We start from the raw sequence: 53,365 nt of genomic DNA, 5'->3' as shown, positions 1-53,365 counted from the left end.
CGGATGACGCGAATGAGTTCGCCGTCCGCGATCCCGCCGTCGGCGCTGGCGCGGAACATAGCTCCGCCCTCGCAGAGGAACTGAGCAAGCTGTGTGGCTCGGTCGCTCATGATCAAGCCTCCTTTGCCGAAGCGGTGGCATGTGCCAGCAGTTCGCGGGCGAAGGCTTCAATCTCACCAGGGTCGTCATTGTCGATGATCGTTGCGGCTAGCATCGACAGCCGTGACTCGCGGTCGTCGCGATTGTCTGGTTTCCGGCGCTGAGCTTCCTTCTCAGCTGCGCTTTCCACCGCCGTCAGGGCGTCACCCACCCACTGCACCAGCCTGCCGGCGGCGTTGAAATGAGGAGCGCCGTAGGTATCCACGCTGTCGCGGCAGCGGGGGTCCACGCATGGACGTAGGCCACACTGCCGACGCGCTCAGCTATGTCTCGTACCGCGTACAGTTCGAGCATCGTGGCGGATGCGAGATCGAGCATGCCGACGAGGCTGAAAGCGGCTGGCTGGTCACTGACCAGCGGCGGCCCCGGCAGGGCCTCCGGCTCGGCGGGTTCGGCGACAGCGCCCTCGTTGCCCAGCACGGCAGACGATCCCGCCACCAAGTACCGGGTGCGTGCCAGATCCAGCAGCTTGCCCCAGCCTTCGAAGGTCCGCTGGGCGTTTTCCAGTGCCGCAAGCATAGTGGCGGGCACATCGGCATCGCGTTCGCCACCCTTCCGGATGAAGGCGACTAGTTCGGGCTTGCTCATGCGCAGAGTGCGGTCAGCGACGTGCATGCCGATGGCGTGGTGGGCGAATTCCTTCATCCAGCCGTTCGGGTCGCGGGTCGGCGTGTCGAAGGTGTAGGCGGCGAAATCTAGGGTGGCCGCTTCCTCGACCGTGACAGGGTGGGTGCCTTCTACCGTCGAGGCGGATCCCTGCATGTCCTGCCAGAGCGAGTGTGACAGGATCTGATCCGGGTCTGGCAGTTCCGGCAGTTCGGCTAGGAGCGCCTTCGGTCGGTAGTGCGCGAACGCCCGGAGCTTCACTTGGAACCCTGCTGCGGTGCGGGCGGGCAAGCGCGCGATCTGCTCGGCGAGGTTGCCGGCGGCCTCACCAGCTGCTTCAGCAGCGTCCTCAAGCTCGGTCGTGACGTGCTCGTCCTGGATCCGAGCCTGCTCAGCTCGCCATGCATCCCACCCGGTCACGATCTCCTCGGCGCGTGCCTGCGCCTCGGGATGGGGCACGATGTCGAACTTCCGGCCGGGATGGTCACGGTGAGAACGCTCGCCCGGACGGATCGGGCGCAGCACCTCGTGCGTCATCGGCATGATGCGCCGCAGCCGCTCAACGTCGGTGCTGCCGATCTCTACCCCGTTCAGCCCCTCGGGATCGGTCAGGTACTGGTAGACCCGCAGCGGCTCATCGGAGGCGCGATAGGTCAGGCAGGCAGGGCGCTCGGGCATGTGCCGGTCCGCCTCTCTCTGAGCCGCGTTGCAGGCGTCGCAGACGGCCTTCTCGCGGGCACGGGCAGTCTCGAACTGGCGGCTGAGTTGAAGCAGTTCGGCGTCGGCTTCGATCTCAAGCTCGCCGATCGCCAGGATGTCCTGCACCAGGCTTTCCTCTAGCCCCTCCGGCCAGGAAACCTCCCCGTTCCGCTGAGCGACGCGGGCCTTGAGCTGCAGCCCTGCCAGCGTCCTGGCGGGCATGTTGGAGATGCGGTTCTCAACCTCAGAAAGGTCATCCATGGCTTCGGCGGTAGCGGTCTCGGCGGCCTCTATGCCGGTCCGCTGACGCCAGCCTGGGATGAGCCTCGCCCACTCCGCAATTGGCTCACGCGGCGGCGGCGCCTCCACGCCCGGGGCGTTGTCCGAGATGGTGCCCTGCTCCTCAATGGCCCGCGTATAGGCGGCTGCACAGGCGTCCCATTTAGATTGAAGAGCAAGCAACTCGGCATCGTCGCAGCTAGGTTCAGTCCGCTGAAGCATCCGCTCGACGGCGGCATCACGGACTTCGCTACGGCGATCGGTGTCGTCGGTTTGGGCTACAGACACAAGTCCGCTATCAGGAAGATCCTGTTCCATTGGGCTGGTCTCCGGTGGGGTGGGTGAAGGCCCTCGCCGACCGCTGAACTTCCAGGGAGGACGGTTGGCGGGGGCCGGAGGTAAACTCAGTGATGGCGGCCGAACGAGGTCGCCCCGAACAAGTCTCGGCTCACATCGAGATTGACGCCGAGCTTTTGCGCCAAGATTGTCAGCCCCTTAGGTGTGACGAAAATTTGGACATCTGTTCTGCCTTCGCCGGCGGAAACAATCTTCTGGTCGAGCAGCCCGGCGTTAAGCCGATCCTGCCTAGCCGCGAGACGGCCGGTTGCACGACGAAAGCACCACCCGATCTCTGTGAGGTATGGTCCGATCTGCTTTGGACCCATGCGCAACGCCTTCGCGGCATCGCTGGGCAGGATCAGACCCTCAGTGTCCGCAATGCGATCAAGCGCGGCCGCCTTCGGGGCGGCAATGGCGAGCGTACCTTCGGCCGTCTCGGCCCGGTGGGCCAACTCGCGGTTCACTTCGATAAGTTGCGTCGCGATGACGGCCAGTTGACCCGGGTCACGAACGTTGATGGTGCTCGACGGCACTGCGATCTGGCCACGCCGGTAGGCTGACCAAAGCCGGATCAGCATGGCTCGCACGGCCGGGGCATTCGGCGCTCGGCTCAGCGTCGCGGTGCAGAGCGCCTGCTCTTCGGTGAGGTAGAAGGTATCGGAGGGCCGGCCGCCCTGCGGACCGGGGTTTACACGCACCGAATGCAAACCCCCGAAGGCCTCGATCTCGGCTCGGTTGGCCTCAATCACCTGACGGATGTTTGTCGGGCGGGCTAGGCCGAGCCGCTGACCGAGATCAGCGTCTAGGACGCGCGCCTCTCCGTCACGTTGATGCAGCGGTACTTCGGCGACGATCGGGAGGGACGAGGCAGCCATAGCTTAGGCCCGCCCGTAACGGTGATGGCCGATGCCCCATGCAGCGCATGCGGCCAGAAACGGTCCCAGAATGCAGAGGTGATGCGCGAGCATTTGCGGCCTCTCGCCTAAAGCGGTAAGCCATCCTCTGCTAGTTGCAGAGGCGTGTCAATGCATTTCGCAGAGATCAGCCGCGGCGGTGTTTCTCTAGCGCTTCGTCTGCGCGCGCGGCGATCGCCCCGTCGCGATCCCAATCGAATTTGTTTGAGTCAATCGCTTCGCCCACGTTGATATTGATCGTGTCGCCAAGCACTCCGCGCGCCATCTCCATGAGTTTTTCACTGTGTAATGCCATAATATCGAGCATTGATTTTACTGCAATATTCGGAAGTATCATCCCAACAATTGATGCAGAAACAATTACGCAGTCATGCATAAAGTCACCATTGCCAGTCTCAATATCACATACCCCATTGCCCTTATGCTTATGTATAAAATATAAAAACACTTTATTATCCGGCAGCCTGCAGAAACATAGCTCCTTTTCGTGTCGATCGGACAATGGAAAATAAGCATCCTCGCAGATCAAATGCCAACCCTTCCGCGCAAAATTTCTTACATTATTGCCGACAACTGCTACATCGGCACAGTCTTCTGGAAAATAGCTCATCCTCAAAACAAAATCCTTATCATTTTCTGCAGGTGAAGTATCGAGCTCCCCGTCCGGTAGGGCTCCAACATTTCCGAGCTTCCAAACGCAGAAAATCTCCGTCGGATCGCTGGGAATTAGCGATCCCGTTCCCTCCAAAAGCCAAGCAGTATCAACTCCGAAAATACGCGCATAACGAATGTACTCTTCTCTCTTGAACCCTCGGTTTCCGTTTTCATGCCCCGAGTACGTGCCGTAGGGGACATTTAATCGACGCGCCGCTTCCGCCGCAGATTTGTACCCTGCTCGTAGGCGCGCTTGGCGCAGGCGTTCGTGCGGCTCACTCATGTCTGCTTTATGCATGATTGGGCTCTGCATGTCGCAGAGATTTTGCTTGACCACACACCTATGCATAAGGCAGAGAGATGGTATGGTCTCCGCACGCGAAATTATCGATGCCTTTGGATATGCGTCGTTGGCGCGCGTCTTAGGCTGCCCGGCAGGAACCGTAAGCTCGTGGCGGTCTAGAAACACCATTCCGCAGCCGTATTGGCGTCAGATTGAGGCTGAGGCTCTACGTCGTCGGCTCGCACACATCTCGTATGCGACACTTGAAGGTACGGCCAAGCCGATTCGCCGGAGGAGTGCAGTACTTGAGCGCGAGGCGCACGTCTAATGCGTCTCCAGCCTCATCAAGTCTCCGCTGATCGCACCGAGCATTCCGGCTGCCTCCGACCCACCGCTGACGCGGCTCAGCCTGTCAAATCGGTTGGCCAGCCTCTGCAAGGCGGGATCCTGATCAACAGTCGGGATCAGGGCGACGATCTCCTGCAGTATCACCGCCAGGACTTCGCTCAACCTAGCGGGCGTCAGCACGGTCGGCGCCACCGGCGCAGTCCTCGGGAGACCTAGCGTGCGGCTTGGCGACTGGATGCGGGCCGAAGGGCTGACCGATGCCGATGTAGCGGCTGTAGCCGGAATCTCAGCCGAGGCCGTGCGGAAACTGCGCTTCGGCGTGCGAGGGGCTTCAGCTCGCGTCGCCGGGCACATCCACCGGCTGTCTGCGGGAAGCGTACCCCCGAGTGAACTCGTCGCCATGAGGCGGCGGGCGGCCTCCCTTGCGGGGGAGACCTGCCCGTGACTGCAACCACCATCAGAACCGCCGACTTGCCGCGCGCTGACGCCTGCCAGCTTCCTGCGCCCGGCCTGTCCGACGATGCTGTTTCTCTGCTTGCCCACAACGAAGCTCCTTTCGACGCCGATCACTCTGGCTCGGAAGGATTGGGACGTGTCCCAAAACTGTTGGGAGGCGCGCGTGTCGACGCTCGCGTTTGAGGTTTCCGACGGCCTGAAGGCCTTGGCCGGTCCGCCCGTGGAGGGCGACCGCGTCAAAGCTAGGATCGCCCGTGCGGCCCGAGCTGCGGGCTTACCGTACTGGCGGACCTTCGACCTTTGGTACGGCAAGGCCCGGCGCATCGACGCCCATGAGGCCGATGCCATCAGAACGGCTCGCGCCAAGCGGGCAGAAAGTGCCAGCAATGAGCTTACGGCCCTTGCGTCCGACTTTGAGGCTCTTGCGGAACGCCTCGCCGCGCTGGCTGCGCACAGTTCTCGGGAAGAGTCTGACCGCGCTCGGCTTCTCGCTGGCCGAGTTCGGCGCCTGGCTGCGGGAGAATGACGAATGACGTCCCCTGATCCCGACGATTATCAGTTCGATGTGCCGCCGATCGCCACGGTCGACCGGCTGGCCTCTTGGTACCGAGACCAAGCATGCTCAGCCGAAGGGATGGCCATCGCTCTCGACGCCCAGGACATGGCTATACCCGCTGAGGCGAACCGTAGGCGGGCAAAGGCCTACCGAGCGACTGTCGCCTGCCTGGAGTGCCTGCGAGAGCGCTGCTGCCAGCCCGAGGCCGAATTCACGGGGCACTTAACGCCGAAGACTAGGCCCAAGGCCCAAGTCCGCGCACCGCCCTGATCTGACGCGCCGTAGCGGCGCCTGACGCCACCACAATTCGAACCCTTTCACCGGCCGCGCACAGCGGTTTCCGGAGCGGTATCGCTATGCGCAAGTCCAGACCCGGCCTGGGTGCCGAAGAAGAGCTGTATGCCAACGCTGATAAGGCATTGCGGACCTTGCGGGAAGATCTTTTGCGCAAGGCCCAAGCTTCAAACGACTACGAAATGGTCGTGGAGTTCGGCGAGATGCTGTGCCGCTACGGTTCAAGCTCGATCGCCAAAGCTGAGGCCGCAAAGCCTCGTCCTGTCGAATTATACCGCCTGTATCCGCATCAGGTGCCAGATTATCCGAACAGCAACAGCTGGGTCGACGTCCTCACATGGAGCGTGGCCGTGATGGGCACGGATGACGACGATTTCAAATTTACAGCCAGCTTGCTTAGCCATGCCGCCGGCAGAAATGGGCTGACCGAAAAGCAGATCAAATTCGCAAAGCGAGTTGTGGACCGCGTCATGGCCCTTTGGATGGCCGGAACCTTGGAGTGCCAGCAACAACGCGCCAGCGCGCCTCTGGAGGCCAATCAGCTGCACTCCATGGAGATGGAGGGCCACGCCTGATGGCCCGGATTAGAACGATCAAACCCGAGTTCCCGCAGGATGAGAAGATCGGCACCCTGTCGCGGGATGCCCGGCTTCTGTTCATTCAGCTTTGGACCATCGTCGATGATGCGGGGAGGACTCGCGCGGCCTCGCTGTCCCTCGCTGGAAGTTTGTTCCCATACGACGAGGATGCGCGAGGCCTCATCGAGGTGTGGCTGCAAGAACTCGAACAAGGCGGGTTCATCCGCCGTTACAAGGTCAACGGAAACTCGTATCTCGACATACCTAAGTGGTTAAACCATCAAAAGATTGATCGTCCGTCTCCTTCGAAATTCCCTGGTTTTGAGGAAGCCGACGCCCCGACGATCGACGAGCCATCGCGAGCAATCGCGAGCCCTTGCGATCATTCGATGCTGGAGTATGGATCAAAGACCTTGGACCCTGGACCTAGGACCAGGGAACAGATCCAAGCCGCGACTGACGGTTCGGGGGGGACCACCCACGCACACGTAGGCGCAGGCACACCCGCACACGTAGGCGCACACACACGCGAGGGGCGCCCGCCGGCCGACGCTGGCCCGCCCCCGCCCCCCGATCCTGCGGCTTGGCCTGACAACGCCCCTCTCGGTCGCGACGCTGCCGCGGGAGGCGCCCGATGAGCCGGGAACTCCGCCCCCACCAGGTCCGGATTATCGACCGGCTGCGGCAGTCGCTGTCGACCGGACACCGTCGGCCGATGCTTCAGGCACCCACCGGGTTCGGCAAGACCGTCGTGGCCGCGGCGATCGTGAAGGGCGCCCTCGCCAAGGGCAACCGGGTGCTGTTCGTGGTCCCTGCCCTGTCGCTGATCGACCAGACCGTGCGGTCGTTCTGGGCTGAAGGGATCACCGAGGTCGGCGTGATCCAAGGCAGCCATCCGAAAACCGACGCGACACGGCCGGTCCAGGTCGCCTCGATCCAGACGCCGCAGCGCCGGGCCATTCCCCGGTTCGATATCGTCGTCATCGACGAGGCGCATCGCTGGTTCGAGATGATCGGCCCGTGGATGGCCGATCCGTCCTGGGCAAAGGTGCCGTTCGTTGGGCTGTCGGCGACGCCGTGGACCAAAGGCCTCGGCAAACACTACGACGATCTGGTCTCCGTGATCTCGACGGCCGAACTGATCGAAGCGGGCTACCTCTCGCCGTTCCGGGTCTACGCTCCCTCGCACCCCGACCTGTCGGGCGTCCGCACGGTGGCCGGCGACTTTCACGAGGGTGATCTCGGCGAGGCGATGAACCAAGTCGCGCTGGTGGCCGATGTCGTCGAGACCTGGCTCAAGCACGGCGAGCGGCGGCCGACATTCGCTTTCGCCGTCGATCGCGCCCACGCCAAACACATCCAGGCGCAGTTCGAGGCTGCCGAGGTGCGGTGCGGCTACATCGACGCTTTCACCAAGCCAGCGGAACGAGAGGCATTGTTCCGGCAGTTCACGGCCTGCGAGCTGCAGGTCATCGCGTCGGTCGGATGCCTCACCACCGGTGTGGATCTCGACGTTCGGTGCATCATCCTCGCCCGGCCCACGAAGTCCGAGATGCTGTTCGTGCAGATCATCGGCCGTGGGCTACGGACGGCCCCGGGTAAGGCCGATTGTCTAATCCTCGACCATTCCGACACGCATTCGCGGCTCGGATTTGTCACAGACATTTCGAGAGCCAAACTCGACGATGGTCGCGAGCGTCAGAAGGCCGACCCCCGTGAACGCAAGGAGGCACTGCCGAAGGAGTGTCCCTCGTGCAAATTCCTGCGCCCGGCGAAGGTGCTGAAGTGCCCGTCTTGCGGGTTCAAACCCGAAAAGCAGTCCGAGATCGAGTGCGAGGACGGCGATCTCGTAGAGATGACGCCCGCTCGAGCCCGCGCCGGAGTGGCCGAGAAGGAATCGCTGTTCGGCCAGCTTCGGCACTATGCGAAAACCCGCGGCTACAACGACGGCTGGGCGGCCCACAAATTCAAGGAGCTGACCGGCGTCTGGCCGGATCGCTACCACAACGCCAAGCCCGTCCAGCCCACGCCGTTCATCCTTTCGTGGATCAAATCCCGCCAGATCGCCTGGGTGAAGGGCAAGGGGAAGTCGCATGCGCACGCCGCTCGCTGAACGGGCGCTTGGTCGCTGGACGGGCTTGCTGCCGATGCTGGGCGTCGACAGCAGGTTCCTGACGCCGAAGCAGGGGCCGTGCCCGATGTGTGGGGGCAAGACCCGGTTCCGATACGACGACAAGGGCGGCCGTGGGACGTGGATCTGCAACTCGTGTGGTGCCGGCGACGGCGCACAGCTCGCCATGCGGGTCACCGGTATGAGCTTTCGGGACATCGCCGAGCGCTTGGATCCTATCATCGGCGAAGCCCCGCCGGTGCCCGCCAAGGCCGAGCGGTCCATCGAGGACTGCCGGGCTGGCTTGAATCGGCTGTGGCGTTCGGCATCACCCGTGCGGCCCGACGATCCGGTCGGGCGGTATCTCCGGCAGCGCGTCGGGCTGACGAACGTACCTGACTGCCTTCGGACCGCGGCCCGGCTGCGCTACCAGGACGACACGCCGTCGTTCCACCCCGGCATGTTGGCAATGGTTCGGGATGCAGACGGTAATGCCGCGACGCTCCACCGGACGTTTTTGACCCATGACGGTCGGAAGGCCGATGTCGCCGCGCCCCGGAGGCTGATGCCTGGGACGATTCCTCCCGGATCCGCGGTCCGCTTGTTCGAGATCGGCAGCACGTTGGGAATCGCCGAGGGGATTGAGACCGCGTTGGCCGCCGCTTCTCTGTTCGGCGTCCCGGTATGGGCGGCGGTGAACGCCTCACAGCTCGCCAAGTGGGTGCCGCCGGCCGAGGCCAGCGAGATCATCGTGTTCGGTGACGCCGATGCCGCCTACGTCGGTCAGGCCGCTGCCTACGCCCTCGCGCATCGGCTGGCCCGGAAGGACCGCACCGTCACGGTGAAGCTCCCTGACCGTGTCGGCATGGACTGGAACGACGTCCTCCTCAAACAGATGCAGGTCGAAGCATGAGCAAACCGGGCAAGAAGCAGCGCGAGCGCGAGCGTCGTCAGCGTCGGGCCGAGCGTCGAGCGGCACAGCGGTCTCATGGGACGGCTCCAACCATGGGGGCGGCTGTAGGGCCTTCGGCCGCCGATCCCGTGCGGGGCACCACGTCGAACTTCATCGACCCCAACCTGCGCTGGCACATGATCCGGACGGCGCCATTGCTCGGTCCGCTGGGACGGCGATGCCTCGATGATGCGCTCAAGCAGCGCGAGGTGCGAGCGTTCCGGCCACGGGCCAGCGAGATCGTGGTCCGCCGCGGCCGTCGGGTCGTGCGGCATACGCCCCTGCTGGTGAAGACCGTGATCGTGGGTGTGCGAGATCAGGATCACCTCGATGCGGTGGTGAACCTGCCGGGCGTCGCTGAGGCCGTGACCTACAGCGCGATCGACACTGAGAACGCGGGTAACATCCCCGGCTTGGTGCGGCGCGTGGCCCGCCTTGATCCGAAGGCACTCCAGCGTTTCTTCGATGCGGTAGCGGAGGGTGAGATCGTGAAGCCGGTTGGTGTCGAGGTCGGAAGCAACGTCGTCGTGATGGTGGGGCCGTTCGCTTCGTTTCCCGCGATCGTCGAGGCAATCATGCCCGGCGACCGCCTGAAGGTAGCGGTCAGCATCTTCGGTCGCCCATCTTCCGTGGAACTGGGTATTGCGGACGTGACGCTCGTGTAATATCTTCGCGTCGTTCGAGCCTATTGTCGCCGCTGTACTCCGCCCTCGGGCGTCGACGTTAAGCCGCGACGGAGACGGGTAAGACCGCTTCTCTGCAATGGCCGCGCAAGACTGGAACCGTGCACCAGCGGTGCACGATGAACGTTCTGCACACCATATTTTTGTTGCAGCGTAGCAGGTCGATCTCCAGTTCGATTACCTGAGGTTCAACGATTCGTACTTGGTCGCGGTGCTTCCCTCGCGGCACGAGGCTTTCCGATGCGCCTCCTCAATCCGATCTCTGGACCTGACGGCTGTGGCACGTGCCGGTTCTTCGTCGCCGCCACATCCACCGTGTCGATCGGCGACTGCCACATCGCCCGGCCCTCGCTGCAAGATGAGACGCTCCTCGGCATCTGGCCGCTCGTCCGGGCCAGCGACTACTGCGGTGAGTACGAGCGCCGCTACACCGAAGAGAGGCGCACCCTATGCCCTGCCGCTGCTCTGAGCGCCGCATAGCCGTAGGGAAGGCCATCCGCTCCACCCTGCGGGGCTCACCCAGTGCCATCGCTCCTGCTGCCCGCATGGTCGTCCGCACCACCGTGGAGGATGTCGAGGCCATGGCCCGGCGGATGGGCAGGAGGGTGACCCAGTCCTCCAGTGGCGGTCGATAGGTGAACCGTCTGCCATTCCCCGGCAGGTCGAGGGACCCTGCCGATCTGACCAGAATACGGGCTGTAGAGGCGCGGCCCCTTCCTAGCGCTGAGGGTCGAAAACCCGTGAACGGTGAACGGTGAACGCACCGAGTGAACGCCCTTCTGCCCTGACCCAGGCCGAGTTCGCGCGGCACCGCGGCGTCTCGAAGGCCGGGGTCACGAAGTGGAAGGGCCAAGGCCTGCTGGTCATGACCGCTGCCGGCCTCGTGGACGTTGAGGCCACCGAGTGGAACCTCGATCAGCGGCCGACGAGCTACCGGGGCGGCACGACGCACCGTCCGGTCCGAGCAGTCCCGAAGGACGAGCCGGATCCGCGTGAGTGCACCGAACGGAAGCGGCAGCCGGTGGGCATGATGGCGCCGACCAAGCCACGGCCGGCCGACCTCGAAGCCGAGCTCGACGGCTACGACCCCGATGCCCAGGACCTGCCGCTCAACGAGGCGGTGCGGCGCAAGGAGAACTTCCTCGGGCTGTTCCGGAGGCAGGAGGTCCTGAAGAACGACCGCCGCCTCGTGGACCGCGCCGCGGCCGAAGCGCTGTTCTTCGACACCGCCCGCGAGTTGCGGGACGCGTGGCTCGCTTGGCCGGCCCGGGTCGCGATTGAGATGGCCGACGAGCTGAAGATCGACGCGCGGACGCTGACGACGATCCTGACCGCCCATGTCCGCAAGCACATCGCCGAGCTCGGCGAGCCCGAACCAGACGCCAGCATCAGCTGACACCGCCAGCCTCGCCGCGTCGTGGCGGCGAGGGATGACGCCGCCCCCTGACCTGAACGTGGTCGAGTGGGCAGAGCGGTACCGGCGGCTCAGTCGCGAGTCCTCGAATGGCGGGCGCTTCGTCGTCTCGCGCGTCGAGGTGGCCAGGGGCCCGATGCTGTGGGCGACCGAGCCGGGCGTGCGCACCATCACGCTGATGGCATGCACGCAGCTGCTGAAAACGACCGTGATCGAGAACATCCTCGGGCGGTTCATCCACCTCGACCCGTGCCCGATCCTGGCGTTGTTCCCGAAGGACGACGCGGCGGAGACGTTCTCGAAGGACCGGCTCGCGCCGATGATCCGCGACACCAAGGTGCTGCGCGATCTGTTCGGCGACGCCAAGGCAACGGACGCCGGCGCCACCCTCGGGCACAAGCAGTTCGCGGGCGGCCACATCACCATGGTGGGGGGCAACAGCCCGACCAACTTGGCCATGCGGCCGATCCGGCTGCTGATGGCCGACGAGATCGACAAGCTCCCGGCCTCGGCCGGCAGTGAGGGGCCGCCGATCGATCTCGCCGTGGAGCGGCAAGCCGAGTTCGAGGCGAACGCCCTGACCGTGCTGGCCTGCTCACCGACCATCGCCGGGCGCAGCGCGATCGAGACGAGCTACGAGGAAAGCGACCAGCGCCGCGCCTACGTGCGCTGCCCCCACCCCGGTTGCAGCACTTGGCAGCCGCTGGAATGGGATCGGGTCAAGTTCGACAAGGATGCGCAGGACCGGATCCTGCCCGAGACGGCGCGGTACGAGTGCGCCTCGTGCGAGCGGCCCTGGACCGAGGCCCAGCGCCTCGTGGCGCTGCGGAAGGTGGAGTGGCGGCAGACCCGACCATTCACCTGCTGCGGCGAGCATCAGACGCCGGATCACTGGGGGCCGGAGGCGCATGGGGTGCGGCGCGCATTGTGCGCGCACTGCGGCACCGAAGCGGTCTCGAACGAGCATGCCGGCGGCGTGGCCTCTAAGCTCTACGCGCCCAAGCAGACGATCCAGAAGACGGTGGCCAAGTTCGCGCGGGCGCTGCGCCGGGGGCCCGGGGCCTTGCTCACGTTCTTCAACACCCAGCTGGCCCGCACCTGGAAGGAGGGTGCGGACACCCCGGAATGGCAGGACGTCTACGCGCGCCGGGACAGCTACCTGAGCGGCACGGTCTCGCGCGGGGCGCTGATCCTGTTCGGCGGCGCGGACGTCCAGAAGGATCGGATCGAGGTCAGCGTCTGGGGCTTCGGTCGGAACCGCGAGCGCTGGCTGATCGAGCATCGGGTGCTGCCGGGCGATACCGGGCGGGCGCCGGTCTGGGCCGACCTCGCGGCCATGTTCGACGAAACTTGGGAGCACGAGACCGGCACGCCGATGGCGGTCCGGGACTGGGGTATCGACTCGGGCGCCTTCACCGCTGAGGTCTACGCCTTCGTTCGCTCCCAGGCCGGTCGTGGCAATGTCCACGCGGTCGACGGCTCGGACAGCTACGCAGGCGCCTTCCTCGGAGTGGGCGCCAAGGACGCGAACGCCACGGGCAAGAAGCTCCGGCGCGGCCTGAAGACGGTCCGCATCGGCGTCTCGTTCGCCAAGCAGGAGCTGATGGGCTGCCTCGCGCTGCACCGCCCGCCGGGCGGCGAGGCGTTCCCGGCAGGCTTCGTCCACCTGCCGCGCGACGTGCCCGAGGATGGGGTGAAGCAGCTCACGGCCGAGGAACTGGTGGTGAGCACGAACCGCGGCCGCACGCGGCGCGAGTGGGTGCCGATCGGCGGCCGTCGCAACGAGTGGCTGGACTGCGCGAACTACGCCCGCGGGCTGGCCGCCATGCGCGGCTGGGACCGCTGGCGCGAGGTGCACTGGCGGGATCTGGAAGCGCTGCTCGGCATCGAGCGGCAGCAACCCGCCGAGGTCACCGTGCCGCCGGTGGTCGCCGCGAACACGCTGGCGGCCCGGGATCAGCAGCGGCGCTCCGTCCGACGCAGCCGTGTCACGAATCGTCGGTGAGGCCGTGATGATCGACCAACGCATCGCGCTGCTGGCTGCCTTGAAGGCGCAGCTCATCTCCCTCGACGGTGCCATGGCCAGCGGCGTCCTCACCTTGGAGGATGCCGACACCGGGCGCATCACCTACCGGACCTACGCCGAGATGCGGCAGGCCCGCGCCGACCTGATGGCCCGGATCCGCGAGCTGGAGACGGAGCTGAGCCCCGTCGTGCCGCGCCGGACGCGGCAGGTCGTGATGACCGGGCGCAGCGGGTGGTAGCGCAGCGCTCGACCTACGGTGCCCGCTTCCGCGTGAAGGGCACCACGCAGTACGTCGAGCCGGTCGCGATGGATCTGGACGGCGGTATCGCGGGTACGGCGGAGGCGCCGGCCTACGATATCGCCAACGGTCTCGGCCGTCGCTCGCGTACCTGGCGGGTCGGCAGCTACGGCCCGAACAGCGCGATCATCTACGCGCTCGACGATCTGCGCCGGAAAAGCCGGGATCAGGCCAGACGCAACGCCTACGCAGGCGCGGCCGTCGACCGTCTGACCTCGAACCTCGTCGGGACCGGCATCGTGCCGCGGAGCATGGCCGGCCGGCCGATCGAGGGTCTTTCGCAGGAAGCGGCCGAGCGGACTAAGAAGGAGGACGCGGCGTTCCGGGCGAAGGTCCAGGCGCTGTGGCTGGACTGGACCGATCAGGCCGACAGCGTCGGCGCCCACGATTTCTACGGCCTCCAGGCGCTCGCCGTGCGCGGCATGGTCGAGGGCGGCGAGACCTTCACGCGGCTGCGGACGCGCCGGCCCGAGGATGGCCTGCCGGTCCCGCTGCAGCTTCAGATCCTCGAGGGCGAGCACTGTCCTCACCTGAAGACGGACGCCACCGCGCGGGTTCGTCAGGGCGTCCAGTACGACGCCATCGGGAAGCGGTCCGGCTTCTGGCTCTACCGGGAGCACCCCGGTGATCTACTCCTGACCGCCGACGCGTTCGAGCTGGCCTTGGTGCCGGCCACGGACGTGTGCCACCTCTACCGGGCGCAGCGCACCGGACAAGATCGGGGCGAGCCGTGGTTGGCCCGCGCTCTCCGGACACTGTACGACCTCGACGGGTACCTCGACGCCGAGTTGGTGCGGAAGAAGAACGCCGCTCGCTTGGTCGGCTTCATCCGGCGCAAGGTCGAGGAAGAGGGTGGCCTGCCCGGTGGTGGCCCGCTCGGAAGCGATCCGCCCGACGAGGACGGCGCCGCGACGGTCGAGTTCGAGCCAGGCACCCTGCAGGTGCTGGCCGATGGGGAGGACATCACGTTCTCCCCGACGCCGGACGTCGGCCCAAACTTCGATGTGTTCGTGCGGGAATCGAAGCGCCAAGTCGCTGCCGCGCTCGGGCTCCTCTACGAGCTGCTGAGCGGCGACTACAGCCAGCTCAACGACCGAACGCTCCGGGCGGCGCTCAACGATTTCCGTCGCGCCGTCGAGGGATGGCAGCACCACTTGGTCGTGTTCCAGTTCTGTCGACCGATCTGGCAGCGATGGTTCGATCTCGCGCTGCTCTCCGGTGCGCTGGAGCTACCGCCGGGCATGAGCCGGGCCCAGGCCGTCGCCGTGAAGTGGATCCCGCAGGCGTGGCCGTACATCCACCCCGTGCAGGATGTGCAGGGTAAGGCGATGGAGGTTCAGGCGGGCTTCTCGTCGCGAACCCAGAAGGTCGCCGAGGGCGGATACGACGCCGAAGTCATCGACGCCGAGAACAAGGCCGACAACGATCGGGCCGACGATCTCGGCCTCGCGTACACCAGCGATGGCCGCAAGGCGACGAAGCTTGACGCCCCGCCCGACGACCCACCGGCCGATCCCACACCTGCCGACCCAAGCGGAGGCCAGCAATGACCGCAGCCCTTCGCGCGCTGTCTGCCGAGCCCTGGGCGATCCGCCCGGACTACCTGCACTTCATGGCCAGCCTCGCCAGCCTCGACCGAGACGGCCGCGCCGGTCGACGCTCCGCCGAGGGTGAGGACTGGTTCCGGCTGGACCTGCAAGCGGCAGCTGGGCCGACTGCACAGCGTCTCGACGGCGCCCGCTACACAATGGTGACCCGCGACGGCGTGGCGATCGTGCCCATTGTCGGCCCGATCTTCCCGCGGGCCAACATGATGACCGAGATGTCGGGGACCGGCACGTCGGCCGCCATGCTCGCCCGGGATCTCCAGATCGCCCGGGACAGCGCCGAGGTCGGGGCCATCATGCTGATGGTGGACAGCCCCGGCGGGTCGCCGACCGGCATCAATGCGCTGGCCGACCAGATCTATGCGATGCGCGGTGCCAAGCAGGTCCTGGCCCACGTCAGCGGCTCGGCGGCTTCGGCTGCCTACTGGCTGGTCGCATCGGCCGGCGAGATCGCGGTCGAGAAGACCGGCATCGTCGGTTCGATCGGCGTGGTGGCCGCGATCACCAAGCAGGTCGAGCCGAACGCCAACGGCGAGCTCGCCATCGAGATCGTCTCATCGAACGCACCCAACAAGCGGCCTGACCCCCAGACCGAGGAGGGTGAGGCCGAGATCCGCGCACTCCTGGACAGCATCGAGGGGCAGTTCATCGCCGACGTCGCTCGGGGCCGGAAGGTCACGGCCGCCAAGGTGAAGTCCGATTTCGGCGGCGGCGGCTCGAAAGTCGGTGCCGCGGCGGTCGCCGCCGGCATGGCCGACCGCGTCCAGACCTACGAGCGCAGCTACAGCCAGCTCGCCCGCACCGCCGCCAACGAGCGGACCGCCCGCGCTCGGCGCTGACCGAGCTAACCACTCACACCTCGGAGACCTGAGATGTCGAATACCCTCCCGGGTCTTCGCCGTGCCCGCACGGCGGCGTCCGCCCGCATGACCAAGCTCGCCACCGCCGCCCGCGGTCGTTCGATGACCGACGACGAACAGCACGACTTCGACGCCGCCGCCGGGGAGATCGCGTCCCTCGACGAGAAGATTGCCGCGGCCGAGGCCGAGGGCACGGAGGTCAAAGACAAGACCGTCAGCCGGGCCGACGCCGCCGAGATCGTCAAGCTGTGCGTCGATAGCGGCGTGCCGATGATGGCCTCCGCCATGCTGGCCGAGGGCATTAGTGTCGAGGACGCCAAGACTCGGGTGGCTGCCGCCGGCAAGGCCAAGGACCTCGTGGCGCTCGCCCGCCGCAAGGATGCGAACATCCCCGCCGACCTCGCCGCGACCATGCTTGCCGAGGGCAAGTCCGTCGAGGACATCCGCGCGGCCCTCTTCGACCGACTCGTGGCCGCCGAGGAGAAGACCTCGATCTCGTCCCACGTGCCCGCCGCCGACGGCAACGTCGGTCTCTCCTCATCCCGTGCGTCGATGCAGCGTGAGCTGAAGCGCGCCGGCCTCACCACGGGAGCCTGATCATGGCCCTTCTGGAAACCGCACCCGTTGCCTCCGACTGGCTCAAGTCCGAGGAGCCGTCGTTCCGCTCGCGTAGCACCGCGATCATCGCGTCCGGAGCCGGCAAGCTGAAGACCGGTCAGGTCCTTGGCAAGCTGTCTGCCTCGGGCAAGTTCGTGCCGAACGCCGCCTCTGGCGCCGATGGGTCGCAGACCTCGGTCGCCATCCTGCTCTTCCCCGTCGACGCGACTAGCGCCGACGCCCAGGCCGTCGTCGTCGATTGCGACGCGGTCGTGAGCCACGCCGGCCTGATCCACGGGCCTTCCGTCACCGATGCGACCAAGCGTGCGGCTGCCAATGCGCAGCTCGCCGCCGTGGGCATCAAGGTCCGTCAGGGAGCCTGACCCGATGCCCACGATCCTCGACATCTTCAACCAGGACGCCTTCTCGGCGGCAGCCCTCACGGGCAACATCACGATGGTGCCCAACACCTACGGGCGCATCAACGAGCTCGGCTTGTTCCGGCCCGAACCGATCCCGACGACGACCGGCGTGGTCATCATCGAGAACGGCGTGCTGAACCTGCTGCCGACCCGTCCGCGCGGCGGACCGCCGTCCCTCGGCACCCGCGGCAACCAGAAGCCGAAGCCGTTCTACGTGCCACACATCCCGCACGACGATGCGGTGCTGACCACGGACGTGCAGAACATGCTCGCCCTCGGCGCCGCCGGCACGGTGGGCCTAGAGTCCCTCCAGGGCTTCCTGGACCGCAAGCTGATCACGATGCGCCGCAAGCACGCGATCACGCTGGAGAACCTCCGGGTGGGCGCGCTGCGCGGCGTGATCCGAGACTACGACGGTTCGGTGATCCTGAATCTGTTCGACATGTTCGGCGTCACCGAGCAGGTCTTCGACTTCGCGCTCGGCACCGCTACGACCGACGTGCTCGGCAAGTGTCAGGACGTGACAGGCTTCATGGAGGACAACCTCCTGGGCGAAACCATGACTGGCGTGCACGCTCTGTGCTCTCCCGAGTGGTTCCGCAAGCTCACCGGACACGCGAAGGTCACCGAGGCCTTCAAGTACTACCAGTCCGGCCCGCAGATCCTGCGCGAGGACGTCCGCAAGGGCTTCACCTTCGGCGGCATCACCTTCGAGGAGTACCGTGGCGCGGCCTCGTACCTCCAAGAGGACGGCACGCGGACCGCGCCGCAGCGGTTTATTCCCGCCGGTGACGTGCGGTTCTTCCCGCTCGGGACCACCGACACCTTCACCAACTTCTGGGCTCCGCCCGACTTCATGGGCGAGGTCAATCAGGCGCCGGGCCTCGCCGACGCCGAGGTCTTCGTCGCCCCGCCCGAGCGCATGGAGTTCGGCAAGGGGATGAAGATCCACACCGAATCCAACCCACTCCCGCTCGTGAAGCGCCCCGCGCTTCTCGTGCGCGGCACCACCTCGAACTGACGGAGGCGATCATGCGGTTGCGCGAGAAGGGCAAGGACGAGATCGTGCATCTCGGCTGGGACGAGGCGCAGGCTGCGCTCCAGGCCGGCACGCACGTCGTGGCCGACGCCAGCGGCGAGGGCAGCGAGAAGGCGCACGAGGAGAGCGAGGGCGACGAGCCCGACCTCGACGGGATGACCCGGGCCGACCTCGACAAGCTCGCCGCCGAGCGCGGCGTCGACGTGTCCAAGGCCGGCAACAAGGCCGAGGTCATCGCGGCGCTGCGGGCCGCCTGAGCCCGATGTCCGCCTTCGATGAGCAGTGGTCGGCGGCGCTCCAGCGCCTCGACGCGTTCTTCGGAGAGGACTTCCTCCTGGAGCCGCTCGCCGTTCCGACGGTGAACGGCCGGCCCGACGTGAATGCGCGGGCGGTGACGGACGACACCCGCCCGCCGGTCCAGTTCCGGGCGACCTACCGCGACATCGGCTCGACCCAAAACGCGAAGGGCCGGGCCATGGCGGATAACACCACCCGGAAGATCGCCGCCGACGGCCCTCATCTGCGCCTGACCCCCCTGGCGAACGGCTTCCCGGGCCTCCAGGCCAACGACCGCGTCACCCGCCTCAAGACGGGTGAGCGGTTCCGCGCCGGCGTGCCGCTGTCGCGCGGCCGTGCCGGTCTTCAAGTCCCGCTGACCCCGATCACGCGATGACCCTGGCTCTTACCGCCCTGCGTCTCGCAGTGATCGAAGCGCTGAACTCGCACCCTGTCATCGACGCCCAGTGCCAGGGTCGGATCTACGACTCGCGCATCGGTAACTTCGACGACAAGGCTCCGGTCCCGGTCATCACCGTGGCGACTGAGGATCTGAGCGGTGAAGCCTGGAACCCGCAGAACGGCGGCGAGCCCTTCAACGACTCGTGCAACCTCGTCCTCGACATCGGGATGGCGCAGTTCGTCGAGGACGGGGACGACCAGTACATCTTCCGGCCCGAGACGGATGGTGAGCAGGAAGCGGCGCTCAACCTGCTCGCCCAGTGCGCCGAGTGGATCCTCACCACGGGCATGACGCACCCGCGAGCCCGGCAGAAGACTGCGGCCGGCCGCCTCCTGCTCACTGCTGTCACCCGGCGGGTCTCGAAGCGCGACCTGCAGCGCTTCTCGCCCGACGACGGTGGCGAGCGGCTCGCCATCCACATGCTCACCTTCCGCGTGGAGCTGAAGGGCGAGGACGTCGAGACCTATGCGCTTCCGGCCGGCCCGTTCGGCGCCCTGCCGGATCCGTTGCTCACCGTGGCCCAGGCCATGGCCGAGGGATCGACTGGATACCGGACGTGCCTGGCCATCGCCCAGGATCTCGCCCGGGCGATCGTGCCCGCCACCACCCCGCCATCGCAGCCCGTCGTCGTGCCTGACCAGGCGCCCGGCACGCTGCCGACCGAAGTCTCCGTCAACCTTCCGCAGGTGCCCTGATGCGCAAGCTCGTCAAGCCCGCCGACGCCGGCGCCTCGATCCCGGATCCCGTCCGCCGCAACGACCTCCCGTCCGGCTGGTCCGAGGTCGAGTGGTCCGTGCACTGGGCCCGGCTGGAGGCCCGCGGCGACATCAAGGTGAAGGACGTCCCCGTGGAGGACGAGGCCGACACCAAGGCGCCGAGGAAGGCCGCGGCCGAAGCGGACGCCGGCAAGAACCCGCAGGCCGATCCGCCGAAGGCCGCTACGAGCGGCGCCCCGGCCGGCCGCGCCACCGCCCCGTAATCCCCTCACGGGACCGCCCTGCGGCTCCCTCTCACGCTGGAGATCCCGCCGATGCCCCAGGGCCCCGTCGCCTTCGAGAACACGCCGGCCGATGTGCTCGTGCCGGCCTTCATGGTCGAGTTCAACGCCGGCCCGCCGAACTACTCCGGCACCTCGCGCCAGGTCATCCTCGGCCGCGCGTTGACCGGCTCGCCCGCGGCTCTCCGCGCCTTGCCGATCAACGTCGGCGGCCAGAACCCGAACGCCCTGTGCGGCCTCGGCTCGATGGGTGCAGAGCAGATCCTGTACGCCCGCCAGCAGAACCCGCTCGGCGAGATGCTGTTCGTGGATGCGACGCCGGCGGTCGGCGCCAACCCGGCGGCCTCGGCGGGCGCGCTCGCCTTCGCCGGTACGGCAACCGCGACCGGCACGATCACGCGCTACCTCGGCGGTGAGCGTTACGACGTGAACGTGGCCATCGGCGACACGGCCGCGACCGTGGCCGCCGCCTTCGTGGCGCGCTTCGCTCAGGGCTACACCAAGTTCAACGTGCGCATGCTGGCGCCGGTGGGCGCGGCGGTGAAGACCGGCGGCACACCGACCGCCACCGAGGTGACGCTGACGGCGCGCCACCCGGGCACGGAGACGAACGGCTGGCGCATCGAGGAGGGCCTCGACGGCGACGAGATGGAGGTGGCCGGCATCACGGTGACCATCACCCCGATGGCGGGCGGCACCGGCGACGTCGACATGGCCGCGGTGCTGGCGAAGCTCGGCGCGCAGAACGCCGACTGGATCTGCGGGCCGTACTCCTCGACCGCGCAGCTTAACGTCGTGCGCGACTTCCTCTCGGACGCCGGCTCCGGCCGCTCCGCGCCGCTGGTGGGCCTGCTGGGGCACTACACCACCCACAACCACGGCAACCTGTCGACGCAGACCACCTTCGGGCAGACCCGCAACGACCGGCACGTGACCGTCGCCGGAATCCACCAGTGGCCCCAGGCCGCCTGGTGCGTCTCGGCCTCGCTCGGTGGCGAGATCGCGTTCCTGAAGAACCTCGGGCGTTCGCTGGCCAACGCGATCGAGATCGCCCGGCCGATGCAGACCCGTGTGCTGCGCGGCCTGCGTCCGCCCAAGGATCCGAACGCGATCTTCGCCCAGGCGGACCGCGACAGCCTGCTGCGCAACGGCATCTCGACCTTCACGGTCACGGCCGACGGCCAGATGGCTTGCGACCGCATCGTGACCACCTACCGGGTCAACGCCTCCGGGCTGTCGGACCGGACCTGGCTCGACATTGAGGACGTGGCGATCGCGGCCTACGCCGCCCGCTACTTCCGGAACAAGATCGCGGGCACCTACCCGCGCTCGGCGCTGATGGAGGACAACCCGGCCAACCTGCAGGGTGTCGTCACGCCGATCGACCTGGAGCAGACCTCGGTCCACGCTGCGACCGACCTGCACCGCGCCGGCATCATCCGCCAGCTCGACCTGTTCGTGGCCAACATCCGGATCTTCGCCGACTACGCCAACGATCGGGTGAACTACTACCTGCCGATTACGGCGGCGGCGCAGCTGCGGATCAACGCGGTCAACCAGACCAGCTACCTCGACCAGTCCGACCAGGGGATCTGAGGCCTCGGCCTCGCCCCACCCCGTCGCGGCCCGGCCGCTCCCCACCATCATCATCTTGAGGAAGGCCGGCCATGGATACCAAGGGCGGACGATACAGCGTGCGGATTGGCGGCCAGCGGTTCTCCGGCCGTGGCAAAGCCAGCATCAAGCCCGCGCAGGCGACCCCGAAGGCGGATCCGAACCGCGACGGTACCGCCTACCGGACGGTCGAGGCGAAGCTGGCTATGGTGTCGCTCAGCTTCGACCGCGGCAGCAAGACCGCCGCGATTTCCTGGACGTCCGACATGCTGCTGCGCGATGTCGACGTGACCTTCATCGAGGACGATGCGGGCCGGACCCACTACTTCACGTCGGGTTCCTGGGTCGGTGAGCCGGACATCGACACCGACACCGGCGAGGTCACCGGCATGTCGGTGGCGTCGGACCAGTATCGGGCGGTCTAATTCGAACCGCATCAGCCATTAGTTGGGGGCCAGACACTGATGACGGTGCCACCCCCATCCCGCCGGAACGACTGGCATTCGACATGAGCGATCTTCGACTCTGCTTCCGCCAGCTCGTCGCTGTCCGCAAGCGCCGCTTTATGGCAGCGCACTGCTAAGCGCCGCACCTCATCGGCGGAAATTCTGAGCGAGGCTGCGCCGGCTTCTGCCAGAAGATCGAAGTAGCCCGGGGACGGATAAGCCCCATCGAAGGACAAGCTGACGTGCCCAGGCCCTACTAAGCCTCTATCTCGGCAGCTCATAACGAATTCCTGAGCGAATGGATGCTTAAGGAAAACGTTCTCGCCACTTGGAGATCGGTGATCGTACCGGGCGCCGGTAGCCTGAACAACTTCGGCAGTCTGCACGTCGCACGGATCAGCCCGCGCGGCTCCGCAGCCGAGTAGAGACATCGCGACAACTACCACCACACGCATGTGAGCTTTCCTTCGCCAGAGCGACGGGAAGATAGGCCGCGCCCGGCCAGGAGCCACGATGCCCAACGCGATCGTTGTCCTCGACCAGAGGATTGTGGGCCACAAGGTCCACACCCAGTTGGAGTTCCGCGAGCCACGATGGGACGACTACACCTCGATCGGTGACCCCTACGTCTGGGCGCAGTCGCCCGAGGATCCGAATATGGTCCGGCCGGTGCCGCTTCCGGACCGGGTGAGAGACTACGCCGAGCGTCTCATCGTCGAAGGGCAGCAGGCTGGCGACCCTGCTTTGCTGTCTCAGCTTGGCATGAAGGACACGAAGCGCGTCGAGGGCGCGATCTGCGGTTTTTTCCTCGCCGTCGATCCAAGAGTGACCGCTGGCTCGACGGCGTCGCCGAATCCCTCGTCTTCGACCTCGAATGGGGACCCGACGCCGTCGGCCGCCTGACTTTCGCGCAGATGATCGACTGGTACTCACGCGCGGTCGAGCGCGCGGAACGCCGGGAGCGGGAGCGCCCGCGGGCAGGACAGCGCGGGCGCTGAGGGGGGCCTTGAATGGCGAAGACCATTGAAGCTCGCCTCGTCATCTCGGGCGAGGACAAGGGCGCCAGCGCCTCTATCGCCAGCGTGGTGAAGAGCGTCCGGCAGCTTGAGGAGGTCTCGAAGGTCTCGGCTCCCCTGCAGCGGATGGCCAAGGACTTCCACCAGGTCGAGCAGGCGTCCAAAGCGGTCAACGCCGCGATGTCGGCTCGGTCCGGGCTCGCTGCCGCAGAAGCTGGGCTAAAAGCCACCACCAGCGCGGCGCAGGCGACCGCGAAGGCCCTTGAGCAGGCCAAGGCCGCTCGATCTGCCTTCGACGGCGTGAAGGCCGCGAAGGGCTCTGCTGAGGCGAAGCAGATCGAGGCAGCCACTGCGGCGGTCCGCAACTACACGGCCGCGCAGAAGAAGGCCGAGGGCGACGTGCGCCGGGCGACGGCGGCCGTGGCCGCACAGTCTTCCGCGCTCCAGCACGCAGAAGCATCGGCTACGAAGTTCGGAGCCGACCTGCGAAACCTTGAGGGGCATCAGCAGCGCCTACGCTCGACGACGGAGGCCGCGACCGAGGCTATGCGTCGGCAGATCCGTGTCGAGGAGCAGGCGGCCCGCGCCACCGCGCATCACGCGAAGGAAGAGGCTGAATTCCTGCGCCATCGTCGGGCGCATGGGTTGATCGGTGCCAGCGCAGCTGTGGCCAGCGGCGCCGTTGGAGTTCACGGCGTCGGTCACGTTGTGGCCGAGAGCGCGAAGTCCGGCGCCGAAGTCCAGAGCAACCGCGTCGATATGGCGAAGGCTGGCATCGGGTTCGCCGAGCGTCAGCACATCACCGATCAGAGTCTGAAGCTCGCTGTCCAGTACAAGAACGTGACCCAGGCCTCTGTCATGGAGCTCTGGAAGGAGATGCGGTCCGTGATGACGGATCCGCACGAGGTCGACCACATCATCGATCCGATGGTGCGGGCCAAGTCGCTGCTCGACGCTAAGGACAAGACCGGCACCGCTTCGCACGGGCTGAACCTGCTCGTGAAGGGCGCCGAGGCGATCGGCGCGGCGAAGGACCCGGAGCGGTTCACCAAGTTGCTCGACGGCTACCTGAAGGCCATGCAGGTCATGGGTTCGACGGTGACGCCGGAGGGCATCTACGAGATGCAGAAGTATTCGAAGACGTCCGGTGGGCGTTGGTCGGATCGCTTCGTCATGACGACTGCGCAATCACTAGGCCAGGAACTTGGTGGCTCGACCGCTGGTAACTCGATCGACGTGGCGACACGCCAGATCGTCGGTGGGATGCAGAACCTGCATTCCAAGGCCAAGGAGTTTGCCCGGATCGGTCTCATCGACCGGAAGAATCTCGACATCCTGAAGACGGGCGAGGTGAAGGGCACCAAAGCTGGCGTCAAGCACGCTGTAAAGGGTGACGACCTCGCCGCTTCGGACCTCGACCAGTGGGTTTACACGGTTCTGCTGCCGCACTTGGAGAAGGCTGGCATCAAGACCGAGAGCGACCAGATGGCCTGGGTGCAGAAGAATTTCACCGGTACGGGCGCCAACGTCGTCGCTAAACTGATCCAGCAGCGGGAGAGCTTCGAGGCCCACGCCAAGATGTACGAAGGCGCGACCGGCTTGAAGGGCGCTGAACTGAACCGCAGCGATCCCAATGCAGGGATGGGTGCCCTCAGTAAGTCCTTCGAGACCTTCCTCGGCGTACTGTCTTCGCCGATCATGGCTCAGTCCGCACATGCGCTCGACTCGATCTCCGCGGGGATCGGCTCGTTCTCTCTGCGCATGGACGAGTTCAACAAGGCGCACCCGACCATCGCCAAATTCGAGGCACCGGTAGCGGCCGGCGTTGGGCTGGCGGGGGCCGGGCTGGCGTCGGCCGCGATCTACAACGCCTTGAGCAGCGGCTTCGGCCTGAAGACCTCGGCTGCGGCACTGGACCACTCGGCCATCCTGCTCGACGCCGCCGCGATCCGGCTGCAGGGCGGCACGGTGCCGGACACGGTGAAGACCATGGCTTCGGCAGGCGCTCCAGCGCTCGCTGGCTTCGGACTGGGCGGCATCGTCGTCGGCCTCGGCGCTGGGGCCGCTGTTGCAGGCTACGCTACCGCGCAGGAGATGCCGAAGGTACTCGCCGAGAAGGGGGCGGCCTCGGTCGATCCGGCGACCGGCGGCGCGACCGAGGCGAACCCAATGGAAGGCCTTGCGCCGGATACCCCGTGGGTCCGCGATTGGTGGACGAAGACCATGCCGACCTGGGCTGGCGGTAGCGAGGAGGCCGGCAAGAAGGTGGGCGAGACGATGGGCAAAGCCATCGTCGATGCACCGCTGCCGCCGAAGCGCCCGGCCATGCTGGAGGACTTCAAGACCAAGGCCGACGAGACCGGCGTCGAGGCGGGCAAGACGCTGCTCCAGAAGATCACCGAGGCGGTCGGGGCCGGGATCATGCTCCCGATCAACTTCGTGCCCGGTGGAGGTGCGGGTGGCGGCGGAGGTGGCGGTGGACTGATCCAGCGCGCGAGCTTCAGCCCGGGCGGCGGTGGCTTCGGCGGCAGCGTAGGTGGCGGTGCCGGCTCAGGGGGCGTCGGGGGCGGAGGTCTGGCGCGCGGCGATGGCGGAGCTGGGGGCTCTGGCGTCGGGCGCGTTGTCCCCAGGGGCGCGTTCGGTCTCGGCACCGGAGCCGGCGATAGCTGGCACGAAGCGATCATGCGGGCCGAGGGAACGGCTGGCAAAGACCCCTACAACGTCGTGCTCGGAAACGGTCGCTACGGCTTACCCAACAAGCCGCTGACCGATATGTCGCTGGCCGAGGCCTACCGCTTCGGCCGGACGGTTCGCGCCCGCCATGGGTCATCCTCGGCGCTCGGTGCGTTCCAGATCGTCGGTCAGACCATGAAGACCTTCATGGGCGAAGCCGGCCTCGGCTGGGACGATAAGTTTTCACCCGAAAACCAACGCAAACTCGCCGACGTCATCCGGCGCCGGCAGGGGTTCGGGGCCTGGGAAGGGTTCAAGGTCCACCGGGGCGAACTGGGGAACGCCCGTCGGTTGGGTGCCTACAAAAGCGCCCAGGATGGCGAACCCAAGCTCGTGAAGGGCCTCGACGGCAAGGAAGGCCTCGACCTCGGCAACGGCACGATGAAGATGCCGGACGGGTCGATCCGGTCGATCACCCGCAGTGGTCTGGAGATCCCGGAGGCGCCCGCGGGTGGTCTCGGTGCGGGCACAGGCGGCAGGGCCGACATGCGTGCGGCGGCCGACCGGATGCATGCGGCGGCCGAGCGGTTTGAGAACGCCGGATTCTACGGCCAGATCGAGCTCACCGGTCTTCGGCGCAGCGGCGTTCGCGCCACCTCTCTGAAGGTACGGGGCCGCGGCGGCATGACGGCGGATCTGGGCATCTCCGAGCCCGGTGCGAAGGAAGACCTGAGCGACTGGACCTGAGATCGGCCATGGCTCTGAACATCTCCGCTCAGACCTCCGGCATGGAGGCGATGAAGGGCCTGGACGCCTTCGGGAAGCGCCTCCCGAACGCCCAGGCCAACGTCCTGAACCGGATGCTGACGAAGACCCGCAGCGTGCTCGTGCCGGTCCTGGTGAAGCAGACCGGCCTGTCCCGGCGGATCATCGACAAGGCGGTGCGGCCCGTCCGGGCCTCGCCCCAGAACCCGCGCGTGATGCTGATTACCCGCGGCGGCGAGATCTCGTTCCGCTACTTCGGCGCGCACGAGGTGGCCGGCGGTGTCGCCGCGACGGTGCGGGGCAAGGCCGATTTCGTCCCGGGCGGCTTCCGGCGGTCCGGCCCGCGCGGGCGGCGCCAGATGGTCTCGAAGCTGAACGGCCAGGTCTACGTCAACGTGGACGGGAAGCGCTGGCGGGGAAAGATCATGAAGGAGAAATCCGGCGTGTTCATCCCCTACGAGATGGTCAGCGGCCAGACCGCGGCGACCTTCAACCGGATGGTCGAGACCGACCTCCTCGTCGAGGTCGAGCGCGAGCTGGCGAAGTTGCTGCCGGGCGGGGCGCGCTGACCGGTGCGTAACTGGCCGAAGACCATCCCGGGCGCCTCGTTCAAGGGCTTCCCGTTCCACGTCGAGGACGAGGGAATCGGCGAGTCCGGTCGCCTCGTCGCGCTCCACCCCTACGCCAAGGCCGAGGTCCACGGCACCGAGGACATGGGCCGGAAGGCCCGGACCTATCACGTCACCGGCTACATCGTCGGCGACGACGCGGACGCCGCAGCGATGGCCTTCGTGGAGCGGTGCTCGACGCCCAGCGCCGGCATGCTGGTGCTGCCGATCACCGACCCGATCATCGCGCACTGCGTCGGCTGCTCGACGAACAACCGCAAGACCGAGATGGGCAAGGTCGCGTTCGACCTGAAATTCCTTGAGCAGGGGTCGGAGGCCGGCGGACCGTCCCCGATCGCGCTCGGCGATCGCATCGCCCAGGGCGCGCTCGACACCCTCGGCGACATCGTCTCCGATGCCATCGCGGCGTTCGTGCCCGACGAGCTCATCGGATTCCTGCCCCCGTTCTGAGGGATCGGCATGGCCTCGCCTCCCTCATCCGCCATCGCCGGCGCAGCGGTCTCGGCGGTCGCGCTGGCTGACGTGATCACGGGCCTCGCGCGCGGCCTGCCGCTGCCGGCCGCGACGGCGCAGTCTGTCGGCTCGGCCTGCCGCCGGATCGCCGGCATCACCGCGCCCCGGTTGACCAGCCTCGGCGGTGCCGCGGCGATCGCGGCGGAGCTGATCGCCACCGTGCAGGTGCTGGCCCGGGACGCCGATCCGGCCGACGCCAGCGCGGGGCTCTTCGCCGCCGCGGCGGCGACGCGGATGTGCGCGCCGTCGAGCGCCTCCCCGGTGCTCACCCAGGCCTACAGCCTCGCCCGGGCGCTGTGCGTCAGCGTCGAGGCCGCCTGCCTGGGCGAGGCGTTCCTGTGCGAGGCCCGGACGGAGTTCGGCGACCGGCAGGCGGCGAGCGCGGCGCGCGACCGGATCACCCGGGCGCTTGAGGGCGCCGTCGACCGCGTCGCGGCGGCGCTGGGCCAGCCCGCGGCCTTCGTGCTGACCACCGCGGCGAACCAGACCTGCGCGCACCTCGTGGACCTCGCCGGCAGCCTGCAACCGCTGATCCGCGCCGAGTGCGACGCGCTCCTTCCCGTCGACCGCCCTCGCGTGGTCGCTCTACGCCGACCCGACGCGCGCGCCCGAGCTGGTGGCGCGCAACCGCGTCGGGACCCCGTTCCACATGCCGGCGTCGTTCGAGGCGCTGGCTCCGAGGAGAGCTTGATGCGGGTCCATCATCTCGTTCCTGGCCCAGAGTCCTGTGTGACCTGCCGGCATTTCGGCCGGATCGATCCGATTGTTCTGCTTGGGGGCAATGATCCAAACCAAGGGGTCTGTCGGTTCAGAGCGCCCCACTTCGTGGAAAGTCTGGGCGCCCCAAACGCGGTGTGGCCTGTCGTGTCGATGTTCATGCTCTGCGGCGAGTTTGATCGCGCATACGACCCGCCGCTCGGGGCCTGACTCGTGGCCGGTGAAGGAGAGATCGTCAGCCTGATCGTCGGTGGCCACGCGCTCCAGGGTTGGCAGGGCGTGCACATCACCCGCTCGGCCGAGGCCGCCGCAATCTCGTTCTCGCTCCGATGCACGAACCCGGCCTGGACCGACGAGGCGGACGCCGTGCGCCGCGGCGGTTTGGTCGAGATCCAGGCGACCCCGGACGAGGATGTCGGCGCGCGCGGCGGCGGCGACCTGATGTGCACCGGCTACGCCGATGAGTACGAGTCCGAGACCGGGCGCGGCGCGCGTCGCGACGTCGGTATCGCCGGGCGCTCGAAGGCGGGCGACGCGATCGACTGCCCGCCGACCAAGCACAAGACCGGGCTGGTCGAGAAGAAGGACCTGCTCGGGGTCGCCAAGGAGTTCGACGAGTTCGGCATAGGGTTCTTTACGGACCAGACGCTGGCCAAGATCCCCATGGTTCAGCACGTGCCGGGCCAGCCGTTCTTCGTGACCTTGGAGCGGGAGGCGCGGCGCGAGGCGCTGCTGCTGATGGGTCAGCCCGACGGGCGGGTGAAGATCACCCGGGCCGGCGGCAAGCGCCACGCCGGGGCTCTCGTCGAGGGCGAGCCGCCGATCGAGAGCATCAAGCTGCGGCTGTCGATCAAGCACAAGCGGTCGCACATCCACGTGCGCGGCCAGAAGAGCCTCGGGACCGACAAGGACAGCCTCCGCCAGGAGGAGACCGAGGAGGACGACAGCGTCGAGCGCTATCGCCCGGAGATCCTGTTCAACGAGGGCTCGGACACCTCGAAGGAGCTGAAACGCCGCGCCAAGTGGCGCAAGCTCCGCCGCTCGGGCTCCGGCATCTCGATCATCGCCTGCGTCGCATCGTGGCGCGACGAGGCCGGCCGGCTCTGGGAGCCCGGCAACCTCGTGGCGGTCCGGATGCCAAGCGACAAGATCGACCAGGACCTCGCGATCTCGACCGTGACCTTCAACCAAGTGGTCGGCGAGTCTGAGGGGTCCGGCACCTGGGCGGACCTGACGCTGGTGGACCCGCGCACGCTAGGCGCGCAGTCCGGCGGCAAGGGCTCCGGGTCCGGCGCGGGCGACGGCGGTGGTAGCGAGAGCCCGGACGTCGGCGCTGGCCTCGACGACGCGCAGCTCGACGATTCGAAGATCGACTACGGCGCATTCTCCAAGCGCGGGGGCGCCTGATGGGTGGCCGCCTCTTCCGGGTCGAGCACGTCGAGGCCGACGACGACGGCGAGCAGCAGACCCTGACGCTTCACGGCCTGCCGAACGAGACCCTGAAGAAGGTCCCGCGCGTCCAGCACTTTGGGCTCAGCTCGAACCCGCCCGTTGGCTCCCACGGCATGGGGCTGCAGTTCGGCGGCGACGATGGCGGTCGATTGTTGAACGCGGCGCTCGGCCTGGAGCACGCGCCGTCCCGGCCGCGCAAGCAGAAGCCGGGGCAGACCACCCTCTACGACGACAAGGGCAACGCCACCCGCTACCTCGGTGACGACGGGATCTGGCACGACGCCAAGGACCGGCCGCAGAAGATCACGGGCAAGACCATCGAGATCACTGGCATCAGCAAGGTGGTGGTGAAGGTCGGCGGCACGACCGTCACCGTGACTGCGGGGCGGGTCGATCTCGGCGGCGAGGGCGGTTCACCGGTGATGACCCAGGCGGGCCCCTCCTCGGTGGTCTTCGCCAAGACCTGATCGGATCGCTATGCTGCTCACCCTGACGCCGCTCGCCGATGCGGGCGTGGTCGCGCTGCCGCCGGATCTGGTCTGGCAGAAGGCCGACGGCACCCCGGCCGGTACCGGCTACGGCGTGCGCAGCGACTTCGCGGTCGCGGTCACCGCCGCGGACGGGCCGGGCGGGCTGGAGGCGAAGAACCCACTCCGAACCGCCGTGATCGCGCTGCTGTTCACGGACGTGCGGGTCGAGGGCTACGAGATCGATGCCGGGCGGGCCGGCGATCAGCGGGGCTGGCCCGGCGACGGATTCGACATCGATGTGGCCTCGGGGGAGCAGCCGCTCGGCTCGAAGCTGTGGCTGCTGCGCCGGATGGACCTGAACGACCAGACCGCGATGTGGGCCCAAGCCGAGGCCAAGCGGGCTCTGAAGCCGCTCCAGACGCAGGGCCTGTGCGTGAAGATCGAGGCCACGGCCACGCCCGACTTCGAGAACGACACGATGTGGCTCGCGATCGCGCTCTACGGGCGCGACGGTGCGCAAATCTACGCGTCGAAGTTCGACTTGGTCTGGAAGCTCGCCACCGGAGGCGTCTGATGCCGGGCTACACGATCCGATCCCTGGCGCAGCTCGCCGCAGAGGCCACCGGCGCCTTCGTGCAGTCCGTGCAGGGGACCGCGACCAAGCTCTGGCCGAACGTCTGGCGCGTCGAGAGCAAGGTGCTGGCGCTGATCGGCTTCGAGATGGAGCAGCGTCGGGCGTGGCTGGTCAAGCAGCTGTTCGCCTCGACCGCCGAGCGCGTCTGGCTGATCCGCCACGGCTTCGAGCTCGGGCTCCAGCCCGACCCGGCCGGCACCGCGATGGGGACGGCGACCGCGACAGTCACTCCGGGAACGGTGGTGCCGATCGGGCTGCAGTACGCCCGGGCCGACGGCGTGACGTTCTCGACGGTGGCGACGATCACGGCGACCGGGAACAGCGTCAGCCTTCCGCTGGAGGCCGACGTCGCGGCCGCCGCGGGCAACACCTCGGCCGGTACGCTCCTGACGCTGGTGAACCCGGACGACGCCCCCGTGGGCCTCGCCGCGACCTGCGCCGTCGACCCGGCCTCGGACGGCGCCGGCCTGTCGGGCGGCTCGGACGAGGAGAGCATCGAAAGCTTCCGCGGCCGCGTGCTCTACCGGAAGCGCAACCCGCCCCAGGGCGGCTCGGTCGCCGATTACGTCGAATGGGTGCAGGCCGCTGTCCCCACGGTCAACGCCGTGTTCGTGGACAGCTTCCAGAACGACGCCCGCTCGGTGTGGGTGCAGTTCACCGTTACCGATCAGCCAAACGGCATCCCGACGGCGGGGCAGATCGCGGCCGCTCAGGCCTACGTCGACGATCCGATCCGCCGCCCAGTCACCGCCCGGGTGTTCGTGTCGGCCCCGATCCCGGTCCCACAGAACGTCGTCGTGGCCGGGTTGAGTCCCGACACCGCCGACATCCGCGCTTCGGTGCGTGCCGAGATCGCGGCGGTCTATGCCGACCGCGCGCGGCCTGGGATGCCCTCGAACCCGTTCCAGTTCTCGGGATCCTGGCTCGACGAGGCGGTCTCCCGCGCGACCGGTGAGAACAGCCACGGCCAGGTCACTCCTGGCGATCTGACGTTCACCTCGGGCAACATGCCGGTGTTCGGCTCGGTCTCGTTCACGGCTTGAGGATCACCATGGCCGGTATTCGTCAGTGGCGACCCATCGCCGAGTGCCCGCCGAACCTGCGGCGCGCGGTCGTGTTCGATCCCGAGATGACGTGGCTGGGCCGCCACGACGGATCGGTGGTCGACGAGCGCGTCTCGACCGCCGAGCGCCATACCGACGGTCGCTGGCACGTCGAGCGCGCTCAGGGCGACGGTGCCTTCTACGAGCCCACGCACTTCCTCGAGCCCGGTGTGCCGAAGGATCAGGCGGCCATCCCCGACGTCGAGGCGCTCCGGGCGAAACTCGATGCCGAGGACGAGGCCCGTCGTGCCGACCAAGCGCGCGCAGCCCGGGAGAACGAGGCGCGCGAGCGCGGGGTGAAGCACGAACTGGAGAGCTTCTGGGCCGACCCTGATAAGCGCCTGCGTGCACTGTCGGGTGATCCGTGAGCGGCGGTTCACCCGTCAGCAGCGCGGCACCGGGCTGGCCCTGCTACAGCTATCCGACGATCCCACCGTCGGTCGTCGATGTCGAGGCGCAGCCCACCGCCGACAGCCTGCTGCCGCAGATCCTGCCGCTGACCCCGCGTGGGGCAGCCTGGGGGACCGATGAGGTCGGTGACGGCAAGGGCGCGTCGCCGGTTCAGCTCACCTTCTGGAAGGCCCTGGCGGGCTGGGCCGCGACCCACCTGGGCCTGGATTGGACTGCGGCGACGCAAGCCTTCCCGTCGGCCATCACCTACACCCTTCTGGATTGGGAGAAGGAGTTCGGGCTGCCGGGGCCTTGCAGCTCGGGCGAAGGCGGCATCCCCGTCCGTCAGAGCGCCGTGCGGGCGAAGTTCGGATCGGTCGGCGGGCAATCGCCGGGCTACTTCGTCTGCCTCGCCTACAGCCTCGGCTACGTCGTCACGATCGAGGAACCGACCCAGTTCCTCTGCGACGTGTCCGAATGCGTCGGTGACGCGATCCAGGAGACGTACTTCTGCTGCGACACCGATCCGGTCGGCGAGGATGGCTCGCCGCTGGAGGGCTTCATCCTGCCGACCGATGACGCGGCTGGCGATCAGGTCTCCGACGACACGCTCTGGAAGCACTGGATCGTTCACGTCCGCACGCCCGGTGAGACGTGGTTCCGCGTCGACGAAGGCGAGTGCGCCTATGACCCGCTGGAAGGGTTCGTGCCGGCCGTGGACCTCGAATGCGCGATGCGGGCCGTCTGCCCGCCGCACACCAAGCTGACCTTCTCCTACGCGCTGGCGGCCTGAGCCCCGCGCCTCCCGACCTTGCCAGACAGGCCGGCCCTCCCGCCGTCAGCGGCTGAGTGGTCGCGCCCGTGCGCCCTCGGAGACCTCGATGCTCTACAATCCGCCGTCCGGATCGTCCGACCCGAACGCTCCGTATATTCGGAAGAACGTCTCTGCCGGCACGCAGGGCTCGAAGGTCCCGCCCGAGGCGATCGAATACACGCAGCGCGAGATCGTCGCCCTAGAAGCCATTGCAGGCTTGGCCCCGACCAACACCGTGCTGGTGCAGGCCGCGATGGCGCTCGGCCGCGGCATCTGGGTGGGCGCCCTCACCGGGTCGGGCGACCTCGCGGTGGCCACACTGGGTGTAGTGCTGCCGTCGCTCATGCAGGGCATGCGCATCGGCGCAGTCGCGGCAGCGACGAACCCGTCCACTGCGCCCAGGCTGCGTGTCGTGAATCTGGGGTCAGCCGGCGCCTACGTGGACTTCCCGATCCTCAAGGCTGACGGCTCGTCCTTGGTGCCCGGCGAGATCGTGGCGGGCCGTCTCTACCGTTACGAGGCCGATGGCGCCGGCAACGTGCTGATCTCGGGCGGTGGTCTCGGCTCCGGCGCGCTGAATCAGGCGAAGGCTGCGGGCTCGCCGTTCAACAGCGTGGCGCTCCCGACGACCCAGCGTACCAACGCGAGCGGGTCGACGGCCGGTGCGCTCGTCACCGTCGTGACCGGCCTGACTTTCTCGAAGAAGAGCGCGAGCTCTCTGCTGCGGATCGGAGGCAGCTTCTACTGCCACTCCCCCGTGGTGCCGGGCCAAGGCAGCGGTGCGGTTTCGGTGCGCGCCATCGTCACCGTCTTGGCGACCGGGGCGACCTTCAGCGACGATCGCATCCTCAACAACACCTTCCTCACCAGCGGCGGCGGTGCGGCAGGCTCGGGCGGGAACTCGCATCGCTTCCGGTTCGCAGGCGTGCCGGCCGGGTCGCTCGGTCTGAACATCGCGCTGAAGCGCGACGACAACCTGGCTTGGAACACGATCTACGGCGCGACCGGATCGGATCTAGGCGGGCTGCCTACGCCCAACCCCTCCCTGTTCGAAATCGACGAATTGGAGCAGATCTCGTGATGCGTCTTTCCGCCGACCTCGACGAGGGCGTGGTCCGCGCGCTCGGCCTCAAGGCACATCCGACCGGCTTCTCGATCGAGCACGTCCTCAAGGACGCGACGCTCGTCGAGGACGAGACCGGCCAGCATTATGCGGATCCCACCATCGTGGCGCTGGAGGTCACCCCCGATGTGGCGCTCGCCGCCGATGGTCGGCCGACCGGTTACGACGCGATGCTGTCCGAGCTTCGCACCCCCGCGAGCGTGACGAGCGCGCAGGCGAAGATCCAGCTGCGCCGCACCCCAGGGGTGAAGGCTCAGACGCTGCGCGAAGACGTGGAAGCGGTGGTGGCCGAGGCCGACGGCGAAACCCAGGACTGGTACGCCGAGGCGCGCACGTGGGAGCGGCAGAACCCCTACGTGCTCGGTTTCAGCGCCGAGCTGGGACTGAAGGCCGCCGATGTCGACGCGCTATTCATCGCGGCCGCCAAGATCGCGGCTTGATCCCAGTCCATGACCCAGATCCTCAACCTCCCGCAGTTGGCGTTCTCGGTCGCGACCGGCACCAACGAGGACTGGACGGACGCTTGGGGCTTCGTAGACGCCTCCGGGAATCCGATCTCGGGCGCTGGCATCACGCTGAACATGATGCTGCGACGTGCGGCCGACGATCCTGAGGTTCAGATCGTCGCCTCCAGCGTGTCCGGACCGGTCGGTGGCCTCCAGCTGAATGGAAGCCTGTCCTGGGGCGGCGTTGGGCTGAGCGTAATCACCCTCGCTATCCCAGCGAGCACCATGGAGGGGATTCCAGCCGGCAGCTATGTCGCTGAGGTCCAGGCTGTTGCGGAAGGCCACGTCAAAACCATTACGGTGATGGTGGTCACCATCGTCCAGGGCGTCGTGCGATGATCATCGGCACGATCGTCGTCGTCCGTCCGGCAGCTCAGTCGATCCCCGCGGGACCCGGCCTGATCGCTGGGCCACCCGGCATGAGCGCCTATGAAACTTGGCTGGCGGCCGGCAATGCCGGCTCGGTTGCGGTGTTTCTCGCATCTCTGGTGGGGGCCAAGGGGGACAAGGGAGCGGACGGCACCAACGGGACGAATGGCACCAATGGGGCGAACGGGACCAACGGTGTACAGCCTTGGCAGACCCCGCCTGCGGCCTGGGCCTCCTCCACCCCTTACACCGCGACGCCTCCAGCTTCCGTCGTCACCTACAATGGCGCTTGCTACGTCTGCTCCACCTCACACACATCCGGTGCCAGCTTCGACGGATCGAAGTTCACCCTGATTGCTGCTGCTGGCGCCTCCACGATCTCAAGCGGCTCCGTGGTCAACTCGGTCCGCGCGCAGAGTTCGGCGGTCGCTACGACGAGCGTTCAGACCCCGCTGAGCGATGTCGCTCCGACCACGAGCAACACCGTGCTCATTTCGGGCCTGAGCGTGACGATCACGCCGAAAGCCACGGGCAACAAGCTCAGGGTCCGCGCGGTCCTGCAAGGGTCGCTCAACGTCCTCGGCTCCATCGTCGGCGCGGTCTTCCAAGGAGCCGGCACGAACGCCGTCGCGGCCAACTTGGTCACTGCCGGCGGCAACGGCTACTCGGCCGAGGTGGTCGTGACCTACGAAGTCGCTGCGCCCAGCACCGCTGCCGTGACCTTCGCGGTCGGTGCGGGCTCGACCGGATCCGGTACGCTCACCGTCAACGGCGTGGGCGGCAGCCGCTACTTCGGCGGCGTCATGTTCAGCTCCATCGAAGTGACCGAGACGCTGCCTTGAGGTGCGTTCTGATCTCGACCGCTGGCTGAGCCTTGTTCGTGCTCCTACCCGTCACCGTCAACGCCGTCGCGCACTGGATTAGGAAGGCTGCGCGCTGATGGCTGGAACGTTCAGCAGCACTCAGATCCCGGTCAAGTCGACTACGGTTTGGACTAGCACGCCGGCTGGGTTCACCAAGGTTACTGCCTTAACGAGCGGAACCGCGGATGATGGCTGGCGGACCGTTGCGCTGCCGAACCCGTTCAAGTTCAACGGCACGACCTATGCGCAAGCATTCTTCGGAACGAACGGTTATATAACATTCGGCAGCGGCTCGACACTTTATACGGCCCTCAGTGAGATCAGGCCGCCGCAGCCGTCAATGCGCTTCGGCGCCGGTGATCGCTCGGCTCAAACCCTATATTACGGGCAGGATAGCACAACAGGAGCTTTTCTAGTCCGAGTGGAGGGTAGCTCGGGCAGTTCCGCTAACGCCTCTCAGCAGGTTATTTGGGAATATTACTTTTTCCCTGACGGCACGTTCATGGCCGCTGTAGGCGGCACGGGCGCGGGGACTATAGCCGCCGGCCCAACCTCCGCGACTTGGGGTTGGTCAAGCGGCTCTGCATATCTGTCCGGGGTCAACCCCGGCATTGCTCTGGGCGCATCGGGTGGACCGACTTCCGCCGTTTACCAGACCACCGACAACGGCGTCACTTGGAACGCTCAGCCCGGCAGCTACACTTACACGGCCGATGGCGGCGGCACCGGCACACAGACCGGAACGCTCGCTGCGACCGAGGCGAGGGACACGGCCGCAGCGGCTGGCTCGTCCAGCACCGCAGCGAGCCTGAGCGCCAACGAGGCCTCGGACAGCGCCTCGTTCGCCGACGCGGGCCAGCAGACTTCGGCCACCCTGGCGGCGGCCGAACCGCCAGATGCTTCAGCGGCGACAGTGGTTGCCGGCACATCGGCGGCGCTCGCCGCCACCGAGGCCCGAGACACGGCACAGGGCAGCGGCGCCACTTCGACGGCCGCAGGACTCGCCAGCACCGAGGCACGCGATACAGCGGCCGGCGCGGCGACGGCTACCGCTTCAGCCAGTCTCGCCGCCACCGAGGGACCGGACACCGCCAGCGCTTCGGCCGGTACCTCGGCCTCCGCCAACCTCGCGGTAATCGAGCCGGCCGATATCGGCGCCGGTTCGGTCACCACTTCAGCCGCGGCCAGCCTTGGTACCGCGGAGACGCCGGACGCGGCTTTCTGCGCAGCCTCGGTGGCCACGGGCGCAGCCCTCACGGCTTCAGAGGCTACCGACGCCGCGGCAGCGACAGGCTCGGCGTCGTCGGCCGCGAGCCTCGCTGCGACGGATCTGCCCGACACGGCCGCCGTCTCGACGAACGCGTCGGCCTCTGCCGCGCTCTCCGTGGTCGAGCCTGGCGATGCCGCTTTCCTCGGAGCCGGTGGTGCCGTCTCGGCGAACCTGTCGATCACGGAGCCAGCGGACACCGCCGCTGGGGCGGGCGGCACCGCGACCCAGGCGGCCGTTGGCGTCACAGAGCCTGCGGACACCTCCAGCGCGAGCGCAGCCGCAGCGACCGCGGCCATCCTCGCCTCGACCGAGCCACAGGACCTCGCATCTCTTGGGGCTGGCGGCGTCGCGAATGCGGTCCTGTCTGCGGCCGAAGCCAACGACTCCGCGTCCGCCTCAGCACGGGCCTCCGCCGGTGCCACGTTGGCGGCGAGCGAGCCGCGCGACACCGCGTACCTCGTGCAGGATGTCGGCGCACCGCTGTCGGCTTCGCTGGCGGCGACCGAGGGGCGTGATGTCGTCTCCGGCATCGGCACGATCAGCGCGGGGGTCGCGCTGGCGGCGAGTGAGGGGCGCGATGTCCCTGCGGTCGTCGCGGGCCTCACGACAGGGGTGCGGCTCGCCGCTGTCGAGGCGGGCGACGCGGCGGCGCTGGCCGCCTCGGCGGTATCGCTGGCGACGCTCGCCCCTGCGGAGACCCGCGACGGCGCGGCGCTGATCACCGCCGCAAGCGCCGCGGCGATCCTCTCGGCAGCCGAGCCTTCGGATCGATCGGCGGTCACGGCCAACCCTTCGGCGGCCGCCGGCCTCGATGTCGCCGAGGCGCCGGATGCCGCACAGGTCTCGACCTATGCCGCCACCATGGCGGTCCTGGCGGCCAGCGAGCCGATCGATCTCGCGGCGGCCACGGGCTTCCTCACCGCCATAGGGGCCGCCACGGCACAACTCGCCGTGAGCGAGCCACGGGACAGCGTCGCCACCACCGTGCGGCTCTACGCCCTTCCCGACGTGATCCTGACGGGCCGCCTGCCAGGGCCGGCTTCCCTGACCGGGCAACTGCCCGCGCCCGCCAGCCTCTTCGGCGCCCTGCCGATCCCGGCCAGCCTCACCGGCCGCCTCCCGCACTAGGAGAACCCTCGTGTCCGTGAACTACTCCACTGCCGTCGCGCAGGGGCGGCTTCAGGCTGTCAAAGACCTCACCTCCGGCAAGACCCTCGCTGCCGCGACCGGCACGGCCACCGCCGGATCTCTGGTCATCGGCACCTCGGCGCTGTCGGGCGCGACGGGTGTCCTCGTGACGATCCCGCTGGCTTCGACCACCGGCACCATCAGCGGCAAGGCGATGTCGCTGGATGGCACTCCGTTGAGCGCCGCCGCAGCGGCGGGCGGCACACCGGCCCTGGCCGAAATCCGCAACAACGCCGGCACCGTCATCGCCTCGGGCCTGACGGTCGGCACGTCGGGCACGGACATCGTGCTCTCGTCCTCGCCGATCGTCGCCGGCCAAACGGTCTCGGTGACCTCCGGCACGATCACCCATCCTTGAGGAGCTTCGACATGGCCACCACGAACGACGCCCGCCAATTCGACGGCAAGCTCAAGAGCGCGAAGGACATCTGCGCCTGGATCGGCGACGACGCGAAGGCGGTCTGCGGACCATCCTTCGCCACCGAGGACGACGACGATGCCGGCCTGAACCTCGTCGACGAGCGCGACGGCGCGCCGTACTACACGACGGTGAACGCCGGAGAGTGGGTCGTGCGCGGTGCCAACGGCCTGCTCGTCGCGTTCACCGATGGCCAGTATCAGCTGGCCTTCGGCGCCAAGTAGGTCGCGCGATGAAGCCCGCCGATACCGGGGGACCCGCCCTGGGCCAGGACGTCCGGGTCTGGCGCGGGGCACCCAAGCCGGTCGGGATGCGCTTCCCCGACCCGACCGGGGCCTTCAGCGTCCCCGGGGTCAAGGCCGACTGGTGGGCGGGAGTGCTCCAGTACCCCGCCTCATCGTCGTTCAGCGGCAGTACGGTGTCCATCGCGGGCACGGCCGGCGCGGCGCACAAGTCCGATCTGGCCGTCACCACGCCGGTCCCGGGCTACGTCGATGTCACCTTCGTCATCGAGCCGGAGGACATCGCGGGCGTGCTGCCCTCGCAGGCCGCGAGGGCACAGCATGAGATCTGGCTGACGCCGCCCGGCGGAGAGGCGGTCCCAGTCGCGATCGGCCTGCTCGACGTCCGCGGCACCGTGAAGGGCGCGGTGGCGTGATCTGCCAGCCGTGAGCCCCTCCGACGATCTCGACGCCATCCGGGTCCGCGCCCTGCGCAGCGCGATCCTGCTCACGGCCACGACCCTGATCCTGGCGGCGCTGGCCATGTGGGCCAGCCTGCCCACCTGAGACCCTCCTGAGGATACCCGATGATCCGCACGCTTCTCGCGGTGCTGGCGCTCGCCAGCCTGTTCTCCAGCCATGCCTTGGCCGGCTCGACCTGCCCGGAGCACTTCCTCGGCGGCCAGTCCCCGGCCCTGGCGGTGCCGGCCGGCGCGGTCGAGTTGTGCTCGGATACGTTCGCGACGCTGTGGTCGCCCGAGACCCGAGACCCGGTCTATTCGGCCGAGCATCTGACGCCGGCCGCGCTGATTGGCGCCGACAAGACCGCCCGCTTGAACGCCTTTCACGCCGACGACCGGCTGCCGCGGAGCGTGCGCGCCGAGCTGTCCGACTATGCGGGCGGCGCCTTCGATCGCGGCCACATGGCCCCGGCCCACGACATGCCGACCCCGGAGGCGATGCGGCAGTCCTTCGTCCTCTCGAACATGGTCCCGCAGAACCCCGCCAACAATCGCGGGGTCTGGGCGCACGTCGAGGAGTTCACGCGCCGCCTGGTGGTGCTGGCCAAGGAGGCCTACGTCGTCACTGGTCCAATCTTCGAGGGCGCGCCGAAGCGCCTCAACGGCCGCGTCGCGATTCCCTTCCGGATCTGGAAGGCGGTCTACGTGCCGCCGAGCCAGTTCAACCCGGACGGTCAGGTCGGCGCCTACGTCGTCGCCAACACGGCCGAGGCCGTCCCAGAGATCATCAGCCTCGACGGCTTGAAGGCGCTGACCGGCATTGACGCGTTCCCGGTGCTATCGGATCGCGACCGCGCGCGGGCGGATCTGCCCGCCGTGGCACCCAGATAGGGGCGCGCCATGTCGCTATCGGCGATCGGCGAGGCCGTCCTGATGGCCCGCGAGGGACGGGTGCTAAAGGCCTATCGCGACACGCAAGGGGTCTGGACGATCGGGGCCGGCGTCACGTCCGCGTCCGGGCTCATCAAGGTGCGGGCCGGCCTCGTGCTATCGCCGGCCGAGTGCGATGCGCTGAACAAGCGTGCCTTCGCCCAGTACGCCGGCTACGTCGACAAGGCCTTGCACGGCACGTGGGTGGATCAGAACGTCTACGATGCGCTGGTCTCGTTCTGCTACAATGTCGGGCCCGGTGCGTTCGGCAAGTCGACCTGTCTCGCCCGGATCAAGGCAGGCGATCTCCAGGGCGCCAAGGCCGGCATGTTGCTGTTCCGCAAGCCCGCGCTGATCATCCCGCGCCGGCAGGCCGAGGCCGACCAGCTGGTCACGCCCTACGCGACGCGCCTGCCCGAGCGGGTGCGCGGCTCCGGCCCGGTGCGCTTCGGCGAGACCCGCGTGGCCCGCCCGGCGCCGAGCGCAGCGCCTCCGCCCCCCGTGGCGCGGCCCGCACCGGCCGCGCGACCGCGCGCCGCCCATACCGCGCCCGCGTGGGTGCTGGCGATCGGACGCTTCATCGACGTGCTGTTCGGGCCCCGCCTGCCCGCGCACTGACAGACCGAGCCGGCGGCTTCCGGCATCCTCGCACACGAGAGACCTCCATGACCCGCACCTACGTCGCGGCGCTGGCGCTCGCCTGCCTGCTGCCGTTCGCCATCGACCCTGCGTTCGCCGCCGAGGTCGTCACCAAGGGCGATACCGCCGTCATCGTGCCGGTGGGAGAGTACGTCACCGCGGCGGCGCAGACCGCCGAGCCGGTCGTCGTCACCATCCTGACGACCATCGTCGGCTTCCTGCTGACCAAGTTCTTCCCGCTCGCCCGGCTGTTCCTCACCGACCGCGTCGTCGAGGCCGCCCTCACGAAGTGGATGGACTACGGCATCAACGCCGTGGCCGGTGCCGCGAAGGGCAAGACGCTCGACGTCGACATCGGATCGGCCGTGCTCAGCCAGGCGGTGAATCGAGCCCTCGACCGCGCCGAGCTGTCCAAGCAGGGCAAGATCCTGCTCGATAAGGCCGGCGGCCCGGCCGAGATCGCGGCGAAGCTGTTCCGCATGCTGCATCTCGACGAGCACGGATCCGATGCGATCCTCGCCAAGGTGCTGGCCGACCTGCGGGCGGCCGGACAGCTCAAGGCCTAGCGCGGCCGTCGCGTGCCGTCCCGCGCGCTCTCACGCTGGCTCCTGATCCTCGCGCTGGCGGTCATCGCCTGCGTGCTGGCCGGAGGGGCTTGGGCGCAGGCCACTGAGGCAGCGCAGGCGGCCGCCAAGGCCGGCGACTGGTACCTGACGCAAGGCGTCCTCGGGACCACGTGCGTCGTCCTGCTGCTCACAGTCGGCTTCCTGTTCTGGAAGCTCGATCGCCTCAGCACCTCGATCATGCGCGAAGTGATCACCGCGCTGCAGGCGAACACCGCTGCGACAGCGGCCGGGACCGTCACGATCTCAGCGCTGAAAACCACGCTCGACGCGACCGACGACGGCGTCGAGAAGCTGTCGCATCAGACCTCTCTCGCCGCACAGGCTGCGGCATCCCGGGGCGACGAGATCCTGGGCAACCAGCGCAACGTGCTCGCCCGCATCGAGGTCATGCAGGCGTCGTTCGGCAAGCTGGACGGGATCAAGGACGGCGTCGATGAACTGCGGAGGCGGCTGTGACACTCAAGTCGTGGCTCGCCCTGCTGCTCCCCGCAGCTCTCCGCTCTGACGTCCACAGCGAACTCACCCGGGCGGTTGCAGAGAACGTCCACGCCAGCCTGCGGAGGCGCAGGGTCTCGGTTCAGGCCACCATGGCGGCCGACCATCGCGCATCAGCCATGGAGGCCACCATCCACCGCATCGAGGGGCGATCGGGTGACCGCCTAACGGACCATCCGCAGGTCGGCGACGCCGCCTACAGGGTCGCCGAGGCGACGCGTCAGTTCCTGAGAAAATCGCGATGAAGGTCGTCACCGAGATCCTCCGCAGCCGCACGCTGTGGCTGGGGCTGATCCTGATCGGCGGGTTCTGGATCGTGGTCCCTTTCGTGCCCACCAGGCCCCAGAACGAGTTCCTGCGCATCGCCCGGACGGTCGCCGCCATCGCGGTGTCGATCGCGTTTCTGCCCGGCATCGTGAAGGCCCTGAGCACCCCGTGGCCGACCTTCAGCGGCCAGCTCATCCTTGGCATCGTCCTCTCGTGGTTCGGTGTCGCCGGTTCGGCGGGCTGGGTGCTGATCTGGTCCATGGCGGGTCAGCCGCAGTGGATGCTCGACTCAAACATCAACGGCTGGTTCCTGTGGCTTCAGATCCTCGGCGCTACGTTGCACCTGACGGCGAAGCACAGCGTCGAGGACGACATCCCGCGGCCGAACTGGATCCGACTCGGGATCGCGGTCGCGTTCGGCGTGCTGATCGGGATCGGGTTCATGGCGAGCACGCCGGACATGCATGGGCTCGCAGACGCGTTGAAGCCTTGGTTCGCCGAGCACCCAGGAGCCCCCGACTGACACCGTCGCCGGCCGGCCGCGACCGCCACCCTGACGGGAACCGCCCGCCGCCTGGCGCGTAGGCCAATCATCGACTTCCCTCGATACAACTCTCAGCCCCGCCGGCACCGCCGCGCGGGGTTTTTTCTTTACCTTTGCCGCATAGGTCGGCCTCGGATCCGAGCTTTCCCCTAATGCAAGGATCTGGATCAGCCCGCCCGGCACCCCCCCGCCGCGGCGGGCTTTTTCGCGCTCGGACCGCGGACGCTGCCCCCTTAGGATTTGATCGTCGCGATGGCAGCGTGGAGGTTCGAGCCGCACTCCTAGGGCAAGGTGCCGGCCCTCCTCGAAGGCCCATGCGTCAAGGCGTGAGTTCGACCAGCTTCGATGCGCCCCACCAAACGGACCAGCTCCAGAAGGCTATGGTGATGATTATGGCAATCAACACTAGCGCGGTGAGCAAAGTACGGTTCAATGATATTCGACGAGAGCTGCGAGTTTGCTTAGAGGGTGGCAGCCGTGTACCTGCACGCTCATTATTAGCCTCTTCTAACATGAATTTTTAGCCAATTTATCAAGAGAGATTAACAGAAGCGCGGAAGCTGCGGCGACGATGATTTCGCTGAACCTCAGCTATTTGATTGAGATGGTCAGCAAACCGCGTCCCTACCGGCCATAGTGATCGCGATCAGACTGCCAGATTTATGCCAGCCCTGACGCTCCCCCGCCGAGCGAACGGGTCGGGTCGCGATGGAGCAGCAGTTTAGCCAATGCCGGCGCGCGGGCCTTTTCGTGACGCACTGATGTCGCTAACGACGCATGTCAGCGTCGAGCCATGCACTCCCGCATGAAAGCACCCCGCTGAGTCATTGTATAGCGGTTGAACGCGCCAGACCCCTTGCCCTTGTTCCTCGAATACAGGTTCTTCTCTACAGCCTCATCCATACATTTTTCGCGCTTCTCGTTCACTTGAGCGGCGCTGGGGGTAATGGTTGCGACGAATGCAAGGCATATGATCGCTGATCTGATCATGATTTAGCTCAGTCCGTATTGAGCGCTGCGGTGCCGTTCGAAGACAGGCGTACTTAAGCGCCAGCACAGCCTGCTAACCAGCGCCGCCCATCCTGTCACCAAGCCGAATTGTGTTTCTGCTGGACTCACAGACTTGTGAGATCGGACGCTCCCCCGCCCCGTAAGCAGATCGGGGCGGGGCCGAGCGGGTGATCACTTAATGAGCCTGATCAGTCGGTTGAGCGACTTCCGGTGCAGAGCCTGGCACTGATGCCACCACCTTTGGCTCCGCCGGAGCGACGTCACCCCGAGCAGCTTCGCCCGTTTGAACCTTGGGGAATGGACAGTCGTCCAAGGATTTCGGGCCGCGGCGGAGGAATAGATCTTTAAGATTGCCTCGTGCCGCCACCCGATGGTTTCTCAACTCGAGCCGAGCTTCAGAAAATCCTATTACCGCATGAGCTGGATCATGAATTAAGCCGTCGTCCGCGACACAAAAAGCACCGACACCACTCTCACTTAATGCAATTCCACGTATTTCGCTGGCAAGTGCCCAGAGCACCCCGTGGTATGTTCCATCGCCCTTTGTAAGGGGCTAGATCACAGCGCTAGTAATGAGACTCACGCTTGAATGGCGCGCTCGGCAAATACTGAGATCGCGATCCTTCAGCTTGCTTTTAGAAAATTCCTTAACGCTGCCATCCTTGATCGTGTGTGGATCGGTAAGCGCATAGATCACTTCCTCAGCATCGCCCACCACGCCAGGTGAATGCGCGCTTTGCTGCGACTCTTCGCAATCACAACCCTCGCGGGGCATGCTTAGCCCGCGATGAGATAATCGCTCAGATCAGCAGGAAACGAACGCGGCCGAGCGTCGACGACGGCACCGGGCTTGAACATGCCGTCTACCCGATAGGCGTAGCCGACCAGTCCATCGCCTTCACAGCTAACGATGGCATGCCGCGCATGCTCGATCCACTCGAACACGACCTCGCATTCATCGAACCAGACGCGTGGGAGGGCTACGCCGGGCGGAACGCTGCCGGCAAACTCGAGAGCGTCGCGGAAGATGGATCCGGTCAGCTGATTTGACGGCGTGTCATGCCACAGGGCCATCACCTCGCTCACGAGCGGAAGGATTCGACTACCTTCCGATCTGGCGCACGCTGCTTGTAGGGCGGACGTGTCTGGCGCGTCTTCCCAAACCAGAGCGATCTGTGAGCTGATCGAGTCTGAAGCACGCAACGTATGGTACAGCCCCAGCGGGCGAACTTCACGTGAGTCGGTTGCGACGTTCCTCATGCAACCTGATATGCGCTTTTTTCCGCCGAAATAAAGTGGCGTTATCGCGCAGCTTGATCGACCCGAGGTCCGATACGCTCTTGCAAGTCCGGGCTAATGAGGGATTCAAAGGTCAGCCTAATGGCCTCTCGAGCTTGGTCAAACCACTCAATAGCGTCGTTCTCCGGCCGCCCTCGGATCGCCAATTCCAAAATGCAAGCAGGCTGATCAGCAGCGTGCCCCACAGATGCCATCAGCGTAAACCGAGAACCTTTGGGGGCAGATGAAGGAGCATGTAGCACGAGTTGAATCTCGCGCATGTCCCACTCAACCCGAACGCCTTCTGGAAGCTCGCGAGCAATATCAACGCGAAGCCCCAAGTGCTGATCGAGAAATATCGCTTGTTTCCCGTCGAAACCGTGAGCTGCTGTGAAGGCGTTGATATACCGAAGGCTTAAGTGATCTACATCGTTCTCCGCGCGGCCGGCCTTTTGGTAAGCCCTGGTGGCTGCTGCGTAGCCGTCGGCGAGGGTGGATCGAAAGGCGCCCCAACCGGCATAAGGCGGAACCATGTTGGCGGTGAAGATGCCGGGTCCGACCTGGAAAAGGGGCCAGCCCTCAGGCCGGTGGCGATACCGCGTTACCACTTGGTTCGGTATCATCTCCATCGGTACGCCTGGCGGTACGATAGATTCGGTCACACCGTAACCGAGCGCCGCAACCTCTTCCCGAAACTGGTTGCTCGCACGCAAGAAAAATGGGTCCACAGCCCCACCTGGTATGGCGGAAAGGGGAATTAGCGGCCAGAAGGCTTCGGCGATAACCTCGACCAGCGGCGCTTGCTCGTAGGTGAAATCCATTCGGGCATCCTCGCCGGCAGCGTGCTTAGATATAGCGTAGACGGGTGAAAGAGGCGTTAGGCCTGAACGCGACATCGCGATCCACCGCCGGCGTCGACAAATCGCGAACCGGCATCTCAGTTTTGGTAACCCCGTGTCGGTACTCCGCCGACATGTCAGCCAGCCTCGCCCCCGCCGACCTCCCGCCCGCCGTCGCATCCTGGCGCGACCAGATCGTGCGCCTGTTCGAGCACGCACCGCCGTGCCAGTATCTCACCCACGCGCTCTTCAATCTGCGATAGATTAAGGCGGCGACGAACCGAGGCCGCTAAATTGGAGGTCCAGTTGGAGCGGAGAAGGCGCACGACGAACCCCTCGCAATGCGCCCTGGGCCTCTCCTCGTAAGCCGCCGCACCCGCGAAGTCCTGCGGCGGGCTGGCCGATCAGAATGTTCGGCACCCTGATGGTCGGCGGCACCCCTGCGCGCGGCGTCGAGGCGAACCGGGTGCTGTTCGAGCAGACGGCGGCCTACCGCGACCGGCAGGGTCAGGAATGGGGCGTGCCGGTCTGGGAGTTCGCGGCGCGCGGCGGTTAGGGCTCGTCGTCGTTCGCGGCGGGGTCAGCCTGCTCGCGCCGGCGGATCTCCTCGGCCAAGGCATAGAGCAGCATGCGCGAGGCCGTCTGCATCTCGGATGACCCGTGCCGCATCACATCGTCGTGATTGTCGATGCAGTGCTGCGCCATGTCATCGAAGCCTTCGGGCGCTTCCATGTGGCCTCTCGAAAAATCGGTTCAGTCGTACTACTGTAAGCAGAGTAATCATGCGTCTATTTAACATAGGTTGTAAATCAGCCGTCGCACGTTAGTCCATGTTGGCACGGCGTCGCTCGGCACTTTTGAAGCTGCGAAGGGGCCGCTGTGATGCCATCCTCAAACGCTCGAATAAATCTTGCTCCGCAGACGACGTCGCTGATGCTCAAGCGCATTGCCGAGGCGCTAAACGAGAGCGAAGACGTGTTCCTCGTCGGCGCAGCTTCGGAGAACGGCTTACACGAGTCCTGCGAGCTCCTACGGATCTGGGGCGAGCTGGAGCATGCATCCGACCGAAGAAAAATTCTGGCATTCGCACGGACGTTGGCCGCCGGCCGTTCACCAGACTGATTTAGTCGCTGGTCCTGCTCTCTAGCGACTGCTGACGCCCCGCCTCATCCTCGGCGGCGTGCTGCTTCTTCGTGGCGATCAGCAGGTCGAGCCAAGCGATGGCCGTTTCGTGCGCCTCCATGGTCCGGACGTCCCCGAGGCTCTGGCTGATCTGCCAGCGGTGCCAGGAGCGCACGTCGGACAGCGCCTGGATGTAGGCCTTCTGCGCGTCGGTCACCCTGCGCCGCCCGTGATCGCATCCGTGAGCGCCCGGGCGATCACCTTCGCCACCTCGACGCCCTCGGCCGGGGACAGGCGATTGGTCTGGACCCGCCGTTCGCGCTCGGCCGCCACGTAGATGTAGGCTGCGACCCGGTCGCTCGGGTCCATGACCTTCACGGATTCCTCGAGCTGCACGATCCGGAGTGGCAGGGCCAAGCCGAACGGATTGGCCGGCACCTCAGGCATCGGGATCCTCCATCAGCCCCCGGCTCATGGCGATCCTCACCAGTTCCGCATCGCTGAACAGCAGGTCGCCGATACGCCACCGGTCCATCTCCTCACCGACCGGCTCGACGGCGATGCCGGCGGCCTGCAACGCTACGAGAGCCTTGAGGACCAAGTCGGCGTCGTCGCTCATGCCTTCCGCGGCCGGCGCCTAGGCTTCTTCGGCATCGTTTTCGCCAGCACGTTCCGGATCTCGCGCAGGATCAGATCGGCAGCGACGGGATTGTCGGCTTCCTCAGCCACGTCGACGAGCATCTCGATGATCTTGAGGGCTTTGAAGGGGTCCATCAGGGCTTCGGGTTCGTCGGCCATCGCCTCATCCCTTAACCGGGCAGACCGTCAGGCGTCGCGCTCAGCCTGGATCTGCGCGATCTGCCGCCGGACATCGGCTAGTCGCTTTAATCGCTCTTGCTGCCGCAAATTCAGTTTGCCGATGCGCGCCTCGGGCACGCCCTGTGGGGGACGGAAATACTCCAGGCACCACGGCAGACGCACGATACGGTCGAGATCGAACCGCGTCGCGTGAGACAAGCCGCATTCGTCGATCTGCACCGAGTTCATGATGATGAGGTCGAGCCGGCGCTTCTCGGGCTTGAGGTTGGTAGTGCCGTAAGCGACCTCGACCATGCCACGGCGGGTCGCGGGGTCCATAGCGCTCAAACGCACGAGAGCCGGCCGCACTTTGACGGCCGGCTCATCGGGTTTCGTGTGCTCTGGGAAGCGACACCATACGATGTCGTACAGGCGAGGAAGTGCCTCAAGCCTAAGGTGGGTTAACGCCACAGGCTACCAGCCAGGCCCCTCAACGATGGTCCAGTTGCCCGCGTCGATTTCCTCGCGGACGGCCTCACGGATCGCGTTGATGGCCTCGTCGTTCACATCTTCCGAAGCGTCCGCGACGACGACGACGCCTTCCTCGTAGCTGTCGTACTGATCGGTCAGCTTGCGCTTTGCGGCCATGTAATCCCTCCTACCCGAAGGCCCCGCACGCGAGGTGGGCCGCGCCCGCCGATTCGGCCGGCGATGCCCATTCGGGCTGTTATCCTCCGCAACACCTAATCGGCCGTTGCGTTCCTGACAATGTCCCCGCGACAACACATCGTCTCTCTCGCTGCGAGTTTGCCTACCAAATTCGGTATGGCTGCAACGTGAATAACCTATTCGCGATCGCTTCGCGGTGCTCCTTGGCACCTTGCCCTGCCGACCGCAGGTTCCGGCCACACTGCCACGATGCCGGGCGCGAGAACATCCGCTGCTTACTATGTGCTTACCGATACCATATTCCGGTAAGCAAGTTTAGGGCTAAGTGGTGGTGCCGCAAGAGGGATTCGAACCCCCGACCCCCTCATTACGAATGAGGTGCTCTACCAGCTGAGCTATTGCGGCCCGAACCCTGACACGGGCCCTGAACGGTGCGGGACTGGCCGCGCCGGACATGGCAGGCTCTTAGCGGCCCGACCCGCTTTAGGCAAGGCCGGGGCGCGACCCGGCGGTGTCAGGCGTCCCGGTCCGATGCCAGCTCGTCGCGCAGGAACGCCGCGACCTCCGCCCGGTCGACGCCCGGCGCGATGAAGCTCTGGCCGATGCCGCGGGCGAGGATGAAGGTCAGCGCCCCGTCGCGGACCTTCTTGTCCTGCGCCATGGCGTCGAGGATCGCCTCGGCGTCGCCGCAGCCGCCCGGCACCGCCTGCAGGCGGGTGGGCAGGCCGGCCAGCGCGAGGTGGTTCGCGACGCGACCCGCGTCCTGCCCGGCGCAGAGGCCGAGCCGTGCCGAGAACCGGAAGGCGAGTGCCATGCCGATCGCCACTCCCTCGCCGTGCACCAGCCGGGCCGCATCGTAGCCCGTCAGGCGTTCTAGGGCGTGGCCGAACGTGTGGCCGAGGTTCAGGAGGGCCCGCTCGCCGTCCTCCCGCTCGTCCCGCGTCACGACCGCAGCCTTCGCCCGGCAGCACGCGGCCACCGCCGCGTCCCGCTCCGGGCCGCCGGAGAAGATCCCCCGCCAATGCGCCTCGCACCAGTCGAAGAAGCCGGGATCGGCGATCAGACCGTACTTGGCGACCTCGGCGTAGCCGGCGCGCATCTCGCGCTCTGAGAGGGTGTCGACGGCCGCGGTGTCCGCCAGGACCAGACGTGGCTGGTGGAAGGCGCCGATCAGGTTCTTGCCGAGCGGCGCATTAATGCCGGTCTTGCCGCCCACCGACGAATCGACCTGCGCGAGGAGGCTGGTCGGCACCTGGACGAAGCGCACGCCCCGCCGGAGCGTCGCGGCCGCGAAGCCGGCCAGATCCCCCACGACGCCGCCGCCGAGGGCCACGACGAGGTCGCCCCGCTCGACCTTCAGGGCCAGCAGGCCGTCGCAGACCTGGGCGTAGCCCGCGTAGGATTTCGAACCTTCCCCCGGGGCGACCGTCACGATGCCCGAGTTCAGGCCGGAGCGTCCGAGGCTGTCCTGCAGGCGCCCGGCATAGAGGGCGCCGACGTTCTCGTCGGTGACGATGGCGGCCCGGCGCGCACCGAGCGCCGCCATGTGCGGACCGGCGGCGTCGATCAGGCCGCGGCCGATCATGATGTCGTAGGCGCGGCCGCCGTCGAGGGGCACGTGGACCGTCAGGGGATCCGGGTGTGTCAGGGGCTCGGTCACGATCAGGCTCGCTGCGATCTTACTGGGCGGCCACGGGGACGGGCGGTTGGCCGTTGAGATGGGCGTCCAGCGCCTCCAGCACGTCCTGGACGACGCGGTCGTGGGAGACCTCCCGGGAGATCACCATCACGTCCGCCGCCGCGTAGACCGGATGGCGAACCGCCATCAGGTCGCGCATCGTCGCCTCGGGATCGTCGGTCTGGAGAAGCGGCCGGTTCCCGCGCTTGCGCACCCGCCGCATCAGCACGTCGAGATCGGCCTTCAGCCAGACCGATACTGCTGATTCCGCGATGCGAACCCGCGTGGACTCGCGCAGGTAGGCGCCGCCGCCGGTCGCCAGCACCAGGGGACCTGCGCGGAGAAGGCGCGAGATCACGCGTGCCTCGCCATCCCGGAAGCTCGGTTCGCCGTAGATCGCGAAGATGTCGGGGATGGTCAGGCCGGCCGCCGCCTCGATCTCGAGGTCGGCGTCCTTGAAGATCAGTCCGAGCCGGCTCGCGAGGCGGCGTCCGACGGTACTCTTGCCGGCACCCATGAGGCCGACGAGCACGATCGAGCGCAAGCCAAGCGCCCGGCGCAACCGCGCCTCGATCGGTTCACCCGCCTCCTCCTCGCTCATCGACCGCTGCACCGCATCCCTGTGGCGTCCCCGCCGCCTCGCCATTCCCGCGCAGTTCGGGGCCGGCTCTCATCCTGCGGCAGGCTCTTAGCGCGATTCAAGCGGTCAGCGAAACGCATCGCTGTGTCGTTGTGGGCCTTGTCAGCGCCTCGATCACATGATGGAACCCGGGCACCCGCGGCATCCCGGAGCGAGCGCTGCGCGCTCCGACCGTCGCGCCTGCGCCCGTCCGCCAGAGGTTCGACCGACGTGCCGACCCTGTTCCGTTTCTTCGCTACCCTCGCGATCCTGGCGGGCCTCGTCTTCGCCGCGATGTTCGCGCTGGCCAACTTCGTCCAGCCCACACCACGGGAGATGAGCGTGACCATCCCAGCCTCGAAGCTTCAGCCGGGCGCTCGTTGAACGCGCCCGTGGGCGGCGGCGGCGACCTCCGATCACCGCGACCCGAGGTCGCCGATTATCTCGACATGCTGGCCGCCGAGCGCGGCGCCGGAATCAACACGGTGGCCGCCTACCGGCGCGACCTCGACGACTACCTCGGCTTCCTCGCCCGGGCGGGGATCGACCTCGCGGAGGTGGATGCCGGGACGCTCCGGGCTTTCCTGGTCGACCTCGAAACGCGCGGGCTGAAGGCGTCGTCGGCGGCACGGCGGCTGTCCTGCGTGCGCGGTTTCCACAAGTTCCTGTACGCCGAGGGCGCCGCCGAGGCTGATCCCAGCGTCGCCGTCTCGGGTCCCCGGAAGGGGCGGTCCCTGCCCAAGGTCCTGTCCATCGCGGAGGTCGACCGTCTCCTGACGGTCGTGCAGGCGGCGGCGTCCGCCAGCGAGAGTCCCAGTGCGGGCCGCCGGGCGCGGCGGATGGTGTGCCTGCTCGAGCTGCTCTACGCGACCGGCCTGCGCGTCTCCGAACTGGTCGCCCTGCCGCGGGCCGCGGGCGCGACCCGCGAGCGCTACCTGTTCATCAAGGGAAAAGGGGGACGCGAGCGCCTCGTGCCCCTGACGGAGGCGGCCCGCACGGCGATGGCGGCCCATCTCGCGGCAGTCCCGGAGGACACCGCGTGGCTGTTCCCCGCCGACAGCGACAGCGGCCATCTCACCCGGCAGGCCTTCGCCCGCGATCTCAAGCCGGTCGCGCTGCAGGCGGGCTTGCGCCAGGACCGCGTCAGCCCGCACGTGCTGCGGCACGCCTTCGCCAGCCACCTCCTGCAGAACGGGGCCGATCTCCGCATCGTCCAGGAACTGCTCGGACACGCCGACATCTCGACGACCCAGATCTACACCCACGTTCTGGATGAGCGCCTGAAGGCGATGGTCCGCGATCTGCATCCGCTCATGGACGGTTGAGCGCGGATGCGCGACGATCTCGCCCGTATGCACACGAGCGCGCCAATTGTGCAGGTCCCGCGAACTGCCTAAGAGTGGCCTTCCGCCATACCGGTATACGAGACCGCGTTTACCAGAGAGAGACCGTTCCTATGTCGAGCCCGACTGCTTCGCAGCGCGGCGCTGAGCCGAACACGGCGGGGCAGGCCACCGTCGAACGGCCGTCGCGGGAGGAAATCCGAGAGGGGCAACGCCTCGACAATCAGCTCTGTTTCGCGGTCTATGCCGCGGCTCACGCGTTCGGCCGCGCTTATCGCAATCTACTCGGCCAGTACGAGCTGACATATCCACAGTATCTTGTCCTGCTCGTGCTGTGGGAGCAGGACGGCCTGTCGGTCAAGGAGATCGGAAACCGGCTGTTCCTCGATTCCGGGACGCTGACGCCGCTACTCAAACGCCTCGAAGCGTCGGGCCGGGTACGGCGCGCGCGCGACAGGGTCGACGAGCGACAGGTCAGCATCTTCCTGACGGCGGCCGGCGAGACGCTGCGCGACGTCCTCGCCTGTATCCCGAACGATGCCGGCGGCCTGACCGGGCTGGACCTCGAAGGCCGCAAGCATCTTCTCGACGATCTCGTCAATCTCAGGCGCGGCCTCCAGGCCGGCCTCGTCGCCGAGTAAAGAAGGGGCGGCCCGAAGGCCGCCCCGGAAACCGTCGACGTCGCCGCCCTTACGACTGCGTCTTCAGGTAGGCGATGACGTCGTTGATCTTCTTGTCGTCGGGATAGCCCTGGAAGATCATCTTGGTGCCCGGCACCTTCGCCTTCGGGTTCTTCAGCCACTCGTGGAGATTGGCCTCGTCCCAGGTGATCCCGGAATTCTTGAGCGCGGCGGAGTAGCTGTAGCCCTCATAGGTGCCGGCCTTGCGGCCGACGACACCCTTCAGGTCCGGGCCGACGCCGTTCTTCTGGAAGTTGTGGCAG

General features: G+C 67.1%; 69 protein-coding genes and 1 tRNA gene (1 of these 70 cut by a window edge). 51 read left to right on the top strand and 19 right to left on the bottom strand.

What is annotated here, in order from left to right; all coding sequences use genetic code 11:
* The 6 genes from MKK82_RS09025 to MKK82_RS09000 form a co-directional block, all read right to left on the bottom strand.
* On the bottom strand, positions 1-110 hold the 5' portion of the coding sequence (locus MKK82_RS09025) for a hypothetical protein (RefSeq protein WP_243985382.1). 91 nt of this gene lie to the left of the window's left edge; 110 of the gene's 201 nt are visible here — the first part of the coding sequence; the start codon lies at positions 108-110; its stop codon lies off the left edge, out of view.
* 2 nt (positions 111-112) lie between these two features.
* Positions 113-310 (bottom strand): hypothetical protein, encoded by a 198-nt coding sequence (locus tag MKK82_RS09020; RefSeq protein WP_243985381.1) that lies wholly within the window; start codon positions 308-310, stop codon positions 113-115.
* Positions 295-2,061, bottom strand: coding sequence for a hypothetical protein (locus MKK82_RS09015; RefSeq protein ID WP_243985380.1), 1,767 nt, complete (start codon positions 2,059-2,061; stop codon positions 295-297). The genes MKK82_RS09020 and MKK82_RS09015 overlap by 16 nt, the downstream gene beginning before the upstream one ends.
* A gap of 86 nt (positions 2,062-2,147) precedes the next feature.
* Entirely contained in the window at positions 2,148-2,957 is an 810-nt protein-coding gene (locus MKK82_RS09010) for a phage antirepressor KilAC domain-containing protein (protein ID WP_243985379.1), read from the bottom strand.
* A 166-nt stretch (positions 2,958-3,123) separates the two neighbouring features.
* Positions 3,124-3,963, bottom strand: coding sequence for a helix-turn-helix domain-containing protein (locus tag MKK82_RS09005; protein WP_243985378.1), 840 nt, complete (start codon positions 3,961-3,963; stop codon positions 3,124-3,126).
* A gap of 294 nt (positions 3,964-4,257) precedes the next feature.
* Entirely contained in the window at positions 4,258-4,473 is a 216-nt protein-coding gene (locus MKK82_RS09000; RefSeq protein WP_243985377.1) for a hypothetical protein, read from the bottom strand.
* Between the two features lie 427 nt (positions 4,474-4,900).
* Between MKK82_RS09000 and MKK82_RS08995 the strand changes: the two genes are divergently transcribed.
* The 45 genes from MKK82_RS08995 to MKK82_RS08775 all read left to right on the top strand — a co-directional run bounded on the left by MKK82_RS08995 (position 4,901) and on the right by MKK82_RS08775 (position 43,044).
* Positions 4,901-5,263: a hypothetical protein gene (locus MKK82_RS08995; RefSeq protein WP_243985376.1), complete on the top strand. Its 363-nt coding sequence runs from the start codon at positions 4,901-4,903 to the stop codon at positions 5,261-5,263.
* 386 nt (positions 5,264-5,649) lie between these two features.
* Complete coding sequence (locus MKK82_RS08990; protein ID WP_243985374.1) at positions 5,650-6,162, top strand: hypothetical protein; 513 nt, start codon at positions 5,650-5,652, stop codon at positions 6,160-6,162.
* Positions 6,163-6,799: 637 nt separating this feature from the next.
* Positions 6,800-8,278: a DEAD/DEAH box helicase gene (locus MKK82_RS08985; protein ID WP_243985372.1), complete on the top strand. Its 1,479-nt coding sequence runs from the start codon at positions 6,800-6,802 to the stop codon at positions 8,276-8,278.
* Complete coding sequence (locus tag MKK82_RS08980) at positions 8,259-9,188, top strand: toprim domain-containing protein (RefSeq protein ID WP_243985371.1); 930 nt, start codon at positions 8,259-8,261, stop codon at positions 9,186-9,188. The genes MKK82_RS08985 and MKK82_RS08980 overlap by 20 nt, the downstream gene beginning before the upstream one ends.
* A complete protein-coding gene (locus MKK82_RS08975; RefSeq protein ID WP_243985370.1) occupies positions 9,185-9,892 on the top strand; it encodes a transcription termination/antitermination protein NusG in 708 nt (235 codons plus the stop codon). Before MKK82_RS08980 ends, MKK82_RS08975 begins: the two co-directional genes overlap by 4 nt.
* 258 nt (positions 9,893-10,150) lie before the next feature.
* Positions 10,151-10,390 carry a hypothetical protein gene (locus MKK82_RS08970; protein WP_243985369.1) on the top strand — a complete coding sequence of 80 codons (240 nt, stop codon included), beginning with the start codon at positions 10,151-10,153 and terminating at the stop codon, positions 10,388-10,390.
* 274 nt (positions 10,391-10,664) lie between these two features.
* Positions 10,665-11,306 (top strand): hypothetical protein, encoded by a 642-nt coding sequence (locus MKK82_RS08965; protein WP_243985368.1) that lies wholly within the window; start codon positions 10,665-10,667, stop codon positions 11,304-11,306.
* A gap of 34 nt (positions 11,307-11,340) precedes the next feature.
* A complete protein-coding gene (locus tag MKK82_RS08960; protein WP_243985367.1) occupies positions 11,341-13,329 on the top strand; it encodes a phage terminase large subunit family protein in 1,989 nt (662 codons plus the stop codon).
* 7 nt (positions 13,330-13,336) lie between these two features.
* Positions 13,337-13,588, top strand: coding sequence for a phage head-tail joining protein (locus MKK82_RS08955; protein WP_243985366.1), 252 nt, complete (start codon positions 13,337-13,339; stop codon positions 13,586-13,588).
* 68 nt (positions 13,589-13,656) lie between these two features.
* Entirely contained in the window at positions 13,657-15,198 is a 1,542-nt protein-coding gene (locus MKK82_RS08950) for a phage portal protein (RefSeq protein WP_243985394.1), read from the top strand.
* Positions 15,195-16,094 (top strand): S49 family peptidase, encoded by a 900-nt coding sequence (locus tag MKK82_RS08945; RefSeq protein ID WP_243985360.1) that lies wholly within the window; start codon positions 15,195-15,197, stop codon positions 16,092-16,094. The genes MKK82_RS08950 and MKK82_RS08945 overlap by 4 nt, the downstream gene beginning before the upstream one ends.
* Before the next feature lie 33 nt (positions 16,095-16,127).
* On the top strand, positions 16,128-16,712 hold the full coding sequence (locus tag MKK82_RS08940) for a hypothetical protein (RefSeq protein WP_243985359.1): 585 nt from the start codon (positions 16,128-16,130) through the stop codon (positions 16,710-16,712).
* Positions 16,713-16,714: 2 nt separating this feature from the next.
* The gene (locus MKK82_RS08935; RefSeq protein ID WP_243985358.1) at positions 16,715-17,095 is read left to right on the top strand and encodes a head decoration protein; all 381 of its coding nucleotides are present in this window, start codon (positions 16,715-16,717) and stop codon (positions 17,093-17,095) included.
* Between the two features lie 4 nt (positions 17,096-17,099).
* The gene (locus tag MKK82_RS08930; RefSeq protein ID WP_243985356.1) at positions 17,100-18,155 is read left to right on the top strand and encodes a major capsid protein; all 1,056 of its coding nucleotides are present in this window, start codon (positions 17,100-17,102) and stop codon (positions 18,153-18,155) included.
* Positions 18,156-18,166: 11 nt separating this feature from the next.
* Positions 18,167-18,430 (top strand): hypothetical protein, encoded by a 264-nt coding sequence (locus MKK82_RS08925; RefSeq protein WP_243985354.1) that lies wholly within the window; start codon positions 18,167-18,169, stop codon positions 18,428-18,430.
* Positions 18,431-18,435: 5 nt separating this feature from the next.
* A complete protein-coding gene (locus tag MKK82_RS08920) occupies positions 18,436-18,846 on the top strand; it encodes a hypothetical protein (RefSeq protein ID WP_243985353.1) in 411 nt (136 codons plus the stop codon).
* The gene (locus tag MKK82_RS08915; RefSeq protein WP_243985351.1) at positions 18,843-19,607 is read left to right on the top strand and encodes a hypothetical protein; all 765 of its coding nucleotides are present in this window, start codon (positions 18,843-18,845) and stop codon (positions 19,605-19,607) included. Before MKK82_RS08920 ends, MKK82_RS08915 begins: the two co-directional genes overlap by 4 nt.
* On the top strand, positions 19,607-19,891 hold the full coding sequence (locus tag MKK82_RS08910; protein ID WP_243985349.1) for a hypothetical protein: 285 nt from the start codon (positions 19,607-19,609) through the stop codon (positions 19,889-19,891). Before MKK82_RS08915 ends, MKK82_RS08910 begins: the two co-directional genes overlap by 1 nt.
* A gap of 51 nt (positions 19,892-19,942) precedes the next feature.
* Positions 19,943-21,505 (top strand): phage tail sheath subtilisin-like domain-containing protein, encoded by a 1,563-nt coding sequence (locus tag MKK82_RS08905; RefSeq protein WP_243985347.1) that lies wholly within the window; start codon positions 19,943-19,945, stop codon positions 21,503-21,505.
* 71 nt (positions 21,506-21,576) lie between these two features.
* On the top strand, positions 21,577-21,948 hold the full coding sequence (locus tag MKK82_RS08900; RefSeq protein WP_243985346.1) for a phage tail tube protein: 372 nt from the start codon (positions 21,577-21,579) through the stop codon (positions 21,946-21,948).
* A 534-nt stretch (positions 21,949-22,482) separates the two neighbouring features.
* Positions 22,483-22,872 (top strand): hypothetical protein, encoded by a 390-nt coding sequence (locus MKK82_RS08895; protein ID WP_243985345.1) that lies wholly within the window; start codon positions 22,483-22,485, stop codon positions 22,870-22,872.
* Between the two features lie 107 nt (positions 22,873-22,979).
* Positions 22,980-26,405: a hypothetical protein gene (locus MKK82_RS08890; RefSeq protein WP_243985344.1), complete on the top strand. Its 3,426-nt coding sequence runs from the start codon at positions 22,980-22,982 to the stop codon at positions 26,403-26,405.
* 8 nt (positions 26,406-26,413) lie between these two features.
* The gene (locus tag MKK82_RS08885) at positions 26,414-26,992 is read left to right on the top strand and encodes a hypothetical protein (protein WP_243985343.1); all 579 of its coding nucleotides are present in this window, start codon (positions 26,414-26,416) and stop codon (positions 26,990-26,992) included.
* Between the two features lie 3 nt (positions 26,993-26,995).
* Complete coding sequence (locus MKK82_RS08880) at positions 26,996-27,502, top strand: DNA circularization N-terminal domain-containing protein (RefSeq protein ID WP_243985342.1); 507 nt, start codon at positions 26,996-26,998, stop codon at positions 27,500-27,502.
* Between the two features lie 9 nt (positions 27,503-27,511).
* Positions 27,512-28,492 (top strand): hypothetical protein, encoded by a 981-nt coding sequence (locus MKK82_RS08875; protein WP_243985341.1) that lies wholly within the window; start codon positions 27,512-27,514, stop codon positions 28,490-28,492.
* Between the two features lie 3 nt (positions 28,493-28,495).
* A complete protein-coding gene (locus MKK82_RS08870; RefSeq protein WP_243985339.1) occupies positions 28,496-29,689 on the top strand; it encodes a phage baseplate assembly protein in 1,194 nt (397 codons plus the stop codon).
* Positions 29,689-30,201, top strand: coding sequence for a phage baseplate assembly protein (locus MKK82_RS08865; protein ID WP_243985338.1), 513 nt, complete (start codon positions 29,689-29,691; stop codon positions 30,199-30,201). The genes MKK82_RS08870 and MKK82_RS08865 overlap by 1 nt, the downstream gene beginning before the upstream one ends.
* A gap of 10 nt (positions 30,202-30,211) precedes the next feature.
* Positions 30,212-30,778, top strand: coding sequence for a phage GP46 family protein (locus MKK82_RS08860; protein WP_243985337.1), 567 nt, complete (start codon positions 30,212-30,214; stop codon positions 30,776-30,778).
* Positions 30,778-31,881, top strand: coding sequence for a baseplate J/gp47 family protein (locus MKK82_RS08855; RefSeq protein WP_243985336.1), 1,104 nt, complete (start codon positions 30,778-30,780; stop codon positions 31,879-31,881). Before MKK82_RS08860 ends, MKK82_RS08855 begins: the two co-directional genes overlap by 1 nt.
* Before the next feature lie 8 nt (positions 31,882-31,889).
* Complete coding sequence (locus MKK82_RS08850) at positions 31,890-32,309, top strand: hypothetical protein (protein ID WP_243985335.1); 420 nt, start codon at positions 31,890-31,892, stop codon at positions 32,307-32,309.
* Positions 32,306-33,124, top strand: coding sequence for a putative phage tail protein (locus MKK82_RS08845; RefSeq protein WP_243985333.1), 819 nt, complete (start codon positions 32,306-32,308; stop codon positions 33,122-33,124). Before MKK82_RS08850 ends, MKK82_RS08845 begins: the two co-directional genes overlap by 4 nt.
* Positions 33,125-33,212: 88 nt before the next feature.
* Complete coding sequence (locus MKK82_RS08840) at positions 33,213-34,226, top strand: hypothetical protein (protein WP_243985332.1); 1,014 nt, start codon at positions 33,213-33,215, stop codon at positions 34,224-34,226.
* Entirely contained in the window at positions 34,226-34,708 is a 483-nt protein-coding gene (locus MKK82_RS08835; protein ID WP_243985331.1) for a hypothetical protein, read from the top strand. Before MKK82_RS08840 ends, MKK82_RS08835 begins: the two co-directional genes overlap by 1 nt.
* A 9-nt stretch (positions 34,709-34,717) precedes the next feature.
* Complete coding sequence (locus tag MKK82_RS08830; protein ID WP_243985330.1) at positions 34,718-35,113, top strand: hypothetical protein; 396 nt, start codon at positions 34,718-34,720, stop codon at positions 35,111-35,113.
* Positions 35,110-35,985, top strand: coding sequence for a hypothetical protein (locus MKK82_RS08825; protein ID WP_243985329.1), 876 nt, complete (start codon positions 35,110-35,112; stop codon positions 35,983-35,985). The genes MKK82_RS08830 and MKK82_RS08825 overlap by 4 nt, the downstream gene beginning before the upstream one ends.
* A 97-nt stretch (positions 35,986-36,082) precedes the next feature.
* Complete coding sequence (locus MKK82_RS08820; protein WP_243985328.1) at positions 36,083-38,404, top strand: hypothetical protein; 2,322 nt, start codon at positions 36,083-36,085, stop codon at positions 38,402-38,404.
* A 10-nt stretch (positions 38,405-38,414) separates the two neighbouring features.
* Complete coding sequence (locus MKK82_RS08815; protein WP_243985327.1) at positions 38,415-38,822, top strand: hypothetical protein; 408 nt, start codon at positions 38,415-38,417, stop codon at positions 38,820-38,822.
* Positions 38,823-38,833: 11 nt separating this feature from the next.
* Positions 38,834-39,106: a hypothetical protein gene (locus MKK82_RS08810; RefSeq protein ID WP_243985325.1), complete on the top strand. Its 273-nt coding sequence runs from the start codon at positions 38,834-38,836 to the stop codon at positions 39,104-39,106.
* Between the two features lie 8 nt (positions 39,107-39,114).
* The gene (locus tag MKK82_RS08805; RefSeq protein WP_243985323.1) at positions 39,115-39,540 is read left to right on the top strand and encodes a hypothetical protein; all 426 of its coding nucleotides are present in this window, start codon (positions 39,115-39,117) and stop codon (positions 39,538-39,540) included.
* A gap of 150 nt (positions 39,541-39,690) precedes the next feature.
* Positions 39,691-40,455 carry a DNA/RNA non-specific endonuclease gene (locus MKK82_RS08800; RefSeq protein WP_243985322.1) on the top strand — a complete coding sequence of 255 codons (765 nt, stop codon included), beginning with the start codon at positions 39,691-39,693 and terminating at the stop codon, positions 40,453-40,455.
* A 9-nt stretch (positions 40,456-40,464) separates the two neighbouring features.
* Positions 40,465-41,112 carry a lysozyme gene (locus MKK82_RS08795; protein WP_243985320.1) on the top strand — a complete coding sequence of 216 codons (648 nt, stop codon included), beginning with the start codon at positions 40,465-40,467 and terminating at the stop codon, positions 41,110-41,112.
* 47 nt (positions 41,113-41,159) lie between these two features.
* Positions 41,160-41,699, top strand: coding sequence for a hypothetical protein (locus MKK82_RS08790; protein WP_243985319.1), 540 nt, complete (start codon positions 41,160-41,162; stop codon positions 41,697-41,699).
* Positions 41,700-41,711: 12 nt separating this feature from the next.
* Positions 41,712-42,215 (top strand): hypothetical protein, encoded by a 504-nt coding sequence (locus tag MKK82_RS08785; protein WP_243985318.1) that lies wholly within the window; start codon positions 41,712-41,714, stop codon positions 42,213-42,215.
* Positions 42,212-42,499 carry a hypothetical protein gene (locus tag MKK82_RS08780; RefSeq protein WP_243985314.1) on the top strand — a complete coding sequence of 96 codons (288 nt, stop codon included), beginning with the start codon at positions 42,212-42,214 and terminating at the stop codon, positions 42,497-42,499. The genes MKK82_RS08785 and MKK82_RS08780 overlap by 4 nt, the downstream gene beginning before the upstream one ends.
* A complete protein-coding gene (locus MKK82_RS08775; RefSeq protein WP_243985312.1) occupies positions 42,496-43,044 on the top strand; it encodes a hypothetical protein in 549 nt (182 codons plus the stop codon). The genes MKK82_RS08780 and MKK82_RS08775 overlap by 4 nt, the downstream gene beginning before the upstream one ends.
* A gap of 1,809 nt (positions 43,045-44,853) precedes the next feature.
* Here MKK82_RS08775 and MKK82_RS08770 read toward each other — a convergent pair.
* Together MKK82_RS08770 and MKK82_RS08765 are read right to left on the bottom strand one after the other, a co-directional pair.
* The gene (locus MKK82_RS08770; RefSeq protein WP_243985310.1) at positions 44,854-45,162 is read right to left on the bottom strand and encodes a hypothetical protein; all 309 of its coding nucleotides are present in this window, start codon (positions 45,160-45,162) and stop codon (positions 44,854-44,856) included.
* Between the two features lie 215 nt (positions 45,163-45,377).
* Positions 45,378-46,175 (bottom strand): TIGR04255 family protein, encoded by a 798-nt coding sequence (locus tag MKK82_RS08765; protein ID WP_243985309.1) that lies wholly within the window; start codon positions 46,173-46,175, stop codon positions 45,378-45,380.
* Positions 46,176-46,327: 152 nt separating this feature from the next.
* On the opposite strand from MKK82_RS08765, the gene MKK82_RS33865 reads away from it, so the two are divergent.
* Positions 46,328-46,456, top strand: coding sequence for a hypothetical protein (locus MKK82_RS33865; protein WP_279602885.1), 129 nt, complete (start codon positions 46,328-46,330; stop codon positions 46,454-46,456).
* 146 nt (positions 46,457-46,602) lie between these two features.
* Positions 46,603-46,749: a hypothetical protein gene (locus MKK82_RS08760; RefSeq protein ID WP_243985306.1), complete on the top strand. Its 147-nt coding sequence runs from the start codon at positions 46,603-46,605 to the stop codon at positions 46,747-46,749.
* Here MKK82_RS08760 and MKK82_RS08755 read toward each other — a convergent pair.
* Positions 46,746-46,925, bottom strand: coding sequence for a hypothetical protein (locus MKK82_RS08755; protein WP_243985304.1), 180 nt, complete (start codon positions 46,923-46,925; stop codon positions 46,746-46,748). The genes MKK82_RS08760 and MKK82_RS08755 overlap by 4 nt on opposite strands.
* A 201-nt stretch (positions 46,926-47,126) precedes the next feature.
* On the opposite strand from MKK82_RS08755, the gene MKK82_RS08750 reads away from it, so the two are divergent.
* On the top strand, positions 47,127-47,315 hold the full coding sequence (locus tag MKK82_RS08750; protein ID WP_243985302.1) for a hypothetical protein: 189 nt from the start codon (positions 47,127-47,129) through the stop codon (positions 47,313-47,315).
* Between the two features lies 1 nt (position 47,316).
* On the opposite strand, the gene MKK82_RS08745 is transcribed toward MKK82_RS08750, so the two are convergent.
* The 9 genes from MKK82_RS08745 to MKK82_RS08705 form a co-directional block, all read right to left on the bottom strand.
* Positions 47,317-47,532 (bottom strand): hypothetical protein, encoded by a 216-nt coding sequence (locus tag MKK82_RS08745; protein ID WP_243985301.1) that lies wholly within the window; start codon positions 47,530-47,532, stop codon positions 47,317-47,319.
* The gene (locus MKK82_RS08740; RefSeq protein ID WP_243985300.1) at positions 47,529-47,762 is read right to left on the bottom strand and encodes a hypothetical protein; all 234 of its coding nucleotides are present in this window, start codon (positions 47,760-47,762) and stop codon (positions 47,529-47,531) included. Before MKK82_RS08740 ends, MKK82_RS08745 begins: the two co-directional genes overlap by 4 nt.
* Positions 47,755-47,934 (bottom strand): hypothetical protein, encoded by a 180-nt coding sequence (locus MKK82_RS08735; protein WP_243985299.1) that lies wholly within the window; start codon positions 47,932-47,934, stop codon positions 47,755-47,757. The genes MKK82_RS08740 and MKK82_RS08735 overlap by 8 nt, the downstream gene beginning before the upstream one ends.
* Positions 47,931-48,113, bottom strand: coding sequence for a hypothetical protein (locus MKK82_RS08730; protein WP_243985298.1), 183 nt, complete (start codon positions 48,111-48,113; stop codon positions 47,931-47,933). The genes MKK82_RS08735 and MKK82_RS08730 overlap by 4 nt, the downstream gene beginning before the upstream one ends.
* 27 nt (positions 48,114-48,140) lie before the next feature.
* On the bottom strand, positions 48,141-48,428 hold the full coding sequence (locus MKK82_RS08725; protein ID WP_243985296.1) for a hypothetical protein: 288 nt from the start codon (positions 48,426-48,428) through the stop codon (positions 48,141-48,143).
* 159 nt (positions 48,429-48,587) lie between these two features.
* Positions 48,588-48,761 carry a hypothetical protein gene (locus MKK82_RS08720; RefSeq protein ID WP_243985294.1) on the bottom strand — a complete coding sequence of 58 codons (174 nt, stop codon included), beginning with the start codon at positions 48,759-48,761 and terminating at the stop codon, positions 48,588-48,590.
* Positions 48,762-49,111: 350 nt separating this feature from the next.
* Positions 49,112-49,187 (bottom strand) — tRNA-Thr (locus MKK82_RS08715).
* Positions 49,188-49,296: 109 nt separating this feature from the next.
* Positions 49,297-50,442, bottom strand: coding sequence for a 3-dehydroquinate synthase (aroB, locus tag MKK82_RS08710; protein ID WP_243985292.1), 1,146 nt, complete (start codon positions 50,440-50,442; stop codon positions 49,297-49,299).
* 19 nt (positions 50,443-50,461) lie between these two features.
* Complete coding sequence (locus MKK82_RS08705; protein WP_238290065.1) at positions 50,462-51,061, bottom strand: shikimate kinase; 600 nt, start codon at positions 51,059-51,061, stop codon at positions 50,462-50,464.
* A gap of 249 nt (positions 51,062-51,310) precedes the next feature.
* Here MKK82_RS08705 and MKK82_RS08700 point away from each other — a divergent pair, with 249 nt between their 5' ends.
* The 3 genes from MKK82_RS08700 to MKK82_RS08690 all read left to right on the top strand — a co-directional run bounded on the left by MKK82_RS08700 (position 51,311) and on the right by MKK82_RS08690 (position 53,063).
* Positions 51,311-51,463 carry a histidine kinase gene (locus tag MKK82_RS08700; RefSeq protein ID WP_238290066.1) on the top strand — a complete coding sequence of 51 codons (153 nt, stop codon included), beginning with the start codon at positions 51,311-51,313 and terminating at the stop codon, positions 51,461-51,463.
* Positions 51,460-52,404, top strand: a complete 945-nt coding sequence (locus MKK82_RS08695) for a site-specific tyrosine recombinase XerD (protein WP_279602884.1) — start codon at positions 51,460-51,462, stop codon at positions 52,402-52,404. Before MKK82_RS08700 ends, MKK82_RS08695 begins: the two co-directional genes overlap by 4 nt.
* A 131-nt stretch (positions 52,405-52,535) precedes the next feature.
* Positions 52,536-53,063 carry a MarR family winged helix-turn-helix transcriptional regulator gene (locus MKK82_RS08690; protein ID WP_238290174.1) on the top strand — a complete coding sequence of 176 codons (528 nt, stop codon included), beginning with the start codon at positions 52,536-52,538 and terminating at the stop codon, positions 53,061-53,063.
* A 49-nt stretch (positions 53,064-53,112) separates the two neighbouring features.
* Here MKK82_RS08690 and MKK82_RS08685 read toward each other — a convergent pair.
* A partial coding sequence (locus tag MKK82_RS08685; RefSeq protein ID WP_243985290.1) for a c-type cytochrome occupies positions 53,113-53,365 on the bottom strand: 253 nt, incomplete at its 5' end.

It is taken from the genome of Methylobacterium sp. E-046 (assembly GCF_022829625.1).
Lineage (GTDB): Bacteria > Pseudomonadota > Alphaproteobacteria > Rhizobiales > Beijerinckiaceae > Methylobacterium > Methylobacterium longum.
Note: the sequence above shows the minus strand (reverse complement) of the source record. Positions and strands in the feature narration are given on the sequence as shown.

Bases quoted from the DNA above. Each gene is read 5' to 3' on its own strand.
- MKK82_RS09015 (WP_243985380.1), bottom strand. From the start codon at position 2,061: ATGGAACAGGATCTTCCTGATAGCGGACTTGTGTCTGTAGCCCAAACC.
- MKK82_RS09010 (WP_243985379.1), bottom strand. From the start codon at position 2,957: ATGGCTGCCTCGTCCCTCCCGATCGTCGCCGAAGTACCGCTGCATCAA.
- MKK82_RS09005 (WP_243985378.1), bottom strand. From the start codon at position 3,963: ATGCAGAGCCCAATCATGCATAAAGCAGACATGAGTGAGCCGCACGAA.
- MKK82_RS08990 (WP_243985374.1), top strand. From the start codon at position 5,650: ATGCGCAAGTCCAGACCCGGCCTGGGTGCCGAAGAAGAGCTGTATGCC.
- MKK82_RS08985 (WP_243985372.1), top strand. From the start codon at position 6,800: ATGAGCCGGGAACTCCGCCCCCACCAGGTCCGGATTATCGACCGGCTG.
- MKK82_RS08980 (WP_243985371.1), top strand. From the start codon at position 8,259: ATGCGCACGCCGCTCGCTGAACGGGCGCTTGGTCGCTGGACGGGCTTG.
- MKK82_RS08975 (WP_243985370.1), top strand. From the start codon at position 9,185: ATGAGCAAACCGGGCAAGAAGCAGCGCGAGCGCGAGCGTCGTCAGCGT.
- MKK82_RS08970 (WP_243985369.1), top strand. From the start codon at position 10,151: ATGCGCCTCCTCAATCCGATCTCTGGACCTGACGGCTGTGGCACGTGC.
- MKK82_RS08960 (WP_243985367.1), top strand. From the start codon at position 11,341: ATGACGCCGCCCCCTGACCTGAACGTGGTCGAGTGGGCAGAGCGGTAC.
- MKK82_RS08955 (WP_243985366.1), top strand. From the start codon at position 13,337: ATGATCGACCAACGCATCGCGCTGCTGGCTGCCTTGAAGGCGCAGCTC.
- MKK82_RS08950 (WP_243985394.1), top strand. From the start codon at position 13,657: ATGGATCTGGACGGCGGTATCGCGGGTACGGCGGAGGCGCCGGCCTAC.
- MKK82_RS08945 (WP_243985360.1), top strand. From the start codon at position 15,195: ATGACCGCAGCCCTTCGCGCGCTGTCTGCCGAGCCCTGGGCGATCCGC.
- MKK82_RS08940 (WP_243985359.1), top strand. From the start codon at position 16,128: ATGTCGAATACCCTCCCGGGTCTTCGCCGTGCCCGCACGGCGGCGTCC.
- MKK82_RS08935 (WP_243985358.1), top strand. From the start codon at position 16,715: ATGGCCCTTCTGGAAACCGCACCCGTTGCCTCCGACTGGCTCAAGTCC.
- MKK82_RS08930 (WP_243985356.1), top strand. From the start codon at position 17,100: ATGCCCACGATCCTCGACATCTTCAACCAGGACGCCTTCTCGGCGGCA.
- MKK82_RS08925 (WP_243985354.1), top strand. From the start codon at position 18,167: ATGCGGTTGCGCGAGAAGGGCAAGGACGAGATCGTGCATCTCGGCTGG.
- MKK82_RS08920 (WP_243985353.1), top strand. From the start codon at position 18,436: ATGTCCGCCTTCGATGAGCAGTGGTCGGCGGCGCTCCAGCGCCTCGAC.
- MKK82_RS08915 (WP_243985351.1), top strand. From the start codon at position 18,843: ATGACCCTGGCTCTTACCGCCCTGCGTCTCGCAGTGATCGAAGCGCTG.
- MKK82_RS08910 (WP_243985349.1), top strand. From the start codon at position 19,607: ATGCGCAAGCTCGTCAAGCCCGCCGACGCCGGCGCCTCGATCCCGGAT.
- MKK82_RS08905 (WP_243985347.1), top strand. From the start codon at position 19,943: ATGCCCCAGGGCCCCGTCGCCTTCGAGAACACGCCGGCCGATGTGCTC.
- MKK82_RS08900 (WP_243985346.1), top strand. From the start codon at position 21,577: ATGGATACCAAGGGCGGACGATACAGCGTGCGGATTGGCGGCCAGCGG.
- MKK82_RS08895 (WP_243985345.1), top strand. From the start codon at position 22,483: ATGCCCAACGCGATCGTTGTCCTCGACCAGAGGATTGTGGGCCACAAG.
- MKK82_RS08890 (WP_243985344.1), top strand. From the start codon at position 22,980: ATGGCGAAGACCATTGAAGCTCGCCTCGTCATCTCGGGCGAGGACAAG.
- MKK82_RS08885 (WP_243985343.1), top strand. From the start codon at position 26,414: ATGGCTCTGAACATCTCCGCTCAGACCTCCGGCATGGAGGCGATGAAG.
- MKK82_RS08875 (WP_243985341.1), top strand. From the start codon at position 27,512: ATGGCCTCGCCTCCCTCATCCGCCATCGCCGGCGCAGCGGTCTCGGCG.
- MKK82_RS08865 (WP_243985338.1), top strand. From the start codon at position 29,689: ATGGGTGGCCGCCTCTTCCGGGTCGAGCACGTCGAGGCCGACGACGAC.
- MKK82_RS08860 (WP_243985337.1), top strand. From the start codon at position 30,212: ATGCTGCTCACCCTGACGCCGCTCGCCGATGCGGGCGTGGTCGCGCTG.
- MKK82_RS08855 (WP_243985336.1), top strand. From the start codon at position 30,778: ATGCCGGGCTACACGATCCGATCCCTGGCGCAGCTCGCCGCAGAGGCC.
- MKK82_RS08850 (WP_243985335.1), top strand. From the start codon at position 31,890: ATGGCCGGTATTCGTCAGTGGCGACCCATCGCCGAGTGCCCGCCGAAC.
- MKK82_RS08840 (WP_243985332.1), top strand. From the start codon at position 33,213: ATGCTCTACAATCCGCCGTCCGGATCGTCCGACCCGAACGCTCCGTAT.
- MKK82_RS08835 (WP_243985331.1), top strand. From the start codon at position 34,226: ATGCGTCTTTCCGCCGACCTCGACGAGGGCGTGGTCCGCGCGCTCGGC.
- MKK82_RS08830 (WP_243985330.1), top strand. From the start codon at position 34,718: ATGACCCAGATCCTCAACCTCCCGCAGTTGGCGTTCTCGGTCGCGACC.
- MKK82_RS08825 (WP_243985329.1), top strand. From the start codon at position 35,110: ATGATCATCGGCACGATCGTCGTCGTCCGTCCGGCAGCTCAGTCGATC.
- MKK82_RS08820 (WP_243985328.1), top strand. From the start codon at position 36,083: ATGGCTGGAACGTTCAGCAGCACTCAGATCCCGGTCAAGTCGACTACG.
- MKK82_RS08810 (WP_243985325.1), top strand. From the start codon at position 38,834: ATGGCCACCACGAACGACGCCCGCCAATTCGACGGCAAGCTCAAGAGC.
- MKK82_RS08805 (WP_243985323.1), top strand. From the start codon at position 39,115: ATGAAGCCCGCCGATACCGGGGGACCCGCCCTGGGCCAGGACGTCCGG.
- MKK82_RS08800 (WP_243985322.1), top strand. From the start codon at position 39,691: ATGATCCGCACGCTTCTCGCGGTGCTGGCGCTCGCCAGCCTGTTCTCC.
- MKK82_RS08795 (WP_243985320.1), top strand. From the start codon at position 40,465: ATGTCGCTATCGGCGATCGGCGAGGCCGTCCTGATGGCCCGCGAGGGA.
- MKK82_RS08790 (WP_243985319.1), top strand. From the start codon at position 41,160: ATGACCCGCACCTACGTCGCGGCGCTGGCGCTCGCCTGCCTGCTGCCG.
- MKK82_RS08775 (WP_243985312.1), top strand. From the start codon at position 42,496: ATGAAGGTCGTCACCGAGATCCTCCGCAGCCGCACGCTGTGGCTGGGG.
- MKK82_RS08765 (WP_243985309.1), bottom strand. From the start codon at position 46,175: ATGGATTTCACCTACGAGCAAGCGCCGCTGGTCGAGGTTATCGCCGAA.
- MKK82_RS33865 (WP_279602885.1), top strand. From the start codon at position 46,328: ATGTCAGCCAGCCTCGCCCCCGCCGACCTCCCGCCCGCCGTCGCATCC.
- MKK82_RS08760 (WP_243985306.1), top strand. From the start codon at position 46,603: ATGTTCGGCACCCTGATGGTCGGCGGCACCCCTGCGCGCGGCGTCGAG.
- MKK82_RS08755 (WP_243985304.1), bottom strand. From the start codon at position 46,925: ATGGAAGCGCCCGAAGGCTTCGATGACATGGCGCAGCACTGCATCGAC.
- MKK82_RS08750 (WP_243985302.1), top strand. From the start codon at position 47,127: ATGCTCAAGCGCATTGCCGAGGCGCTAAACGAGAGCGAAGACGTGTTC.
- MKK82_RS08740 (WP_243985300.1), bottom strand. From the start codon at position 47,762: ATGCCTGAGGTGCCGGCCAATCCGTTCGGCTTGGCCCTGCCACTCCGG.
- MKK82_RS08735 (WP_243985299.1), bottom strand. From the start codon at position 47,934: ATGAGCGACGACGCCGACTTGGTCCTCAAGGCTCTCGTAGCGTTGCAG.
- MKK82_RS08730 (WP_243985298.1), bottom strand. From the start codon at position 48,113: ATGGCCGACGAACCCGAAGCCCTGATGGACCCCTTCAAAGCCCTCAAG.
- MKK82_RS08725 (WP_243985296.1), bottom strand. From the start codon at position 48,428: ATGGTCGAGGTCGCTTACGGCACTACCAACCTCAAGCCCGAGAAGCGC.
- MKK82_RS08720 (WP_243985294.1), bottom strand. From the start codon at position 48,761: ATGGCCGCAAAGCGCAAGCTGACCGATCAGTACGACAGCTACGAGGAA.
- MKK82_RS08705 (WP_238290065.1), bottom strand. From the start codon at position 51,061: ATGAGCGAGGAGGAGGCGGGTGAACCGATCGAGGCGCGGTTGCGCCGG.
- MKK82_RS08690 (WP_238290174.1), top strand. From the start codon at position 52,536: ATGTCGAGCCCGACTGCTTCGCAGCGCGGCGCTGAGCCGAACACGGCG.